43 protein-coding genes and 1 tRNA gene (2 of these 44 cut by a window edge) are annotated in these 57671 nt (G+C 50.9%); 21 read left to right on the top strand and 23 right to left on the bottom strand.

Features of this window, described 5'->3' with window-relative positions; all coding sequences use genetic code 11:
- Window positions 1-191, bottom strand: the 5' portion of a protein-coding gene (locus tag Enr17x_RS26100) for a flagellar hook-basal body protein (RefSeq protein WP_145312867.1). The gene continues 1435 nt to the left of window position 1, outside the view; 191 of the gene's 1626 nt are visible here — the first part of the coding sequence; it begins with the start codon at window positions 189-191; its stop codon lies off the left edge, out of view.
- Between the two features lie 307 nt (window positions 192-498).
- Here Enr17x_RS26100 and Enr17x_RS26095 point away from each other — a divergent pair, with 307 nt between their 5' ends.
- Both Enr17x_RS26095 and Enr17x_RS26090 read left to right on the top strand, forming a co-directional pair.
- Window positions 499-1779: a lactate racemase domain-containing protein gene (locus Enr17x_RS26095; protein ID WP_145312865.1), complete on the top strand. Its 1281-nt coding sequence runs from the start codon at window positions 499-501 to the stop codon at window positions 1777-1779.
- A gap of 26 nt (window positions 1780-1805) precedes the next feature.
- The gene (locus tag Enr17x_RS26090) at window positions 1806-2537 is read left to right on the top strand and encodes an RraA family protein (RefSeq protein ID WP_145312863.1); all 732 of its coding nucleotides are present in this window, start codon (window positions 1806-1808) and stop codon (window positions 2535-2537) included.
- Between the two features lie 192 nt (window positions 2538-2729).
- Here Enr17x_RS26090 and Enr17x_RS26085 read toward each other — a convergent pair whose 3' ends face one another.
- Together Enr17x_RS26085 and Enr17x_RS26080 are read right to left on the bottom strand one after the other, a co-directional pair.
- Window positions 2730-3125 (bottom strand): acyl-CoA thioesterase, encoded by a 396-nt coding sequence (locus Enr17x_RS26085; protein ID WP_145312861.1) that lies wholly within the window; start codon window positions 3123-3125, stop codon window positions 2730-2732.
- Between the two features lie 22 nt (window positions 3126-3147).
- Complete coding sequence (locus tag Enr17x_RS26080; RefSeq protein WP_145312859.1) at window positions 3148-4743, bottom strand: amidophosphoribosyltransferase; 1596 nt, start codon at window positions 4741-4743, stop codon at window positions 3148-3150.
- A 286-nt stretch (window positions 4744-5029) separates the two neighbouring features.
- Between Enr17x_RS26080 and proB the strand changes: the two genes are divergently transcribed.
- Both proB and Enr17x_RS26070 read left to right on the top strand, forming a co-directional pair.
- The gene (proB, locus tag Enr17x_RS26075; protein ID WP_145312857.1) at window positions 5030-6175 is read left to right on the top strand and encodes a glutamate 5-kinase; all 1146 of its coding nucleotides are present in this window, start codon (window positions 5030-5032) and stop codon (window positions 6173-6175) included.
- A 12-nt stretch (window positions 6176-6187) separates the two neighbouring features.
- Window positions 6188-6730, top strand: coding sequence for a hypothetical protein (locus Enr17x_RS26070; RefSeq protein WP_145312855.1), 543 nt, complete (start codon window positions 6188-6190; stop codon window positions 6728-6730).
- Window positions 6731-6952: 222 nt separating this feature from the next.
- On the opposite strand, the gene Enr17x_RS26065 is transcribed toward Enr17x_RS26070, so the two are convergent.
- Window positions 6953-7951, bottom strand: coding sequence for an alpha/beta hydrolase (locus tag Enr17x_RS26065; protein ID WP_145312853.1), 999 nt, complete (start codon window positions 7949-7951; stop codon window positions 6953-6955).
- Between the two features lie 327 nt (window positions 7952-8278).
- On the opposite strand from Enr17x_RS26065, the gene Enr17x_RS26060 reads away from it, so the two are divergent.
- The 4 genes from Enr17x_RS26060 (at window position 8279) to Enr17x_RS26045 (ending at window position 14774) form a co-directional block, all read left to right on the top strand.
- Entirely contained in the window at window positions 8279-9250 is a 972-nt protein-coding gene (locus Enr17x_RS26060) for a DUF1559 domain-containing protein (protein ID WP_145312851.1), read from the top strand.
- Window positions 9251-9351: 101 nt separating this feature from the next.
- Complete coding sequence (locus Enr17x_RS26055) at window positions 9352-9774, top strand: carboxypeptidase regulatory-like domain-containing protein (RefSeq protein WP_145312849.1); 423 nt, start codon at window positions 9352-9354, stop codon at window positions 9772-9774.
- Window positions 9775-9849: 75 nt separating this feature from the next.
- Window positions 9850-13212, top strand: coding sequence for a DUF1553 domain-containing protein (locus tag Enr17x_RS26050; protein WP_198000814.1), 3363 nt, complete (start codon window positions 9850-9852; stop codon window positions 13210-13212).
- A gap of 44 nt (window positions 13213-13256) precedes the next feature.
- A complete protein-coding gene (locus tag Enr17x_RS26045; RefSeq protein ID WP_145312845.1) occupies window positions 13257-14774 on the top strand; it encodes a DUF1501 domain-containing protein in 1518 nt (505 codons plus the stop codon).
- Window positions 14775-14798: 24 nt separating this feature from the next.
- Here Enr17x_RS26045 and Enr17x_RS26040 read toward each other — a convergent pair whose 3' ends face one another.
- Both Enr17x_RS26040 and Enr17x_RS26035 read right to left on the bottom strand, forming a co-directional pair.
- The gene (locus Enr17x_RS26040; RefSeq protein WP_145312843.1) at window positions 14799-16568 is read right to left on the bottom strand and encodes a bifunctional alpha/beta hydrolase/class I SAM-dependent methyltransferase; all 1770 of its coding nucleotides are present in this window, start codon (window positions 16566-16568) and stop codon (window positions 14799-14801) included.
- Window positions 16569-16682: 114 nt separating this feature from the next.
- Entirely contained in the window at window positions 16683-17306 is a 624-nt protein-coding gene (locus tag Enr17x_RS26035; protein WP_145312841.1) for a CDP-alcohol phosphatidyltransferase family protein, read from the bottom strand.
- Between the two features lie 228 nt (window positions 17307-17534).
- On the opposite strand from Enr17x_RS26035, the gene Enr17x_RS26030 reads away from it, so the two are divergent.
- The 7 genes from Enr17x_RS26030 to hrpA all read left to right on the top strand — a co-directional run bounded on the left by Enr17x_RS26030 (window position 17535) and on the right by hrpA (window position 30386).
- On the top strand, window positions 17535-18863 hold the full coding sequence (locus tag Enr17x_RS26030; protein ID WP_145312839.1) for a phosphatase PAP2/dual specificity phosphatase family protein: 1329 nt from the start codon (window positions 17535-17537) through the stop codon (window positions 18861-18863).
- Between the two features lie 93 nt (window positions 18864-18956).
- On the top strand, window positions 18957-19652 hold the full coding sequence (locus Enr17x_RS26025) for a GntR family transcriptional regulator (RefSeq protein ID WP_145312837.1): 696 nt from the start codon (window positions 18957-18959) through the stop codon (window positions 19650-19652).
- 66 nt (window positions 19653-19718) lie between these two features.
- Window positions 19719-22619 (top strand): DUF1553 domain-containing protein, encoded by a 2901-nt coding sequence (locus Enr17x_RS26020; RefSeq protein WP_145312835.1) that lies wholly within the window; start codon window positions 19719-19721, stop codon window positions 22617-22619.
- A 14-nt stretch (window positions 22620-22633) separates the two neighbouring features.
- On the top strand, window positions 22634-24124 hold the full coding sequence (locus tag Enr17x_RS26015) for a DUF1501 domain-containing protein (protein WP_145312833.1): 1491 nt from the start codon (window positions 22634-22636) through the stop codon (window positions 24122-24124).
- 133 nt (window positions 24125-24257) lie between these two features.
- Window positions 24258-24332: transfer RNA gene (locus tag Enr17x_RS26010), tRNA-Pro, on the top strand.
- Between the two features lie 686 nt (window positions 24333-25018).
- The gene (locus tag Enr17x_RS26005; protein WP_145312831.1) at window positions 25019-26113 is read left to right on the top strand and encodes a zinc metalloprotease; all 1095 of its coding nucleotides are present in this window, start codon (window positions 25019-25021) and stop codon (window positions 26111-26113) included.
- 283 nt (window positions 26114-26396) lie between these two features.
- Complete coding sequence (hrpA, locus tag Enr17x_RS26000) at window positions 26397-30386, top strand: ATP-dependent RNA helicase HrpA (RefSeq protein WP_145312829.1); 3990 nt, start codon at window positions 26397-26399, stop codon at window positions 30384-30386.
- Window positions 30387-30432: 46 nt separating this feature from the next.
- Here hrpA and Enr17x_RS25995 read toward each other — a convergent pair whose 3' ends face one another.
- Window positions 30433-31404 carry an acyl-CoA desaturase gene (locus tag Enr17x_RS25995; RefSeq protein ID WP_145312827.1) on the bottom strand — a complete coding sequence of 324 codons (972 nt, stop codon included), beginning with the start codon at window positions 31402-31404 and terminating at the stop codon, window positions 30433-30435.
- Between the two features lie 462 nt (window positions 31405-31866).
- On the opposite strand from Enr17x_RS25995, the gene Enr17x_RS25990 reads away from it, so the two are divergent.
- Window positions 31867-32850 (top strand): hypothetical protein, encoded by a 984-nt coding sequence (locus Enr17x_RS25990; RefSeq protein WP_145312825.1) that lies wholly within the window; start codon window positions 31867-31869, stop codon window positions 32848-32850.
- Between the two features lie 36 nt (window positions 32851-32886).
- Here the strand turns inward: Enr17x_RS25990 and Enr17x_RS25985 are convergent, their stop codons facing one another.
- Window positions 32887-34455, bottom strand: coding sequence for a hypothetical protein (locus tag Enr17x_RS25985; RefSeq protein WP_145312823.1), 1569 nt, complete (start codon window positions 34453-34455; stop codon window positions 32887-32889).
- Between the two features lie 373 nt (window positions 34456-34828).
- On the opposite strand from Enr17x_RS25985, the gene Enr17x_RS25980 reads away from it, so the two are divergent.
- On the top strand, window positions 34829-35926 hold the full coding sequence (locus Enr17x_RS25980) for a class I SAM-dependent methyltransferase (RefSeq protein ID WP_232100862.1): 1098 nt from the start codon (window positions 34829-34831) through the stop codon (window positions 35924-35926).
- Between the two features lie 12 nt (window positions 35927-35938).
- Here the strand turns inward: Enr17x_RS25980 and Enr17x_RS25975 are convergent, their stop codons facing one another.
- The 6 genes from Enr17x_RS25975 to Enr17x_RS25950 all read right to left on the bottom strand — a co-directional run bounded on the left by Enr17x_RS25975 (window position 35939) and on the right by Enr17x_RS25950 (window position 43980).
- Complete coding sequence (locus tag Enr17x_RS25975) at window positions 35939-36331, bottom strand: hypothetical protein (protein ID WP_145312821.1); 393 nt, start codon at window positions 36329-36331, stop codon at window positions 35939-35941.
- A gap of 20 nt (window positions 36332-36351) precedes the next feature.
- The gene (locus Enr17x_RS25970) at window positions 36352-37905 is read right to left on the bottom strand and encodes a HEAT repeat domain-containing protein (protein ID WP_198000813.1); all 1554 of its coding nucleotides are present in this window, start codon (window positions 37903-37905) and stop codon (window positions 36352-36354) included.
- Window positions 37906-38217: 312 nt separating this feature from the next.
- A complete protein-coding gene (locus tag Enr17x_RS25965) occupies window positions 38218-39054 on the bottom strand; it encodes a sugar phosphate isomerase/epimerase family protein (RefSeq protein ID WP_145312817.1) in 837 nt (278 codons plus the stop codon).
- Window positions 39055-39153: 99 nt separating this feature from the next.
- A complete protein-coding gene (locus Enr17x_RS25960; protein ID WP_145312815.1) occupies window positions 39154-39810 on the bottom strand; it encodes a 3-keto-disaccharide hydrolase in 657 nt (218 codons plus the stop codon).
- 163 nt (window positions 39811-39973) lie between these two features.
- Entirely contained in the window at window positions 39974-41860 is a 1887-nt protein-coding gene (locus Enr17x_RS25955; protein WP_232100861.1) for a vWA domain-containing protein, read from the bottom strand.
- Between the two features lie 197 nt (window positions 41861-42057).
- A complete protein-coding gene (locus tag Enr17x_RS25950) occupies window positions 42058-43980 on the bottom strand; it encodes a vWA domain-containing protein (protein ID WP_145312809.1) in 1923 nt (640 codons plus the stop codon).
- Between the two features lie 426 nt (window positions 43981-44406).
- Between Enr17x_RS25950 and Enr17x_RS25945 the strand changes: the two genes are divergently transcribed.
- Window positions 44407-44982, top strand: coding sequence for a DUF456 domain-containing protein (locus Enr17x_RS25945; protein ID WP_145312807.1), 576 nt, complete (start codon window positions 44407-44409; stop codon window positions 44980-44982).
- 87 nt (window positions 44983-45069) lie between these two features.
- Here Enr17x_RS25945 and Enr17x_RS25940 read toward each other — a convergent pair whose 3' ends face one another.
- The 4 genes from Enr17x_RS25940 to Enr17x_RS25925 all read right to left on the bottom strand — a co-directional run bounded on the left by Enr17x_RS25940 (window position 45070) and on the right by Enr17x_RS25925 (window position 48529).
- Window positions 45070-45510 carry a DUF4198 domain-containing protein gene (locus Enr17x_RS25940; protein ID WP_145312805.1) on the bottom strand — a complete coding sequence of 147 codons (441 nt, stop codon included), beginning with the start codon at window positions 45508-45510 and terminating at the stop codon, window positions 45070-45072.
- A 69-nt stretch (window positions 45511-45579) separates the two neighbouring features.
- Window positions 45580-46527 (bottom strand): DUF1559 domain-containing protein, encoded by a 948-nt coding sequence (locus Enr17x_RS25935; RefSeq protein ID WP_145312803.1) that lies wholly within the window; start codon window positions 46525-46527, stop codon window positions 45580-45582.
- A 490-nt stretch (window positions 46528-47017) separates the two neighbouring features.
- Window positions 47018-47434 (bottom strand): hypothetical protein, encoded by a 417-nt coding sequence (locus tag Enr17x_RS25930; RefSeq protein WP_145312801.1) that lies wholly within the window; start codon window positions 47432-47434, stop codon window positions 47018-47020.
- Window positions 47435-47596: 162 nt separating this feature from the next.
- Complete coding sequence (locus tag Enr17x_RS25925; protein ID WP_145314193.1) at window positions 47597-48529, bottom strand: DUF1559 domain-containing protein; 933 nt, start codon at window positions 48527-48529, stop codon at window positions 47597-47599.
- Between the two features lie 440 nt (window positions 48530-48969).
- On the opposite strand from Enr17x_RS25925, the gene Enr17x_RS25920 reads away from it, so the two are divergent.
- The 3 genes from Enr17x_RS25920 (at window position 48970) to Enr17x_RS25910 (ending at window position 51877) form a co-directional block, all read left to right on the top strand.
- Complete coding sequence (locus Enr17x_RS25920) at window positions 48970-49920, top strand: alpha/beta hydrolase (RefSeq protein ID WP_145312799.1); 951 nt, start codon at window positions 48970-48972, stop codon at window positions 49918-49920.
- Between the two features lie 136 nt (window positions 49921-50056).
- Window positions 50057-50887 carry a haloacid dehalogenase type II gene (locus Enr17x_RS25915; RefSeq protein ID WP_198000812.1) on the top strand — a complete coding sequence of 277 codons (831 nt, stop codon included), beginning with the start codon at window positions 50057-50059 and terminating at the stop codon, window positions 50885-50887.
- A gap of 162 nt (window positions 50888-51049) precedes the next feature.
- Entirely contained in the window at window positions 51050-51877 is an 828-nt protein-coding gene (locus Enr17x_RS25910; RefSeq protein WP_145312797.1) for a hypothetical protein, read from the top strand.
- A gap of 36 nt (window positions 51878-51913) precedes the next feature.
- On the opposite strand, the gene Enr17x_RS25905 is transcribed toward Enr17x_RS25910, so the two are convergent.
- The 5 genes from Enr17x_RS25905 to Enr17x_RS25885 form a co-directional block, all read right to left on the bottom strand.
- Complete coding sequence (locus Enr17x_RS25905) at window positions 51914-53236, bottom strand: hypothetical protein (RefSeq protein WP_145312795.1); 1323 nt, start codon at window positions 53234-53236, stop codon at window positions 51914-51916.
- 95 nt (window positions 53237-53331) lie between these two features.
- On the bottom strand, window positions 53332-54663 hold the full coding sequence (locus Enr17x_RS25900) for a hypothetical protein (RefSeq protein ID WP_145312792.1): 1332 nt from the start codon (window positions 54661-54663) through the stop codon (window positions 53332-53334).
- Between the two features lie 62 nt (window positions 54664-54725).
- A complete protein-coding gene (locus tag Enr17x_RS25895; RefSeq protein ID WP_198000811.1) occupies window positions 54726-56438 on the bottom strand; it encodes an ankyrin repeat domain-containing protein in 1713 nt (570 codons plus the stop codon).
- Between the two features lie 90 nt (window positions 56439-56528).
- Complete coding sequence (locus Enr17x_RS25890) at window positions 56529-57341, bottom strand: glycerophosphodiester phosphodiesterase (protein ID WP_145312787.1); 813 nt, start codon at window positions 57339-57341, stop codon at window positions 56529-56531.
- 161 nt (window positions 57342-57502) lie between these two features.
- Window positions 57503-57671, bottom strand: partial view of a DUF1501 domain-containing protein gene (locus tag Enr17x_RS25885; RefSeq protein WP_145312785.1) — the 3' end only. Its footprint extends 1316 nt past the window's final position; 169 of the gene's 1485 nt are visible here — the last part of the coding sequence; the start codon falls outside the window, past its right edge; the stop codon is at window positions 57503-57505.

Raw genomic sequence — 57671 nt, 5'->3', positions numbered from 1 at the left:
CATTCGTCGGTCTCGGCGACAGCCAGCTCATTCGGAGCCGCCGCTGAACTGCGGTCGATGGCAGCCGTCACGGTCGACGCTTCATCGGCAAAACCCAGGTCTTTTAAATAGAGAATGCCCTGGATAAATAACACACCAGACAGAACACAAACGGAAACAGCAAAAATGATCCGCTCAAAATTTTTTCTCATATCTGCTTCCTTGCAGCAACAAGGCTCGACATCCAGTTTCGACTTGCTGATTGGTCTATCAAAATCAGAATCGTTAAGGTATCGAAATCACCAATTTAGAACAAGACGATTCCTGTCGGCGATATAAAATTCCAGACATCCTTTTGAAGCCTGAACTCACGTTATCTCAAGAATCTTAACCAGGAACACGCCCGGATGTAGCGTAAACACACACGAATTACGTACAATAACAGACTCTTCATAATAGACGCGATTTGAAATCCTGAATGCCAGCCTCAATGACTCCTTGATAATTCAAAGCCCCATAATGAATATCCCGCTTCCCAAGGTTTACCGAATTCGCCAGAACTTCCAGTCTTCTCGAATCGAGAACGTTCCCGAAGCCGTTCTGACCGAACTTCCAAAAATCAATTTAGACAAAGTAGTCAAGCCAGGAGAGACTGTTGCCATCACGGTCGGCAGTCGTGGCATCGCCAATATCGCTTCGATAATCAAAACCACCGTCGACTATCTGAAGTCGCTGGACGCCGTCCCGTTTATTGTTCCCGCGATGGGCAGTCATGGTGGCGGCACTGCAGAAGGACAGGCGGCCGTCATCGCAGCGTACGGCATAACCGCCGAAACGATGGGCGTCGAAATTCGTTCGTCAATGGAAACCGTGATCGTCGATACAACGTCGCACGGCATCCCCGTTCATTTTGACAAACATGCCTACGAAGCCGACCATGTCTTGATTTGCGGCCGCGTCAAACCGCACACCCGTTTCGTTGGCGACATTGAATCGGGTCTGCATAAGATGATGCTGATCGGCCTCGGTAAACATGAAGGCGCCAAAATCTATCACCGGGCCATTGAAGATCTCAGTTTCGAAGAGATCATCAAAGCCGTCGCTTCTTCGATCTTACAGAAATGCTCGGTCGTCGGCGGTCTGGCGATTGTCGAAAATGCGTATGATGAAACCGCGCTGATCGAAGCTGTGCTCCCGGAACAGTTTTATGAACGGGAAACCGAACTACTCAACATCGCCCGCGAATCGCTGCCTCGGCTCCCGTTTGAGAAAACCGATCTGCTGATTGTGGACCGCATCGGTAAAAATATCAGCGGCTCCGGAATGGATGCCTGTGTCATCGGCCGCAAGTTTAATGATCATGCTGCCACCGAACGCGACAATGTCTCTGCCAAACGCATCATGATTCGCGGCCTCACCGAAGAAACGCACGGCAATGCCTGTGGAATTGGCCTGGCGGAATTCACCAATCAACGTACAGTTGACAGCGTTGACTGGAAAATCACCCGCATAAACGCTAATACTGGTAGTCATCCTACCGCAGCGATGGTGCCACTGGCCTATGAAACAGACCGCGAAGCCATCGAGGCTGCATTACAGACCATCGGACTGGTTCCACCGGAAACCAGCCGCATCGTACAGATTTATGACACACTCGAATTGAGTGAAGTCATCGTCAGCGAATCGTATCTGGAAGAGATCAACGCGCGTGACGATCTGGAAATACTTTCCGGGCCGTTTGAGCTGCCATTCGATGCCCAGGGAAATTTGACCTCCGTTTTTGAAAAACCGCATCACTAAAATTTAACCTCAACAGGAAGAAATTCATGTCCACCGAAGGCCTCTCTAACGCTGCCCTTGAAGAACTTGCCAAGTACGACACGCCGACTGTCTGCAACGTCATCGAACTCTGGAACATCCGCCCCCGTAACACCGGCTACATGAATGATTCCATCAAAGCCTGTTTCCCCAAGATGCCTCCGATGGTTGGTTACGCGTTAACATCCACCTTCCGCAGCATGGCACCACCACGTAGCGGCGACGTTTACTCAGGCCTCGATGCCCAGGTCGCTGCCTTCGAATCTCTACCCGGTGCGCCGGTTGTCGTGTATCAGGACATTGACGAACCAACGGCGTCCGCTACCTTTGGCGAAGTCATGTGCTCCACTTATAAAGCTTACGGTGCGAAAGGCATCGTGACGTCAGGTGCGGGCCGCGATCTAGATCAGGTCGAAGCCCTTGACTTCCCTGCTTTCACGAACGGCACCAACTGTGCCCACGGCTACTGTCACACACTGCAAGTGAATGTCCCTGTTACGGTTGGCGGCATTCCCATCTATCCCGGCGATCTCTTGCACGGCGACCTGAATGGCGTGACTACGATCCCCACGGAAATTGCTTCCGAAGTCGCCGATGCCTGTAAAGACCTGATGAAAGCCGAAGATATCGTGCTCGATTATCTTAAAACCGGCAACCTGACCCCCGAAGGTCTGGGAGAAGCTCGCAAAGAATTAGGAGCCGAAATCGCCAAGCTCGGCAAACGACTCCGCGGCGAATAAACATTCCCGCAATACAAGAACCACACCAAAGCTGGCTCATCAACGAGCCAGCTTTTTTTGCTGAATCCCATAACCAGGGCGGTAAGCGTTTTTGTGGTAGAAATAAATCCTGACGACATTCAAGATTTTAAGCACCAGATCAGACTCACAATCCATGGCGCAGCCTTATTCGGACCACGCATACGGGGTGACTCACTCCGTCCCCAGTTGCTCCATCGCGGCGGGCATGCGTTGAATATTGCCTTCCCGGTCGACGCAGGCGATCACACTGTGGGCCCTGGCGATAGAGGCACCATCTCGAAACAGTTCGTAATCGTGCTCCAGCTTGGCGCCGGTGACGCGGGAAAGCGTAGTCCGCAGCGTCAGTACATCATCATAGCGGGCCGGCAGGCGGTATTTGCATTCAATCTTCGCGACTACCAGCAGGTAGCCTTTCTCTTCCATCTCACGGTAGTTACCTCCCTGAGAACGAAAGAGTTCGGTGCGGCCCATTTCAAAGTACGTAAAATAATTTCCATGATGCAGAAATCCCATGGAGTCCGTTTCGTTATAACGGACGCGGATCTCTATCTCATGTGAGGCAGACATATGCTGGCATTCCTTTTTCGAATCAGGTTCGGGCAGGAGTCGTGAGCGAAACGTCGTAGGTACGGTGGGTGTCTTCATCGCCGTTATCGTTTTGAGAATTTTCAACGGCGATCTGATACAACTGGCGACCCGCTTCCGTGGGATAGGTCGTATCAATACAAGCCTGGCAGAGGGACGTACCGGGTAGACCGACGGCACGCGAAATCGATTCCTTAGGCAGGTATTTCAGGCTGTCGGCACCAATCGCGTCGGCCATTGCCTGTTCGACTTCCGGGCTCATCTCCCCCCCCTTCAGAAAACGGGGTGCGAAGAGCTCGTTAATCGTTGACATATCAATGCCATAAAAACAGGGGCCAATGATCGGCGGACAGGCCACGCGGACATGCACTTCTTTCGCACGGCCGCGTTCTTTCAACTGGCTGATTAACGCTTTCATGGTGGTAGAACGAACGATTGTATCTTCCACCAGCAGAACCCGTTTGCCTTCCAGAACTTCCGGGAGCGGCGTGTATTTCGCACGGACCTTGTCACTACGATTCGCACCTTCGATAAACGTACGGCCGATATAGCGGTTGCGGATCAGACCTTCCAGACAGGGGACGCTCAAGTGATAAGCCATACTGTCGGCGGCGGCTTTCGCAGTATCCGGTACGGGCACGACGATCGTATCGTCGTCAATCGGAACGGTTTCCTGCTCGGCCAGTTCTTCACCCAGTCGTTTGCGGGTAATGTAGACGCTCTGATCATCGAGCGTACTGCAGACATTGGCGAAGTAGATCCATTCAAAGAAACAGTGTGCTTTTTGTTTGGGTTTCGCGTATTCACGGATGGTAAGTTCGCCGTCCTGAATCACCACAGCAGAACCGGGAGGCAGACTGTAAATTTCGTCTTCTTCAAAACCCATATTCGCCAGCGCCACGCTTTCACTGGCAGCGGCAAACAGCGAACCGTCAAATGCATAACACAACGGACGAATGCCCACCGGATCACGCGAGACAAACATGTTGCCGAGTGCATCCAGAAAGACAATATTATAAGCGCCGTCCAGCCGCTGGCTGAGCGTGCCCAGTATATCGAACAGTTCGCCGGGATTTTCTTTCGAAAGTTCCTGAGAGATCAGATGCATCAGGATTTCTGTATCGGTTTCCCGCGCCAGATGAAAATCGGATTCGGTCAGAACTTCTTTACAGAGTTCCTGGTAATTCGCCAATTGACCGTTAAAGCCGAAGCTGAACCATTTGGATTTCTGAATATGATGCCGTTCAAAAGGCTGAGCGTAGCTCCGGTCATCTTTACCGCAGGTCGCATAACGCACATGTCCGATGGCAGCGGGACCTTCGTACTTCTGCATCAGATCATTAAATGTTTCCTGATGATTCAGCTGGAACACCTCCGTGACGGTGCCCACATCTTTGTGCGTATCGATCAACTGATTGCGGTTGGGGTTGAACGTCGTCATCCCGGCCGCCAGTTGACCACGATTTTGGATATCCAGCAGTAACCGGGAGATGAGTTGGGATGTCTTTTCAGGGTCCCCCAGAGGTGCCAGCGGGCTGGTCTCTTTGTTGGGAAGGTGATAAACGGCTGCAACTCCACATTCGTGGTATAGTTCCGACATAAAATGCCTTAGTTCGTGTTTAAGGGTTTCAAAATCAGTGTGAACCGGGTGAACTATGCGGTAAATTGTTTCAGGGCTATCGTGAAGAGACAAACAAATTCAGGGAGTGAAGGCGAAAAAGTGACGATTTTCGGGGAAATCAACACGATTTAGGGGCAAACTCATCTCGAATGAATGTCTATGCTGCAGCCACGGACTACTATATTATATAAATATTAAGAAATAGGGACCCGGTGGGGAGTGCCTGTTTGGAATTTTTTTGTGATTCGTTGAAAAAGTGCAGACCGTGAGTCTTACAAGACGTGAAGTAATCGAAACGGCGGAAACGCTGGTCATCAAAATTGGAACAAACGTTCTCTCTTGCGCGGACGATACACTCGACCCCGCGCGGATTGAATTACTGGCGGAGCAGATCCACCGTATCAAGGAAACCGGGCGGAAAGTCGTCGTCGTCTCCAGCGGTGCCATTGGTGCCGGCATGGGACTCTTGGGATTGAAAGAACGCCCCAAAGACCTCGGCCATCTGCAGGCTTCAGCGGCAGTCGGTCAGGCGCATCTCATCCGCCGCTATGATCGTTGCCTGCGGAAACACGGTTATCATGCAGCGCAACTCCTTGTGACAGCCAACGATTTTAAAAATCGCACTCGCTATCTCAATGTGCGGAATACGATCCATACCCTGTTCGAATACGGGGCCGTCCCGATCGTAAATGAAAATGACACGGTCAGTATTCAGGAAATCAAATTCGGCGATAACGATCATCTGGCGGCCATGGTGACCAGTCTGGTCAAGAAGCCACTGCTGGTTATCCTCTCGGTTGTGGATGGCCTGTACGACGGCGATCCCAAGTCAGCGGGGAGTCGCCGGATTTCCCAGGTTCAGGATTGGACACCTGAATTACTGGCACTGGCGACTGATGACAGCAGTTCACTGGGGACCGGGGGCATGAAGTCCAAACTCCAGGCCGTCCGTTCTGCGACGGCGGTCGGCGAAAATGTGATTATTGCAAATGGTCAGCAGGAAGGAATTCTGGATCAGATTCTCAAAGGGGAAGATGTGGGAACTCTGTTTCTGGCCCAAGGGGCTTCGGTCTCGGCCTGGAAACGCTGGATTGGCTATACCATTCGCCCGAAAGGGAAATTCCATCTGGATGCGGGGGCAACGAAAGCCATTCGTGATGGGGGAAAATCTCTGCTGGCGATTGGCATTCAATCCATTGATGGAACATTTGAAAGTGGTGAAGCTGTGACTCTGGTCAGTCCGAGCGGCGAAGAATTCGCCCGGGGACTGAGTAATTATAATTCCAGCGATTTAGCAAAGATTGTGATGCGACGTTCGGATCAAATTGCCACCATCCTCGGGGCGGTCCCTTATTCCGAAGTCATTCATCGGGATAATCTGGCAGTTCTCGAAAATCATCCTGCATTGTAGGAGCAAGCACTCATGTGGATTACCGAAACCGCCGTCCCACCCATTCTTATCTGCTGCGTTATCGCAACGATCCTGTTTGTTCAATGGTACTTAAGACGTCAGACCAAATACATCGCCGGTGCCATTGTGATGGTCGTGTTGATGTTTGGCTTTTATCTACTGGAATTGAATATTATCACCACGCGGGAGCAGGTCGAGTCTGATCTGTACGGTCTGGTGAATGCGTTTGAGAACAAGGAAGTGGATACCACAATGAATTATATCAGCCCACGGGCAGATGTATTGCGTCAACTGGTTCAGACGGCTTTGAACCTGGTGACCATTGATGGGGAACTCAGAATTACCGATGTGGAAACCGCGCTCAGATCGGAAGATTCTGTAGCCACGACTCACTTTAGAGCAAACGGCGCGGCCACGTTCGGCAGTTTTTCCGGCCGTCACCCCACGCGCTGGGAATTAACGTGGCAAAAAATGGGAGGGGAATGGAAAGTCATCAAAGCCACTCGCCTGAACCCAATCACCGGCGAAGAGCTCCGTCCGATGTCATTGAAGTAATCGGGAACATCTCACGCCAAGTTCATGAAACCCATTTACGAAAGTACTCAATCGTAGTGGCGGTGCCTGTATACCCGGTACCTGGCATTTTTAGAGTCATTAGTTCAACGTCGGGGAGAGTCTGTGTGCTCGCCTGCCTGGCGAGATTCAACTTGGTTTCACGTTGTGAGTGGAACCAGAAAAACCTTCGCATGTCGTCAGGAATACTGCGCAAGCCCTGCTTCATTCCCCCATCGGGTTCGCTTTACTATCAGCAGTTACTGTGTTTGCCTTCTTCAAAGTCCGTTCAAAGAATTGTTCCATCAGGGGATCCGTTTCCTTCTGATTCTGGGTAAACACACTATGGCCGGCTCCCGGGTAGCGGTGGTAGGTGACATCTTTGGCACCAGCTGCTTTCAATGCTTTGACAAATTGATCTGCCTGGGCCACGCTGACGACTCGATCTCTGGTTCCCTGAAATATCAGGAACGGGGGGGCTTTGGCATGCACATAGCTGATCGGCGATGCTTTTTTAGCTTGTTCCTGCAAACTGGTTTCAGGCTGTTCCAGAAATTCGATAAGTCGGGGCTTGTTTTCCACGCCGCCGGGCCAACGTGTAAAATCGGTTGGTACTGCAGAAACACAAACAGCATTCAACACGCTTGACTGATTCTGCCAGGGGCCATCCCCTTCCAGATGCTTGTCTTTCTCAACCAGCGCCAGCAGGCTCACTAAATGGGCGCCGGCTGAGTTCCCATAACCTCCGATCCGGTTGGGATCTACTTGATACTTTTCTGCGTGAGCCCGTAACCAGCGAACCGCACATTTCGCATCTTCCAGGCAGGCGGGAAAAGCGGCTTCACTTGTCAGACGATAATTCACACTGATACAGACATAACCTTTCTTTGCGTATTCTACTGGGGCTGTTCTAAAAATACCGCGACGTTTATCTCCGCTTGACCAACCGCCACCATGTACAAACACCAGCGCGGGACGTCGTTCTTTTCCGCGTGTTTTCGGCATCACCAGATCCAGTGTCCAGGCAGAACTGTCTCCCTCGCGATAAAAAATATCTTCGACAACGACCAGCCCTTTCGGTACCGCAGCCGCGCCGACACGAGAAGGAACCGTATCCTTCTTAATCGGATCCTCAACAGATTTTGCCTGTTCGTCGGGAACCAGATAAACGGCAATCATGAAGAAGAAAAGGACTGTCAAAATACGCGTGACAAATAGCGGCATCGGTAAGACCCCAGATCACAGAAAGGTCAAAAGGAACAGTGATTCAGCAAGCCAATAAACCCCGGAATTCTGATCTGGTGTCTCACTTTCTTTTTGAAATCGAAAAAATGAATCACGATATTGCCGTAACTCAGGGGAGATACTCTTTATGTAAACAGAGATTATTAAATAAAGATAAATTGTATATAATTTATCTCAATAATAGATTATTGTTGACAAAATCAGTGGGTTCTTTTCAAATGGAAGCTTATTTTACTGTTCTTTCGAATCCTGAATCTATGAATTACGTTGCAAATCATCTCATTACTTATCGCTCGGAGAAAAAAGATGTCAAAACGAATGAGGGCAGGTTTTACGCTCATTGAGTTGCTTGTCGTGATCGCGATTATCGCGATTTTAATTGCTTTGTTGTTACCGGCTGTCCAACAGGCGCGGGAAGCAGCACGACGGAGTACCTGTAAGAACAATTTGAAGCAATTGGGAATCGCACTCCACAATTATCACGACACCCACAAACGGTTTCCCTGCACGATTCACACAAACAAGACCTGGGGCGCCGTCAATTCAGATCATGGCGGCAGCTGGTTAGTGCATCTGCTTCCCTTCATCGATCAGGCACCGTTGTATAACGTTTTGGATTTCAATTTAGATCCCGCGCATCAGGCTCAGACCGCCAGTGGCCAATATGCTTATGAAGTTGTCATTCCTGCTTTTGTTTGTCCAAGTGACACACATGAAGGATTCTGGACCAATGGTATGAGCGTCGATGGAACAACCAACGGGCAAAAACGGGCGGTCTCCAATTATTCGGCCAGCATGGGCAGCCAGCAGAACGGACCGGGCGGGACTCACAATAATTACTTTGGCCACGGCCCTGTGACTCGCGCGGACACCATGAACCCACGAGAAATTTCGGGGGTGATTGGCCACATGTCCTGGGCAGCCCGGATTCATGACATTACCGACGGAACCACGAATACCATTGCCTTAGGCGAAGTCCGTCCGGAGTGTTCTGATCATGTTCGCAATGGCTGGATGCACGTAAATACCATGTATACCGGCACCGGCGTTGCCATTAACTTCGACACCTGTGAAGACAGTCCGGGCGCTGCCAGCGGAACGCCCAACTGGTTCTCCGGCCAATGGGGTAACAGCCAGGGGTTCAAATCGCGACACGTGGGCGGCGCCCATTTTCTGCTCTGCGATGGATCGGTTCGTTTTCTGTCTGAAAACCTCGATATGGTTACGTACCAGAGACTCGGAGATCGCCGAGACGGGGAACCAGTGGGCGAATTCTAATCAGAGTCCCCTGGATCAGATTTCAAACTCCGAATTTTCAGACATGCTGCTGCCGATCTCCGGCAGCAGCATTGGTTCGCCTCAGTTCTAGTGGAGAAAAAATGTTGAAGTTTCTGCCCCCTCAATTTGTTATACTGGGAATGATGATTCTGGCCACGGGATGCGGATCGGGTGTCGATCGTCCTTCGACGACAAAAGCAGAAGGCACGGTCACGTTTGAGAACCAGCCATTGGAAGGTGCCAGCGTTTCGTTTATCCCGGAAAACGGGCGACCTGCTTCCGGTTTTACAGATGCGAGTGGCCATTTTATTTTACGAACGTTTGAAGATGCAGACGGGGCGATTCCGGGAAAGCATACCGTGATCATTTCCAAAGTCGCCGCCGATTCCCAAAAGCCGGATGACATTTATGCCACTCAGAAATCAGCTATCCCGGAAAAATATGCCGACTTGAAGAAGTCGGGACTCACTGCCACAGTGAGCACTGACGGAGAAAACAAGTTTGACTTTGATTTGAAGAAATAGGTTTTCACAACAAAGTCAGAATCGAATTCCGATATCAATCGGTTTCCCATGACAGCATTGCACGAAACAGTAATTATGACTCGCTCACTCACCATCGTCTTACTGACATCATTGTTCTTCGCAGCCCCTGCTATCGGAGAAGAAACGCCGTCGAAAAAAACAATCGACTTTGAAAAACAGATCCTGCCCATCTTTCAGGAAAACTGTTTTGACTGTCATGATGAAAATACACAGGAAAGCAAATTGCGTCTGGATCGGAAGTCGGCGCTATTGCGTGGCGGCGATTCCGGTGAGCCGGCGATTATTGCAGGGCAAAGCGGAAAGAGTCACTTAATCAAACTCGTGCGCGGCGAAGAAGCCGGGCACCTGATGCCCCCCGATGAACAGGACCGACTTTCGAAAGCACAGATTCGTCTGTTGGAAATCTGGATTGATCAGGGGGCCCCGTGGCCCGGCCCCAACGGCGTCGTCAAACAGGAAGCGCAAACGACTGATCACTGGTCGTTCCAGCCTCTCGCACAAGTCTCGCCTCCCGCGATCAAAGACGACTGGATCACGGGCGGCATCGATGCGTTCGTATTGCAAAAGCTTCACGAAAAAAAACTGGCCCACAATCCGACCGCTGACCGCCGTACTTTGATCCGTCGACTCTATCTCGATGTGCTTGGCTTGCCCCCTTCTCCCAAACAGGTGCAACAGTTTCTGAATGATACTGCTCCGGATGCCTATCAGAAGCTTGTACAAACGACTCTTGACAGTCCGCACTACGGCGAACGCTGGGCACGTCACTGGCTCGACCTGGTTCGCTTTGCGGAAACGCATGGTTTCGAAACGAACCGCGAACGTCCTCATGCCTGGCCGTACCGCGATTATGTGATCCAGTCTTTCAATGCAGATAAGCCTTACGATCAGTTTATCAAAGAACAGATTGCCGGCGACAGTTTCGGGAACCCGATCGGGACCGGATACCTCGTGGCAGGTCCTTACGATCTGGTCAAAAGCCCGGATATCAATCTGACGCTCATGCAGCGACAGAACGAACTGGACGACATGATCAACACCACCGGGACCGCGTTCCTCGGTCTAACACTGGGCTGTGCTCGCTGTCACAATCATAAATTCGATCCGATTACACAAGCCGACTATTACTCGATGCAGGCCATCTTTGCCGGCGTGAGACATGGCGATAAAAAACTGCCCGTTCCCGATTCGCGACAGAAACAAATCCAACTCCAGCAACAGCAACTGGTAAAGCTGCAAACAGAATTGGAACAGTATCTTTCAAAAACCGTCTCGCGGCAGTTTACCTTTATTGACGATATTCCCTCTACCAGCGGTACCGACAACAACGTTGCCCAAGTCACACTGCTGCAACCGCTGGCAGGACGAGGGACCAATCCCGCGGGCACCGCACGCGGCGAACAACAAGATCCGGGCAGCCCCAGCCATTCAGCCAACCTGAGTGGCGGCAGTTACAGCTGGTGGAAAAACCGACCTGATCAACCAGTCATCGCCTGGAAGCCACAAGTCCAGGGTGACTATCATATCTGGCTTTCCTGGGGCGCTGGGTTTGAGACACACTCGTCAGACGCGCGCTACGTTCTGGACCGCGATGGAAACCCCGAAACCACCGACGACTGGGAGCAAGTTGCGCTCGTCGATCAGAAAAAATTCGCAGACGGCTCCAAACCTTCCGCCCGCAAAGCACTCTGGAGCGGCTTTCATCATGCGGGCGTATTTACGCTGACAGAAAACGAAGCACTCCTGTTGGTCGGCGGCAAAACCGGAACCGCCGTGACGGCAGATGCCGTGCTGTTCGAAGCGGCCACGCCGTCGGGACTGACACACCAGCCGATTAAACCGACGTTCCGCAAACCGGTTCAAGCAACCCATAATCTCGAACGGATTGATCCCGTCGAAGCCAAATTCGTCCGATTTACCATTCGCGCCACGAACGGCGCTCAGCCTTGTCTGGACGAACTGGAACTCTTTTCCCGAGGAACCAACGTTGCGCTGGCGGGAGCGGGTGGAGTCGCTTCCTGTTCCAGTACGTTGCCCGGTCACAAAAAACATCAATTGAAACACATCAACGACGGGAAATTCGGCAACTCACACAGTTGGATTTCGAATGAAAACGAGAAAGGCTGGGTCCAGATCGAACTGGCACAGCCGACCGTCATCGATCGGATCGAGTGGGCCCGCGATCGCGAAGGACAATACGGCGACCGCCTGCCCGTTGATTATGTCATCGAAGCCTCGCTCACTGGAACCGACTGGGAAACCATCGCGGGTTCGAGTGATCGTCTGCCGCTCTCGCTGCCGCAGTCGACTTTAAAATCGGCGTCGGTCGCCTATCGCTTTGATCATCTTCCTCCCGAACAGGCGCAAGCCGGGAAGCAATTGCTGGCAGAACTGAAGCAAGTCCAACACAAACTCTCGGTGCTTCAGGTGACGCCGACTGTGTATGCGGGACAATTCAGACAACCCGGCCCCACACATCGGCTGTATCGAGGTGAGCCGTTGGCCAAACGGGAACAGGTGATGCCTGATGCCCCCGATATCTTCACCAATCTGAATCTCAAAGCAGATACTCCGGAACGCGAACGCCGCAAATGTCTGGCTGAATGGATTGCCTCTCCGAAGAATCCGCTTACCGCTCGTGTGATGGTCAATCGCATCTGGCAGTTTCATTTCGGTCAGGGATTCGTAACGACGCCCAGCGATTTCGGAGCCGGCGGCGTAGCACCCACACATCCCGAACTGCTCGACTGGCTCGCGCAGGAACTGATCGACAATAACTGGTCACTCAAGCACATTCACAGTTTGATTCTCAACTCCGCCACTTATCAGCAGTCGGGCAAACCCAATCCGAGTGCGATTCAAATCGATGCGGCTTCCCAATACTGGTGGCGTTTCCCACCACGACGCCTTGAGGCCGAACCGATTCGCGATTCAATTCTCGCCATTACCGGTGTGATTGATCTCAAACAGGGAGGCCCCGGCTTCAGTGCCTTTGAAGTCGACGCAGAGAATGTACGGCACTATCACCCCAAACAATCCTACGGCCCCGAGGACTGGCGCCGCATGATCTATATGACCAAAGTCCGCATGGAACAGGATTCCGTCTTTGGTCTGTTTGACTGCCCCGATGCTGCCACAACGGTCGCTAAACGCAGCCGATCGACCACACCGCTCCAGGCGCTCAACCTGTTTAACAGTGCATTCCTGCTCCAGCAGGCCGATCTGTTTGCTAAGCGTCTCGAAACTGAAAAACCGAATGATCTTCCCGCGCAAGTGAAGCACGCCTTCGAACTCTGTTTTTCACGTCCACCAACAAAAACTGAACAGGCCGAAGCCATCGCTTTTATCTCCCAGCATCAACTTCCCGCCTTTTGTCGAGCTCTGTTGAACAGCAACGAATTACTGTTTATTCAATAACCCGAACTGAAATATCATAATATTAATCATAACGAGTCACGATCATGAGCGCTTCAAACTCCGAACTTCCTGCCAGTCGCCATCTACTGAACCGCAGAAATTTCCTGAACCAGACTGCCACCGGCCTCAGCAGCATCGCCCTGTCCGCCATGCTGGCAGAAAACCAGCTCCTGGCGGCCAATAAGGAAACCAGCCGCACGGTCGGCGGAAAAACGCCCATCAGGCCGCAGATTGATCCCGGAAACCCGTTCGCCCCGCGCGACACCCATTTCCCGGCAGCAGCGAAGAATGTGCTCGTCATTTTCTGTTCGGGTGCCTGCAGCCACATCGACACATTCGATTATAAACCGGCGTTGATCAAAATGAACGGCAAGCCGATGCCCGGCGGGGATAAGCTCGTCACCTTTCAGGGGCAGCAGGGGAACCTCACACAGAGTCCATGGAAGTTCAAACCCCGAGGCGAATCGGGAAAAATGATCTCCGATCTTGTTCCTCATTTAGGCGAACTGGCAGACGACATCTGCTTTCTGCATTCGATCAAAGGGAAAACGAACACGCACGGACCAGGTGAAAATTACATGTCGACCGGTTTCACCCTCGACGGCTTTCCCAGTATGGGTGCCTGGACCAGCTATGCACTGGGTAGTGAAAACCGTGATCTCCCCGCTTATGTAGCGATTCCCGATCCTCGCGGCACGCCTCAGGCCTCCGTCAACAACTGGGGGCCCGGGTTCCTGCCCGCCGCCTTCCAGGGAACCGATTTCAACGCCGCCCAACCGATCCGCAATTTGAATCGACCGGCGGCCATCGCTTCGAAAACCGATCGAGCAACCCGCGATTATCTGCAGCGTTTGAATGAACAACACCTCGAACGGTTCCCCGGCGACAGCGAGCTCGCGGCCCGCATTTCGAGTTACGAACTGGCGGCCCGCATGCAATTGAGTGTCCCCGAAATCAGCGATCTTTCGCAGGAGTCTTCCAGCACACTCAGCATGTACGGCATCGACGATACGAAAAATCAACTCAAGGCCTCGTACGCGAAAAACTGTCTCTTAGCACGGCGGCTCATCGAGAAGGGCGTACGTTTTGTGCAACTCTTTAATGGTGCATATCAGACCGGCGGAGAAGGCGTCAGTAACTGGGACGGGCACAAAAAAATTGTCGACCAATATAACGTGCACGGCCCGGTTCTCGATCAGCCGACGGCGGCGCTCATCAAAGATATGAAGCAACGCGGCCTGCTCGAAGATACACTCGTCGTCTGGTGTACCGAATTCGGTCGCATGCCGACGTTTCAGAAAGGGGCCAGTGGTCGCGACCATAACCCGGAAGGCTTCACTTGCTGGATGGCGGGAGCCGGCGTCAAAGCACCGTTTACCTATGGTGCTACCGATGAGTTCGGCTATAAAGCGGTTGAGAACGTCGCCACCGTGCATGATTTCCACGCGACGATCTTACATCTGCTGGGGCTCAATCATGAGCGGCTAACCTTCTACCACAACGGCCTCGAACGCCGCCTGACCGACGTGCACGGCACCGTAATTAAAGATATCTTAGCATGAGGGAACAGATCCCGTTTCAACCCGTTATTCTTTCACCGCCATCGAGACGCTGAAAATTCCTTCGTCATCAATCAGCATGTCGACTTTGCGGAAGCCGACGGACGAGACAAGTTGATCCATTTCCTGTTGCGTGCGGCATCGCATGACCCAGGGATCGCCGTCCCGATTAGGAAGGACACGTGCAATCATTTCCTGCTGCGGGTGCCAGGGTTGGTTCGTATACAGCAGGTAACCGCCTGCAACCAGCGTGTCGGAGAGCCCTTTTAACGATTCCTGCAACGGGGCATTTGCGGGGAATAGTTCATACAGACCAGAAACGATGGCGATATTTGGCTGAAAGTCGTGTCCGGTAATCGCGGCGGCGCTAAACGCGTCGCTTTCTTTGTATTGAACGCTGTCGATCTGCATCTGCTGGGCCAAAGTGCGTCCGGCCTCTAAGCCCCCCACATCGCGGTCACACATCAACGCGCTGATCTCTGCTTCCGGATGATTTCGGATCGTATCCAGAATATACCGCCCCGGCCCCGAGGCGATGTCTTGAATCCGAATCGCTTCTCCGGCGGTATGCAGTTTTTCAATGGCCCGATCCAGCATCATCTGCATATGAATCTTCCGTTGACGAATGCCACACCAGCCCGGCGAGTTGAGATAGAAATGATCGATCAATCGCCCCAGTGGCGTGATTCCTTCCGGTGTATTGCGGTAAACATGATCCAGAGATTCACCCGAATCGAAGCCCGTCTTCCAGCCGACCTGAATGCCTCGACTGAGACGGCCCGTGGTTTTCATTCCGATCGATTGCAGCGCAAACCCCCATCGTTTTGGTGAAGCGAGTGACAACGGCTGTTCCAGTTCAGCACAAATCTGTTTTGAATGCCCGCGTTGATCTTCTTCCAGTAAATCTGGCGTTTCAACGGCCGATTCAAACTGGCGGACAAGAAATTCTCGCGTACGGGTGATGGGTAATTCGCGTTTCTGCTCCCAGAAAGTGGAATGATAAAAGTCTGGATACACTTCTTTCTCTTTGATGGGAGAAGAGAGCCGCTCAAAGAATTGATCCTGTGGTTTTCGTTTAACGACCCAGTCTTTACCAGAAATCAACATCAGCGTCGGAGTCTGAATCGCACCAGCATCCTCGACCAGACGTGTTGACGTATCGTGCAGGCCCAGCAGAATATTTGTGGCAATCTGTGGCGAAATCAACGGGTCGGACGCGTACTCCCGTGCCTGCTCTGCATCATGGGTCAGCATGCCCGGTTTGACATAACTTTTAATGAATGATTTAGATTTCAATTGATTCAACACCCGCAGACCGGGAATGGCGAAGGGAACATACAGTTTAATCCGAAAGGCCGGCGTTGCCACAACGAGTGCCCGGATCGGAGGCGCATAATCGTGAACCCAGGCCGCCGCCAGTACGGCGCCAACACTCTGGGCGACTACCGCTGTGTTTTCCATTGAAAGATCGAATGTTGCTTGAATGTGACGGACGAACTCGTCCACATCCCGCACCAGTCGTCCGAAGCTTTCCGCATAACCACGTTCTCCCGGCGATCGACCATGGCCCCGGGCATCCCAGGCAAAGAACCAGAAATCATCCAGATCAATGCGGTCAATCAAATCCTGCCAGCGTCCCGAATGTTCGTGGCCTCGATGCAGGAGCACAATCGCTTTCTGTGAATTCGTTCGGGGAGCCCAGGCGCGATAAAACAATTCCGTTCCATCACTGGTAACAAACTGATGTTCGGTTGCCTCTCGCGAGTTCGCTGATGGGGGGATTTCTGTCTTCGTCATCTCAATTCCGCCTTTTCTCACAGGTTGGAGTTAACACAGGCATTTCAGATTCAGCATGTTTGAATATCAGGCGTTCTCAGCGAAAAAACATCACGAAGATTTTCATCCGAATTCTCAATTTTCCTGATTTGCACTCTGTTTCAGCGCCAAGGCATGGCGGGCTCGGTTCAGAATGGTGAGAACTAATAAGAATACAATGACATACAAAACGTAATTGATCCACGGCCCGATTTGTAATCCGCAACCCATGAGTAACCCCAACAGGCCAAACAGAAAGGCACGATCACTTTTTCCCATTGGCCCTTCATAACGACGGGCTACACCGATCTGGACTGCGACCACTCCCATCATTTCACTGATGACCGCCAGCAACACAATAATCACGATCGGCACTGCAGGCAGTCCCGGAACCAGCGCAAATGGCAGATAGATGGCGGCATCGGCAACAACATCACCGATTTCATTCAGGATCAAGCCGAGATCCGATTTCATGTTGTGCTCGCGGGCCAGCATTCCGTCAATGGCATTCAAAGCCATGCGGATAAACAGAAACAGAGGCACAATCAGCAGCGGCCATTTCTCACCCGGAAATAACGCGATACACAATCCGACCAGAATCGAAAGCAGCAAGGCCGCGATGGTGACCTGATTGGCTGTCACCTTCATTGCTGCCAGCTTACGGGTAATGGGACGCAGCAAACCCTGAAACTTCGGTTTTAAGTCGTAAATGCTAGCCATGTTTTACATTCTTCTCAAATAAAAGTACTCTGCGACGACAGGATCTTGCCAAGATGATACCGTATCGAATTGGGAGAAACGCCAATCTGCGAGATTTTTTTCAACAATTTCGTGAGTTCTGCAGACGAAATTCGCCTTAAAGCTCAGGCAGCGTTGAAGCCTGCAGATGGAAAAACAGTGAACACAATTCGAACAGACCTTTTCTCCATTTTGATCTGGTGATACTCAATGACGACCGCGATTCCCCTTGATCCCGCATTAGAACGGCCCAGCTGGAGAGAATCCGCTGTGGTGATGATTGGATTGTCAGTTTTATTTCTCGTCATTTATAACGCGACGAATTATTTCACATCCATCCGAACCGAGGTTCCCTCCTTCTACTTTTCCTGGGAACGGCATATTCCATTCGTCTCTTATATGATCGTGCCTTATATGTCGGTCGATCTGTTTTTTGTCGCGGCTCCCTTTATCTGTACGGAGCGTCGTGAGCTGACCATTCTGACAAAACGCATTGCGCTGGCGATTCTTGTTGCCGGGATCTTTTTTATTCTGTTTCCTCTCAAACTGGCGGTAGAGCGTCCCATCGCTGCCGGCTGGACGGGCGCCATCTACAACTGGTTCAGCGGCATGGATCTTCCCTATAATCTCTGCCCCTCGTTACACATTGCGTTAAGAACCATCCTGGCCGATTTATATGGCCGGCATACACGCGGGCTGACGAATTTTGCATCGCACTTCTGGTTCAGTCTGATTGGTTTTTCCACTTTATTACTTTATCAACATCATCTGATTGATATCGTGGGAGGCTTTATTCTGGCCACATTTTGCTTTTATCTCGTTCGCGATACACCATTGAAACTACCCGTGCAAAGCAACTACCGGGTTGGCCTGTATTATGGCATCGGAACGGGGCTGCTCTGTCTCCTCGGCTATGTGACTTATCCGTGGGGAGTGCTTCTGATCTGGCCGGCTGTCGCGACTGGATTAGTCTGTGCCGGCTATTTCTATTGGGGCCCGGGTGTGTTCCGAAAATCAGCCGGGCAGATTCCGTTAACCACGCGAATCATTCTTGGGCCAGTCTTGTGGGGACAATATCTCTCTTGGGTCTATTATCGCCGTCAGTGCCAACCCTGGGATGCCGTTAATGAGTCGGTCTGGATCGGACGTCGTTTAACAGACCAGGAAGCCGAGCAGGCAACAGCCCAGGGGGTGATGGCAGTGGTTGACTTGAGTATCGCGTTTTCGGAAGCAGCCGCGTTTCGAAACGTGGCTTATCATCATGTACCGGTTCTCGATTTGACGGCTCCTTCTATTGATCAACTCGAGAAAACAATTGATTTTATCCGTAAACATGCGGAGAATGGGCTGGTCTACATTCATTGTAAAATTGGCTACTCTCGCAGTGCCGCAGTCGTGGGGGCTTACTTACTGGCTGAAAATCTCGTTGAATCACCCGAAGCCGCCATTCAGTACCTCAGGACCATTCGACCCTCGATTGTGATTCGTCCCGAAGCAGAACAAGCCATCTTCGAATATGACTCACACCGTAAAAAGTGAGAGTTTCTGGTAAAACGGCCTTTATTATATTTAATATTCTGATATTATATATAATATGTCTTTTGTAATTCCCTATAAGTTGAGCGATGATAAATGGCCGCAGTCGTCTCCAAAGAATTAATGCACGGTTCCCGCAGACAGACCCTCGTACAGCAGGTGCTGGTGAAGTTCTTTCAGGGAGAATATCAGCCTAACCAGCGGATGACAGTGCAAGCTCTGGCAAAAGAGTGGAATGTGAGTGCCACGCCCGTCCGTGAAGCGCTCGTCGAGTTGGAAGGGATCGGCATTGTCGAAATCTTTCCCAATCGGGGGGCCGTCCTGCGGAACTTCGGCGCCAAGGAATTAAGCGAAATCTGTCAGGTCCGGCGGATCCTGGAAGGTGAAGCGACCCGGTGTGCCTGTGGTCATATCACGCCCAACGAGTTATCCCGGCTCGAGAAGATTTTCAGCGAACTTTCGACGGCAGAACGAACCGTAGAGTGGTCGGAAACAACACAGGAATGGGACGACTACCTTCACGAGCTCATTTATCGCACGTGTGGCAGCGATCGTCTTTCGCATGAAATCAATCGTTATCGTGCTTTGTATCGTACGTTAAGACAGGTTCGGCACAGTAAACGCCAGAATGTGAAAGACTACGAGCATATGGAAGAAAACGCAGAGCACCTGTGCATCGTCCAGGCTCTGGCAGCCGGTGATGCGGAGGAAGCAGCTGGAGCGATGAACGACCATTTACTCCAGGCCGCCATAGTGCTGGAACGCGACCTGTTTCAGCAGGAAAATTCATAAGCCGCATATTTTTAATCGGTTGACTTCTACGAAGCGCAGCAGAATCAGTTGAGGAAAAATCCCGTAATGCGAAGTTTGATCACCCGAGCCAGTCTGGCCTGCCTGTTGGTTGCCAGTCTTAGCCTATTATTGCCGGCAGCCGGAAAAATACCTGATCCGAAAACCAGTGTCGATTTCGAAACACAGATTGCCCCCCTGATTGTCGAACATTGTATTCGTTGTCACAAACCAGGCAACGAAAAAGGGGAGCTCTCTCTGGACTCGCTGCAATCACTCAAAGAGAACGGCTTTCTCACGCCGGGCAAACCCGCTGAAAGTTATCTGCTGGAAGTAATTCACGTTGATCCGGAGACGGGTAAAGCCGAAATGCCCAAAGGTGCGAAGCCGCTCTCCACGGATGAAGTCGCTCTCTTTACTCGCTGGATCAAACAGGGCGCTAATTGGCCTGCAAAATTAAAATTGCAGGAGAAATCCAAAGCCGACTTAACCTGGTGGTCACTCCAGCCTTTAGCACAGAACAATCCACCCGCTACACCAGACGTGCCTGAAGCATGGCAGAAACATCCCATTGATCGATTCATCGCCGCAAAGTTAAAAGAAAAAAATCTGCAGCCGTCACCGCGTGCCTCGAAACGGACTTTGATTCGCCGCGCCACGTACAATCTGACGGGCCTGCCTCCCACTCCCGCAGAAGTCGCCGCCTTTGAAAACGATGCTTCACCCGATGCCTACGAAAAACTGATCGACCGACTGTTAGCATCTCCCCGCTATGGCGAACAGTGGGGCCGCCACTGGCTGGATGTCGTCCGCTTCGGCGAGAGTAACGGCTTCGAGCGGAATGTGATCATCGACAATGCCTGGCCGTTCCGCGATTACGTGATTAAGTCGTTCAATGATGACAAACCATTCGACCGGATGGTCATCGAACATCTGGCCGGCGATGTGGTTGGCAAAGGCGATCCGAACGTTGAAGTCGGCACTACGTTTCTCGTCTGTGGCCCTTACGATAATGTCGGCAATCAGGACCCGGTTCAAAAGGCTCAGATCCGCGCGAATACGATTGACGACATGGTTCGCACCACGGGCGAAGCCTTTCTCGGCCTGACCGTTGGTTGCAGCCGTTGTCACAATCATAAATTTGATCCCGTGATGCAACAGGATTATTACAGTCTGTATGCGACTTTCTCAGGCGTCTTTCATGGAAGTCGTGTGATTGCTTCAAAAGAAGCACAAGCGAAACGCAATGCCCAACTCAAACCACTCAATGCACGCAAAACCGAACTGGCAAAAGAAAAATCAAAAATCGAGGGAGCAATTCAGGCCCGTGCAGAAAAGAAAGCCGCCGATTACGAAAAGCCTTGGGTGCGCGAACCGGTGAAGCGAACGGGAGTGGAAGATACGTTCGAACCAGTCAACGCGAAATTTGTGCGAATGACCTCACAGGGACTCGATACAAGCCCCTGGGCGAAAACCGGTTATCGGGTCGATGAGTTTGAAGTCTGGACCACTGGCGAGTCTCCTCGCAACGTCGCACTTGCGGCTAATGGAGGCACAGCGAAAGGCGCCAACAGTCGGACCGCTGGCGACTTTGCCGGTGCCTATGATGTGAGCCTCACCATCGATGGCAAAATTGGTGCCTGCTGGATCGCGGGCAGCCCGGAACTGACAATTGAATTCGCCCAGCCGGAAACGATCAATAAAATCGTCTTCTCCAGCGATCGCTCGGGCGCCGCGATGAGTAACTACAAAGCCACATTCCTCTCAGAATACAAACTCGAAGTTTCCACTGATGGCAAGGTCTGGCATCAAGTCGCCTCGTCCCAGGATCGCAAACCGGTCAATTCCCGACACCGCCGCAAACGGTTCTTTATTCTGGAAGCGACCCCCGACGAAAATAAACGGCTCAGTCAAATCAATGCAGACATCGCCAAAACCGACCGCGAACTGGCCGCCATTCCCCCGCTGCCTTCCTGGTGGGTCGGCAATCACAAGCAAGTCAATGGCCCGTTTCACATTTTTGTCGGCGGGAATCCACAGCGGAAAGGGGACACCGTCGTTCCTGCGAGCATGTCGACGCTCAGCAATGTCACCAAAGGCTATGAACTGAAGCCCGACGCGCCACAGGGAGAACGCCGTCTGGCGTTAGCCCGCTGGCTGGTGGCGAAAGAGAATCCGCTTACGCCGCGCGTGCTCGCCAATCGACTCTGGCACTATCATTTCGGCACCGGCATTGTTTCCACGCCCAGCGACTTCGGATACATGGGCACGCGTCCCACGCATCCCGAACTCTTAGACTGGCTGGCGGTCCAGATTCAGGAGAATGGCTGGCGGCTCAAAGACATTCAGAAACAGATTATGCTGTCGGAAACCTATCAGCAGGCGAGTACCTTCCGCAAAGAAGCCGCTCGCATCGATTCCGATTCGCGTTACCTCTGGCGCTTCCCGCCGCGTCGTCTGACGGGAGAAGAAATTCGCGATACGCTACTCTCTGTATCTGGCAAGCTCGATCTCAAAATGGGTGGCCCCGGTTTTCGTCTGTATGAATATCTGCAGGACAACGTCGCCACCTATGTGCCCCGCGAAACGTTCGGGCCAGATACGTATCGTCGTGCCGTCTATCATCAGAATGCCCGCGCGGCCCGCATCGATTTGCTGACCGATTTCGATTGCCCCGATAACGCATTCGCCGCCTCCAAACGCAACGCAACGACCACGCCGCTCCAGGCACTCACATTAATGAACCATCAATTTACGCTGGATCTTTCCCGGTTCCTCGCAGAACGTCTGCAGCAGGAAGCGGGCACCGATAATGTCGATCAGCAGATCGATCGAGCTTTTCATCTGTTATACGCCCGACCTCCCGTCGCACAGGAACAGCAGGCGTCGCGCGCGTTGATCGCCGCGAATGGACTGCCCGCGTTTTGCCGTGCGATGATTAATTCCAACGAACTGATTTACCTTGATTGAAGTGGTGAACCCGCATGTTAAATCCATTTGATCCCAATTCGACCCGGCGTCTGCTACAGCAGGTGCACTCTAGGCGCTCGTTCTTTTCCAATGTCTATACGGGAATGGCGGGTCTCGGCCTGACGAATCTGTTACTCAACGACCTTTCCGCCGCGTCCAAGTCAAGCAGTTCAAAGCAGAACAAAGACTGGCAACCGGGCGTGAACGAAACGCATTTTCCCGCCAAAGCCAAACGGGTGCTGCAGATCTTCTGCCCGGGTGCCGCCTCGCACATGGATCTCTGGGAACACAAACCGAGCCTGGAGAAATATCACGGCAAGCCGTTGCCCGGCGAGGAAAACTTCCTCAGCTTTCAAGGCAAAAACGGCAACCTGATGAAAAGCCCGTGGGCCTTCAAGCCGGCGGGCGAGAGCGGCAAGATGAGTTCCACCATGCTGCCTTATATGTCACAGCACATCGATGATATCGCCTTTCTGCACGGCATGACCACTAAAACCAACACCCACGGCCCCGGCTGTGTCTTCATGAACACAGGCCACGATACCGAAGGACATCCGAGTGCGGGTGCCTGGCTTGGCTATGCATTGGGCAGCGAAAATGAAAACCTGCCGGCGTATATCGCGATTCCCGATATTCGCGGCGAACCCCCGAACGGCAAAGCCAACTGGAGCAACGGCTATCTACCCGCGCAACATCAGGCGATCGTCATGAACGCACAGTCCCCCATTCGCAATTTGAAAGTTCCCCAAGGGATCTCTCCGAAAGAAGAACAGGCGACGCGCGACTTTTTGAAGTTCCTTGATCAACGACACGCCGCACAGCGGCCCGGAAATTCCGATCTGCAGGCGCGGATTGAAGCCTACGAACTGGCCGCCCGCATGCAGCTCTCGGCACCGGAAGTTTCAAATCTTGCATCGGAACCGAAGACGATCCACGAACAGTATGGCACGAACGACCCGAACAAACTGAAAGCCGCGTATGCCCGCAACTGTCTACTCGCGCGGCGGTTTCTGGAACGGGGCGTGCGCTATCTGAATTTGTATTGTTCGTCGCGGGCCTCGGGCGTGGACGGACTGCTCAACTGGGACGCGCATAAAACGCTCAAAGCCGACTACGAACGGCACTGTCCTATTTTCGATCAGCCGACGGCTGCTTTGCTCACCGATTTGAAGCAACGTGGTTTACTGGATGAAACGCTGATCCTGTGGACGACTGAGTTCGGTCGAATGCCCACGCATCAGGCGGGCACTCTGGGCCGCGATCATAATCCAGATGGATTCACCTGTTGGATGATGGGAGCCGGCATCAAAGGGGGGACGAGCTACGGGGCCACCGATGAATTTGGCCGCCGTGCCGAGTTGAATCCAACAACCGTCTGGGATTTCTACGCGACCGCCCTGCACCTGCTCGGCTTCCAGCACGATAAATTGACCTATTATAATAATGGTCTGGATCGCCGTTTGACGGACGTACATGGCAATTTGATTAAAGAAATCCTGGCTTAATGCTGATGAAGTCTTAAATATCCTCAGATCCACACATTGAATGGGGATATCCGTGGCATATTTTAGTAAGAGAGCCCGTTGAACCATTGACGCATTTGGCGTGTCTCTCTAAACTGTGCCTCTGATTATGTTGCGGGGCGTAGCTCAGCTTGGCTAGAGCGCTGCGTTTGGGACGCAGAGGTCGCACGTTCGAATCGTGTCGCCCCGACTTTTAACCCTTTATTGGGTATGGGTTTACGGAAATAGCCCGAACAATCCAGCACGACAAAAAATCGCGAAGCCCTCGCGATTTTTTTACGTACCTACCGTAACACAGATAGGTAAGATTTCTCTGGTTTTGAACCAGCAAGGCCGGACAAGCCGGGCCGTGGCGCACGGGAAACGAGAATTGACAGGAACGCAGATCTTGTCAGGAAATTCTTACTTCCACGAAAGTCACGAAAACACACGAAAAGAATTATGTGGATGGCCAGAATTTCGTCCTGAATCGAACGCGTGCCTTGTTCGTTTCCTGTTCTCCATTTTTAGAAATCATTCCAGACTGATCATGCTTTAGCAACCTGTTGGTCGAGTTCGCACTCCTGTCACGAAACCATTTATTGGATCGAATAGAAACCCTCAAGAGTGCTCATCTTTCGTGACTTTTCATAATTTTGAAAATCTATCAATACTCTTAAATTCAGAAAATATGATCAGCTGACAGTTCATTTTGCAATTACACAATAGTGCCTGTTCTAAGGTCCTTAAAAGAATTTCGTAATACGGTCTACAGAGAAACCAGACTGCGGATCGTGTGATACGAAGTTCAAACTATTGCACTAGTGGCTTGCAATGAAAGCACTCTTGCTGAAGCACATCGAAGCTGTATCATTTTGTTCAATGAGGGGGAGAGTCATGAATACTAGACGATATTTTGAGTTTATTTTGTTTCCAAATCTGTTTGCAATCTTAGTTCTATTTTTGAGCCCCCAACTCTTTGCTGAAGAGGATTTCATACTCGATGATCTTCCTGATCATGTAACGGCAACTATCGAAGCTCGTGATCAATGGTTTGCCACGTTGCCACAAGGGAATAAATCAGGATTCGAGTACTTTGTTGATGACCTACAGAAATGGTCACCAGGCCATACTGTGCGGGTCGCATTTTTAGGAGGTAATAGTACCTTACATAAAGAAATCGCAGATGCCACGAAACAGATTACCGATGCTTGCAATATAAAACTGGATTTTGGTTTTAATCCTGCCACAGGCCAATATCGTACCTGGTCTACCTCGGATACCTCTTATGCTGCTGAAATTCGAGTATCGTTCGATCAAAAAGGATATTTTTCGCTAGTAGGCCGTGATAGTATCAATCCATCGATAGGTGCAGCTGGAAGACCGGTAGGAGGGCGTCCTAACCAACGTAGTTTAAATCTCGGAGGGTTTCATATTGCTCGTCCTGCCAGTTGGATTAAAACAACAAGACATGAATTTCTTCATGCACTCTCATTTAACCACGAACATCAAAGCCCTATTGGGGGCTGTGACTCTCAATTTCGATGGGAGAATGACCCTGGGTACCAATTGACTCAAGATAGTAATGGCGTCTATATCACTGATCTGTCAGGAAAACGGCCTGGTATCTATACCTATTTATCCGGCGCGCCCAATCACTGGAGTCGAGCAAAAGTTGACCACAACCTACGACAAGCACAGCCAGGGTCTGGTACAGCAGGGCCCTTTGACAGAGAGTCTATCATGCTCTACCGCTTCCCGAATCTATTTTATGTTTCCATTCCAAATTCATGTGCCCCTGTTGGAAATGGCAGTAATCTCTCCGATGGCGATATTGCTGGACTTCAGACTCTGTATCCTTCAGAGCAAAATCGGATTCTGAGTTTTCAAAATCGTCAAAAGCAACTCTTTGAGACCATGAATAAATCCAGTCAACTCGATTCAAAAATCAAAAAATTCTATTCAGCACCAATCTATTCAGCGCCTAAATGAATTGGATGGTTGCAATAAGATTGACTGCCCAATCATTATTACTTTTATTAATTGAGAATCAGGTGGCTCGGATTCAATTCTGAGCCACCTTTCTCACGATTACTTGAATCTTCCAGCTGTACACTGATATTAGACATCTCCAATCAATTCTCCCCGGTTCCCATCAGTATTCTCACAAAACCGGGCGGAAACCCTTCGCGCTGCCGAACTTTGGATTCATAATGCGGGTCCTGCTGCGTATAATGGTCTGTTTCCCTGATTTTTTCATGCTATCTGTTGTCTGATGTCCCGTGGTGAATTGAATTCGGCTGCTGCTGACGCTGGTGCCGCCAGTGAGAGCTTGCCCGCTGCGCTGTCGGAACTGCCGGCGCTGATTTCTCAAGCGATGGTCGGCGATCAGTTTCGGCTGTCACAACGGCTGCGGTCGATTCAGCAGGCGAAGAAAAACAAAAAGCCCTTCGATAGAAATCTCAAGCGATTGCAGGACGAGTTGGAGAAATCCCTGGCCCGGCGGGAAGAACGGCTCAAGCTGCGGCCGGAAGTCACGTTTGACCAGAGCCTGCCGATTCATGAAGAGCTGGAAACGATCCAGCAGACGATTGAAGAGAATCAGGTCGTCATCGTCTGTGGGGAAACGGGGTCAGGGAAATCGACGCAGCTTCCCAAGCTCTTGCTCTCAATGGGACGCGGCATCAGCGGCATCATTGGTCACACGCAGCCCCGTCGGATTGCCGCCCGCTCAGTTTGTGCCCGCATCTCGGAAGAACTGGGACGCGAACAGGGAACCGCCTGCGGATTCAAAATTCGTTTCACCGATACGACCAACCCCAACACCTATATCAAACTGATGACCGACGGCATCCTGCTGGCCGAGACACAGACCGACCGGTTTCTGAATCAGTACGACACGATCATCATCGATGAAGCTCACGAACGCTCGTTGAACATTGACTTTCTGCTGGGCTACCTCAAACGCCTACTCCCCAAACGCCGGGACCTGCGGGTGATTATCACCTCGGCGACGATCGACGCGGAACGCTTCAGCGAACACTTTTCGACCCGCGAAAAGCTGGCCCCGATCCTGAACGTCTCGGGGCGGACGTATCCGGTCGAGATTCGTTATCGGCCCCTGGATGCAGAGCCGACGGAGAAAACGCAAGGCAAGTCACAGAACAACGGGGCCGACGAGCAGTCGCTGCTGGCGGATGCGGTTAACGAGCTGGCGTCCATTGACGAGGGTGACATTCTGATTTTTGTGCCCACCGAATGGGACATTCGCGAGACCGCCAAACTGCTGCGGGGACGATCCATCATCGACGACGACGGCAGACGGCAGACGGAGATCGTGCCCCTCTACGGACGGCTGTCGACGGCAGAACAGAACAAGGTCTTTCGGCCTTCTTCCTATCGGCGGATTGTGATCGCGACCAATGTGGCCGAGTCATCGATTACCGTGCCCGGCATCCGTTATGTGATTGATACGGGGCTGGCACGCATCAGCCGTTATTCGAGTCGGTCACAGGTTCAGCGTCTACCGATTGAAGCAGTATCGCAGGCCTCCGCCAATCAGCGGGCCGGTCGCTGTGGTCGTGTGGCACCGGGGATCTGTATTCGCCTTTATAGTGAAGCCGACTATAACGGCCGCGATGAATTCACGTCACCGGAAATTTTGCGAACGAATTTGGCGTCGGTCATTCTGCAGACATTGAATATGAAACTGGGGTCCATTGAAGAGTTCCCGTTTATCGATCCACCCAAGCCGGCGGCGATCCGCGACGGTTACAGCACACTGTTTGAGTTAGGTGCGATTGACGAACAGAATCGGCTGACGGACATCGGTCGCAAGATCAGTCGGCTGCCGGTCGACCCGCGCATTGCGCGCATGATTCTGGCGGCACACGATGAAAACTGTCTGCACGAAATTCTGATTATCGCGGCTGCCCTCGAACTGCAGGACCCGCGGGAACGACCAATTGACAAACAGCAGGCCGCCGACGAAGCCCACGAACAGTTTCGCGACGAAGATTCTGACTTCCTCAGCTTCCTCAAACTATGGGACTTCTATCATAAGTTGAAAGAAGATCTCTCACACAGCCGCCTGCGGAAGGCGTGCGTGCAGAACTTTCTGTCGTACAATCGACTGCGGGAATGGGCCGACATCTTTCGGCAACTGCGACAACTGGTGGAAGAGACGGGGCTGAAGCCGCACCCGCGGAAAGACGATTCAGCGGCCATCCACCGCGCGCTGCTGCCGGGCTTGCTCTCGAACATTGCCATGCGGTCGGACACGAATGAATATACGGGGTCGGGGCAACAGAAGTATTTTATCTGGCCCGGTTCGGGAATTTTCGAAAAGAAGCCGAAGTGGGTTATCTCGGCGGAGTTGATTGAAACGAGCAAACGCTACGCACGCACGGTTGCGAAGATATCGCCGAACTGGATCGAGCCAGCGGCTCCACACCTGGTGAAAAAAAGCTGGAGCGATCCCCGCTGGAGCGGTGATGCGGGCTCGGCGATGGCGACGGAAAAGGTCACGCTGTTCGGTTTGACGATTGTCCCTCGCCGCCCCGTGCATTATGGCAAGATCGATCCCGAACAATCGCGAACACTGATGCTGCAGTATGGACTTGTGGAAGGGGACATCAATCTTAAGATCGATTTCCTGTCGCACAATCAGAAATTCCTCAGTGATCTCGAACAGCAGCAGGCCCGTTCGCGGCGCTACGATTTGATACCGTCACAGGAACTGCAGTTTGCATTTTACGATCAGCGGATTCCCGAAGACGTCTACGATGCGGTGAGCCTGAAGAAGTGGTGGAAAGTCGCCAGCCGCAAAACACCGACGCTGCTCAATATGCGACTCGAAGACTTCTTCGAAACGCAGGCGGAAGACGTTGACGAAAGCGAATTCCCAAACGCGATCAATTTAGGCAAGATGCAGTTCCCGCTCGAATATCATCTGGAACCGGGTGCAGAAGAAGACGGCGTGACGGTTTCGATCCCACAGGAGAGCTTGAATCAGCTTTCCCCCCAACGGCTGGGCTGGCTGGTGCCGGGCCTTTTGGAAGAAAAAGTGGCAGCGATGATCAAGTCGCTGCCCAAGTCGGTACGGCGGATGCTGGTGCCGGCACCGGAAACGGCACGGCAGGTCGTCAGCAAGCTGGAGTTCGGCAAGGGATCATTTGAAGAAACGGTCGCCGAGATGCTGTCGCAGATTTCGGGCGAGCGGATCACCGCAGATCAGTTTGAGATTCAACGGCTGCCGCAACATTTGCAGATGAATATTCGCGTGCTCGATCAGGAGGGAGAGGCGATCGCCGTGAATCGGAACCTGACACAGTTGCGACAGGAGTACGGTTCCAAAGCCGCCGACAGTTTTTCGGCACTTTCGAACGATCACTGGAGTCAAACGGGACTAACCGACTGGACGTTCGGCGAATTTCCGACCGAGGTCCAGATACAGCACGATCAGCTCTCGCTCACCGGGTTTCCGAGTCTGCTGGATGAAGGCACAACGGTCGCGCTCTGTCTGCGCGACGCGCCCGAACGGGCCGCATATGAAACACGGTTTGGTTTAAGGCGGCTGTTTATTCTGTCGGAACATCGTCGTTTAAAAACACAAATTGACAATTTGCCCGGATTGAACCGGATGTCGTTGTACGTGACGGCCATTGGTGGAATCAATTTGCGGGAGCAACTCATCGAACTCTTGGCCGAACGGACGCTGTTTGGTCAAAAGGAACGGTTGCCTCGGAATGAAACGCAGTATCGTCTACTGGTAAAAGAGTGGCGAAATCAGATTCCGGTCGCCGCCCAGGATTTGGCGAGTCTCCTGCCGGATTTGTTCGAGCAGTATCACAAGATCAAGGTGACACTGGATAAAACTAAAGTGCCTGCCTGGAGTGAGCCGCTGCATGACATGCGGACGCAGTTAAACGCGATGATCAACGCCCGGTTTCTGGTGAGCACGCCTTACCCCTGGTTGCAGCAGTTCCCGCGGTACCTGCAGGGGATTGAGCTGCGGTTGAGCAAACTTGGTGGCACCGGGTTGAAAAAAGACATCAGCAATATCCGTGGTATCTCACGGTATTTCGAACTCTATTCCCAGCGGGCCCGTCAGCATTACGAACGGGAAATTATTGATCCACAGTTGATCAAGTTCCGCTGGATGCTGGAAGAGTATCGTGTGTCTCTGTTTGCTCAGAAACTGGGGACGGCTTTGAAAGTTTCTCCGAAAATTCTGGATCAGCAGTGGGCGGTAGTGCGGGACTGATATGTCACGGCCGGGCCAACGGTGTGATTTGTCTGGCTCATACAAATTATGGTTGCGCAGTCTGCTGCTGCTTAGCGAAGTTGGGCTGCTTGACGGAATTCTCTTTGTCGTTGGGGGGGATGGTTTTGACGACTTTCCAGGCCAGTCCCAGTTTTTCGAGCACGAGAATCGCACCGTAGGTCATGTCGAGCTCCCACCATTTGTGACCGTTCTTAGCCATGCGCTGATACTTGTGATGGTTGTTGTGCCAGCCTTCGCCGTAGGTTAACAACGCGACCCACCACAGGTTGCGGCTGTCGTCGGTCGTTTCATAATTGCGGTAGCCCCAGATGTGTGTGGCGGAGTTCACGAACCAGGTCGCATGCAGCACATAAAACAGCCGCACGAACATGCCATACACGACCATGCTGATCGCGATTTCCGATCCGCCCAGCCAGTAGCCGATGCCATACAGAATGGCGCCCATGCCGATATGCCAGAGCAGAAACGTGCGTTGCAGGAACCGCATGAAGGGGTCTTTGAGCAGGTCGGGGGCGAAGCGCTCGTGTGTGGCCTGAATTTCTTCTGTGCTGTGATAAGGGATCAGCCACATGATGTGACTCCACCAGCGTCCGTCGCGCGGGGAATGCGGATCGCCGGGCTGGTCACTGTGCAGATGATGTTTACGATGGTTGGCCACCCATTGTATCGGAGGCCCTTGCCCGGCCAGTAAGCCGATCAGGCCGATCAGGCGAAACATGAACGGATACGTCTGAAAGCTGCCATGCGTGAGCAGGCGATGATAGCCCATGCAGATCCCGATGCCGCCAGTCAGCCAACCCAAAAACAGACAGGTGATCAATCCCGTCCAGGTAAAATAAAAGGGGGCGGCCAGCAGTCCCAGATGAATGACGGCAATCCAGCCGATCACGGGCCAGTCGACGCGTTTATCTGCATTGGCAGAGACTGTCTCAGTAGATTGCTCAGAGGTTAAATTGTCAGTTTCAACACGTGGCGCGACGGTCTGCTGAGAGTTCATTCAATAGGAACCAATGCTATCAATGTGTAGGGGCAAATAAAAAACCGGCCGATTTTAGGGGGATTGGCTGTTTGTGTCTATAGAAGAGGGGGCAGTTGGGAGGGATGTGCTGTTTTCATGACGAGTGTACAGAGTTTTGTTAGAATTCCCCCCCATTTCGATGAGAATTCAAATGAATTTCCTTGATTCTCGACAAGTCTCCAGATGATCAGAGAGATAAGTTTTTTTCGGTACATGGAGTTGCTAACCCGGCCGTGTGAGTGCGATTCAAGAAAAATACGTTCCATAAGTGTTACGGGGGGTAGGGGCGGCACCCACGTGTCCGCCCTATGATTCTGTGTCGCGTGTTTTCGAAGAATTCGTTTTCTGGGTTCTAAAAGTGTGCTCCGGATACGCGGTTGCGTTAGAATAGAATCTGAAAGTTTAAACGAATCCAGGTCCCGCGTAACGTGAGGTGCTCTAATGTGGCGGAATTGTGGTGTGGCGGTTTTCTCGCTGGTGCTATTTACTTTCAGTTTTACGGCGACGTACGCAGACGTATCGTTTCCCAACGCACGCAAGCCGACGAATGAAGCGGAGCTGAAGTACTGGCTCGAAAATATGTTTGTGTTTCATCACTTTACGGTGGATGAAATACAGCAGGCGACCGGCTTGGAGCAGTCCGACATCAAAGCGGCTCTCAAACGGTTTGATTTGAAACGGGAGCTTGTTTCAGAACGCAAGCCAGCAGCGCCTTTGCTCGTCAAACCGTATCCCGGCGGGCGGCATCCGCGGATTGGTTTTCTGGAAGGCGCCATCGAACCGCAGCGGGAAACGAAGATCTCGGTCTTTGCGCCGTGGGATTCGGCAAGCTATGTTGTGCTGGATATTCCCGAAGCAATCTGGTCGAACCTGGGACTGACCTATCTGGCTCACACGCATGTGCCGACCATCTGGTCGAAACAGAATATCGCGCTGCCGCCGCTGGAATGGACGCGGCATCAATGCGGCAGGCTGTCGCTCTCGCGCACGCTGCCGAACGGTATTGAATTCGGAACGGCCGTCGAGCCGCGAGAGGATGCGGTGCTGATGGAAATGTGGCTCAAGAATGGTACGAAAGAGCCATTGTCCAAAATGCGCGTACAAAATTGTGCGATGCTGAAAATGATGGATGGTTTCACGCAGCAGAACAATGAGAACAAGCTGTTTCGCGAACCGTATGCGGCGTGCCGCTCGGCGTCGGGCAATCACTGGATCATCATGGCGTGGACCCCTTGTTTTAAAGCGTGGGGGAATCAGAAGTGTCCCTGCCTGCATTCGGATCCCAAATTTCCTGATTGCCCGCCCGGCGAAACGGTTCGCGTGAAAGGCTGGTTCTCATTCTACACAGGGACCGACATCGAAGAGGAATTCAAGCGGATCGACGCACTCAACTGGCAGAAGCTTCCGGTGCAGAACTCTGAATAGAACGAAAGGGCTGACTCGATCTATTTTTCAATACAACTATTTCCCACAAACATCATATTCAAATTGTGGGAAACGGGCGCGGGCGGCTTTGGTCAGAGGAATTGGTTCCTTGATGGCGATATCACACCATACGAGTTTCGACAGCCGAGGCATCTTGGCCAGCAGTTCTAACCGCTCGTCGTTGAGTGTGGTCGGATCTTTGATGGTGATCTTTTCTACGTTGGAGAGCCAGGGAAGCAGGTGGGCCGCATTTTGGTCGAATTGCAGCTTGTCGACTTCCAGCCGCTTCAGCGCGGGCATTTGTGCGAGCTGCACCAAAGTGTCCTGATCCAGATTCAGGTTTCGACAGTAGAAAAATTGCAGATGGGGAAGTCGCGTTAATGGTTGAAGTGCCCGTGCATCCGGCAACTCAACAGGGATATGACATCGTTCCAGCTGGGGAAAGTTGGTTAAAAGAGTCAAGGCGGCACGTGCCTGATCTCCGCTCAGATGATTTCCCGTGTCCCAGCCGATGACCAGTTGCTTGATGCGGGGCTGATGTTCTGCCACTTGTTCGAGCAGATAAAATATGTCGTCTGTTCTTCCGGAAGGGACTTTCAGAACTTCCAGATTGGGTGCCAATGCAAGCGCGTCGGCCAGACGTTTCCGAGGAAAGATTTCCCGGATGATCCAGCTTCGCAGATTCTGACGATCACCGTTTTTCAGGAAATAGATCATGGCGTTCTGTGTTACCGAACCCAGATCGATTTCGACTGAAGTCAGCTGGGAACACTTCGTCATTTTCTCCCAAAATGGGGTTACGTCTTCCGCTGCGATATCAACATGAATTTTCAGGTCTTCCAGTAACGGAAGCGTTAGCACTTGCTCTGCTGCCTGTAGCGAAATCGATTGGTTCCCGAAATTAAGATGTAGTCGGTTAAGTTTCTTTGCCTGAGTGATCTCAGAGAGCCCGGCTTCATCGAGATGTGAATAGAGGATTTCAAGATTCGTCAGATTCGGCAGATTTTTGAGAGCCGTGTAACCACGCTCATTGATACGGCACAGCGAAAACTTGACTCCCGCGAGTTGCTTTACCGCGGAGAGCGTTTCAATGCATTCTCCCAGTTCCGGATTCGTCTGGTCTCGCGTTCCATAAAACCAGATCCGAACAGGGAACGGCAGTTGATTGACTAAAGGAATTACGTTTTTGAGTACTTCGGTATGTTGATAAACTTTTTTACCGTCAACAGTCTTTGACGGATTTCCTACCCAGATTGAGAAGGGTTCATTATTTCGCGGGAACCAGAGCCCTGCGCGTTTCCGTTTGATCTGCTGGTACAGGTTGTCTAACGCAGGATCCAGCCAGACAGGCGTTGCTTCTGGGGTTGGTTGGGGAGGCGCCCCCGAGAATTCCGGCGCGCGCTTCGACAGAATCAGGTTGATTTCCTTCAATCGCTGTTCACGCTGTTTCGAATCGACGTCTGCTTGAGAGGGGGGCGTTGATTCTGCTGAAGTCTGTTTTTCCGCAACTGCGTTTTGGGAGTGATCAGAACTTATTATTAATCCGCCGATACCTGCCAGTGCTAATAGCACTGCCGCTACCGGACAAATGAATTGACGTAACATCAGACACTCTCCCTTTGATCTACCTGAAGTAGCTCAGGCAACGCCCTGCGATCAGCAAACGGTCTCATATTGATTACAATGATAAGATGGCTGCCGGAAGTCTTTCCACTATCTTATTGTACATAACAAAACAGTTGTTGTCCGCTTTCAGTAGCAAAAATCTTTCAGGCATTCCCCGCTGTCAGACAGGTGTCTTCACGTATCTTCCTTTCATTTAAGATTTTATAGCACAATTAGACACCTGGAACAGCCTCAGGGTAATCTCCCTCCCTTTCTGATTTCTTTGCAAAAAAATCTGTAACAGTCTCGTTGTTTCTTCGCTTGGTGAAGCAGTGAGAGGGGAAATCTGGTTTTTTAAGTCGAGGGGGCTTTTATGATGCTGACAGATTGTAATTTGACGCTGGATGTGGATCGAACGAATCTATTTGAACAAAAACTTCAGCAGATGATCAATCAAGGAGGTTTATGCTTGATGATCTCCATCGGTCATCGAACTGGTTTATTCGAAGTGATGGGCAGCATGGACTGTGCCAGCAGTCAGGAGATCTCAGAACGTGCCGGTTTGTGGGAGGGGTATGTGCGCGACTGGTTAGCCGCGATGGTCAGTGGTGGCATTATCGAATATGACGAGATGTTCAAGACCTATCGTCTGCCGAGCGAACACGCTGCACTCTTAACGCGCGCCTCGGGTTTAAAAAATTATGCGACTGATGTGCAATGGTTTTCGATTTTCGGAAAGATGGAAGACGACATCATCCGATGTTTTCGTGAAGGAGGCGCCATTTCCGAATCGGTGTTCGCCGACCTGCAGTCAAAGCTGGCTGCAGAAAAAACGGAATCGAATCTTAATGGACTGTTCAAGTATGTCTTGCCACTGGTTCCGAGTCTGATTATGCAGTTGTGTGAAGGGCTTGATGTACTGGACCTGGGTTGTGGTGGTGGCGAGACGCTGTTGGAACTGTCGCAGGCGTTTCCCCAAAGCCGGTTTGTCGGCTACGATCCTTCCCCGGAACAAATTGAGAAAGCCTGTCGCACTGCAGAGGAGCGTGGGATTGATAATGTGTCGTTCTTCCAACGGGACCTGGATCAGATTCATGCGATAGACGCATTCGATTTGATCACTGCGTTTGATGTCATGCACGATCAGGTCTATCCGTTTCAGGTTCTGGATGAAGTCTATGCTGCATTACGGCCAGACGGAATCTTTCTGATGCAGGACATTGCCAGTTCAAACCGTGCTGAATTGAATCTGGAAAACCCGTTAGCCCCGTTGCTCTACACGATTTCGTGTATGCGAAGCATGGCACAGCAAACTGAAACATCAGCCGACCGTATCAGCTGGGGAGAAGCGCCTGCTTACCAGACATTGGAATCCGTAGGTTTTGAAAAGATTGAAGTCCATGCACTCCCGCACGACGTTTTGAGCTGTTTTTATGTCGCGACCAAACCGATGTGTTCAGCAGATCGATGAGAGTGCTTCGGTTTACTTCTGAAACAGTTTCTCAGCGAGGATTTCATAGTACTTCGCATCGGAGTCGACTTCTTTGATGTAGGCATCGAGAATACCAGGATCAACAAATACCATTGCCGGTTGATTCTGGTAATGGGCCTGGGCAGCTTTCAGTAGATAGCTGATGTCCGTACGATTTAAACGATGGGTTTTGCACAAATCGTAGAACAGTCCCTGGGGCGTATCCGCGTTGGCTTTCCGCTTTAGCTGCAGGTTTTCCCAGAGGTAGAGGGCGAACCAGATTCCACCAATTACCAGAGTCGCCGTGATCAGTAGCCAGTTTTCCTGCAGCATGCCGCGATTCCGGAACGCCCGCGAGACGTCATCAGTATGGCCTGCCAGTATCAAATAGAAATCCACGTTCATCTTCTCACCATTCCATCACGTTATGAATTACCGGGGCTCTCTGAATTTCGGTGGACCCTGAGCGCTTTGAGGGCGATTTCACGAATCCGCGCATTCTCATCGGTGATCAGAGTCACCAAAGCCTGTTTGGCTTCGGGTTCGGTCATGGAAGCCAGGATTTCAGCACTGGTTCTGCGTACCAGATCATCGGGATCTTCCAGCAGTGAGCCCAGTGCGGGAATCAGTTGATCGTGCAATTTGAGCATGTGGGCACATCGGGCCGCTTGAATGCGCCGTTTTCTCAATGGATGTGCCATTGCCCGGCTGAAGTCCAGGATGCAACGAGGGTTCAGCTTCTGCAGTAACTTGCCTACCGAAGGACAAACCTGAGGATTGAATTCTTCAAAGTGCTCCAGCACATAATCGACATCGAAACTGGAAAGCTCTTCGCGTGCGGCTGCTCTGACTTCTTCCACCGGACTGTCAATTTTATCAACCAGCAGATTGATAGCATCGGGCACATGCTGTGCACGGAGTTGACAGGTGGCCCAGGCCTGTTGAACCGGATCTTCTGAATCGAGACTCTGCAATACCATTTCCGTGACTTCGGTGGTATCCAGATTCCGTAAGATCCCGATGGCGGCTTCTTTCGCAGCGGGAGTCCCATTCTGCAGCATCCACTTTTGCGCCTGTTTTTTACTGACGAGATCCAGATCCAGCAGACTGATTAGACGGATGACGGCGGTCTGCAGTACTTGTGGAATCTTGCTGAAGTCCTGTCGGTCAGAGCGAAGCCAGACCACTTTTCCGACTTGCTTGAAATTCGAGAGTTGCAGATCGGAAACGCGTTCCGGCAGCCAGCGCAACAGATGTGCGATAAACTCGGGGTCTTCGCGCTGGGCAATAGCCTCGAGGGCCTTCGAGTTCGGATAGTTGACCTCGGTAAAATCGCAAATCAACTGCATCACGCCGATGTGTTTGCTTTCTTTCAACACCTTTTCGACAAGTTCTCTCGTTTCATCGTTGGAATGCCACAAAATTTTGCGGATCGCGGGATCACCGACATTTCCCAGGATCAGCAGGCTTTCAATAATTTCTTCGGGCCGATCCAAATCACTCAGATTTTCCGTTGCGGATGCCAGTGCATTCAAATTATCGCGTCGAATTTTTTGTGCATTTCTGAGGAACGTGCGCGAGTAAACAGAATCGCTCGAGGTATCCAGGAAGTATTCGTAGAGCTTGCTCACCAGATATCGCAGGGTTTGTGAAACCAGGTCCGGCTGATGGTTGACCAGACGCTGATTCTTAAACAAGGCGACCAGTGAGGGGATCTGTCTGAAATCGCTGGTGCTGCGGACGAATTCCAGCCCGCAGTACTGCAGTTCGCGGTTTCCATGCTGCAGGCACTGTCGGATGGCGGAATCGAGTGCATTGGATTGCGTTTCCAGCAGCTTGCGGATTTCGCTGGTATGGGTTGCATAGCGTCGAATGACTTCGACCAGTCCCCGGGTGCTTTGCTGTTCCAGTAACGCGAAGACGGCTTGTTCCCTGATTTCCGGATCTTCGACATCCAAAGCCAGTATCAGCACATTCACCGCATGTGAATTTCTGCTGAGTGACAACAGCTCAAATGTTTTTGCAATTGAAGAGGTCATGCCGGTTTAAAATCAAAAAAGAGTGAGATGCTTCATGGAAATCAGGGCGTACTCTGTATGCCGTTGGTCGATTCATGCCTTCAACGCAAATACAGAGTCCTGAGCGACTCGTTAACTGGCCCTCCTCTCTCTATTATCGTAAACAGGAGAGGGAGGACTGGAACCGGACTGTTTCAGTTAATGCAACTGGTACAATCAGCACTACCGTGAAAACGGATAAATCCGGCGGTACGCTGGTTTCTGGTTTGAGATTCAGTCTTCTTTTGAGAGCTGTTGCAGAAACGCGTAGGATTCCCGAAGCACATCGGGGGCAATATGGCTATGGCGACTCAGTTCAACGTGAATGCCATCGGAATAATTGATTTTGCGCAGCCCCGCCATCACATCAACGAAGTCAATTTCTCCTTCGCCGAATCGCAAATGATCGTGCGCACCGTAAAGCATGTCTTCAATATGAATATTGAAAATGCGGTCTCCCCAGGGCTGGATGAACTGACTGATGGGCGTTTCTCCCATACATTGCAAATGCCCGATGTCGACGGTCAGTCCAAAACAGGGGTGATTCACAAGCTGTGTTAATTCTTCAAAATCATGTAGCGTTTCAATCAGCATGCCTGGTTCGGGTTCGAATGCCAGACGGACCTGTTTCTCAGCCGCATAGTCGATCACTTCCCGGCAACCTTCTGCCAGTCGTGCCAAAGCGTCTTCACGGGAGAGATCCTGTTTGAGTTGCCCTGCCCAGAACGAAACGGCGTCGGAATGGAGAACCGCCGCCAGATCGATACAACGTTTCAAAAAATCGATGCGTGTGGCGCGTTCTGCGGGTGAGGGACTGACCAGAGTCGGTTCATGTTTAGCATGAGGATTTAACAGGAACCGGGCACCTGTTTCGATCACGGAGGAGAGCTGGTATTGATTCAGCAGGGTCTGCATCTTCTCTAATTGCTGAGGGAGATCAGACGCAAAGGGATTGAGACAATAGTGGTCCACGGTAATCGCGACCGACTGATAACCGGTCTCGGCGAGTAGCCGGATGGCGTCATCCCAGCGATGAAAGGCCAGGCCATTGGTATTGTATCCCAGTTTCACGTGTTGACTCTTTACTTTCGTTCCGGATTCGAGAAGAAAAAGAGCCCTCAATCAAGTCGATGAGGGCTCATCACAACGTTTCAAGTAATGCCGCTGCGATTAGTCGGCCAGTGGTTTGACGCGAATATTTTTATAATAAACGACACTTTTGGGATCGTGGGCCTGCAAGGCAAAGCTCCCTTTTTCTCCCAGAGACGGGTAACCGGTAGCACCTTCCGGTTCGGTGTAGTCAATCACGGTTTCGCCGTTGATTTTAATGACCACGTTTCGACCTTTGACGATGATGTGCTGCGTCCACCATTCATTATCTTTGGCAGGTGTTTTGTATAATTTTACGCGGTTGTAAATGCTGCCTGTTTTGACGAGATCTTTGTGAGTTACATTAACCTGTGATTCATAACCCTGTGTGGGCCAGCCTTCTTCCTGAAATTTTGTGTGGAAGAAAATCCCGGAGTTGCTGCCTGGTGTGGTTTTGACGTCTGCTTTGAACTCAAAGTTCTTGAACTCTTTCTCGGTAAAAAGGTGAGATCGTTTGCCTGTGACGACGATCATGCCATCTTTCACTTCCCAGGGGCCGTCTTCCGCAATCCGCCAGCCAGTCAGATCTTTGCCGTTGAACAGGCTGATAAAGCCTTCTTCGGTTTCCGTACTTTTTTCGCCGGAATAAACGTTGCTTCCCAGAAGGGAAGAGACCAGCAATGCGGCCATGATTCCTGTAAAGGCGTTGAAGTAGTGAGTCGCGCGGTGCATCTTCATCGTGTTGAAAACTCCTGAAAGTGAGTGTTGAGATTAGCAGGGTGTTATTTTTATATATGCTACGTAGTCAACGCATCCGGTAAAAGGAAACAGGGCACTTCCCCGAACTTTTTCAGGAAAGTGCCCTGGCCTGGCTTAAGGATATTAAGTAATTCGGCTCTGTTTAAAGCTTGGGAAGTTGGATTTTACTTCCCTTCCCTGATCCAAAATTCTTGTATCTCGGATCACGGAAACCATCTTCAAATTTCATCCCAAATCCCTGGTTCAGTTCATATTGAGCCCGTTGTGCCCAGGGGGTTCCCGGATGTTCTTTCATGACAAGTTTGTATTGTGCTTCCGCTTTCTTTAATTGATTATCCAGTTCCTCAACGCTGACTTTCGTCAGTTTGACCTGTGCCGGATCTGGTGGCAGCATTTTTTTGACACGTCTGACATTCCATTCATTGTTCTTTTTTTCTCTAAGGGGTGGCTTGTTCTTCAAATGCTGGTCCATGGCCAGACAATATTGGAATAATCGAACGCGGTACGCCAGACATTGTGCCAGCGCCAGGTCATAGGCAGCGCGCCAACGTGCCGACTGTTCCTGTGCCCGTAATGGCTTGACCGATTCCAGAATATCAATTGACTTCTGTAACAAGCCAATTGCACGAATGGCTTTGGGGACTTCCTTACTTCCTTCTTCGTAGAATTTTTTCGGGTCAATCGGATAGTGGTGTTCCCGAATATTTAACTGGTCGTCTTTATGGGGGTTGAGTGTGACGATCACTTTCCAGAGCGAGGAGCGAAACTTGCTGGCACTGCGTTCGGCATCATATTCACGGCGGGAGAGTAACAAAGGCTGGTAGACTTTGGTGTCCTGAAAACGAAAACGCCGTGAAAACTGGCTGCCTGCTCCTGCCAGATTTTTTTCTTTTCCAGGCAGGACAAAAAAGATGCCGCCACTTTCCCGGACGATCCGCATCTGCTCGTAAGGCCCAAATCCGGCCGAGAAGGTGTCCCAACGTCCGTGTAAACCGTCGTACTGCATTGCTTCCGGAAAAGCCGTTTCCGGTCCCCGGTTCACACTGATCCAGTGATTCAGTTTATAGACCGGGTCGACCCAGATCTGTCGGGCAAATGGATAACCAAATACGGATTCGCGGCCCATGATATAAATGGGAGACTTCGCTCGTTTTGCCCGGGTGATGACTTCTTCTACCATCTGACCATCATCGCCCGATTCATCACTCACAACAATGATCAATAAGGCGCGGTCGGTCCGATTAGCGATGACCATATATTTGTCGATGGCTGCCGAGATAGACTGACACATGTTTTCCAGGCCGGAGTCATCCACGGGAATCTTTTTGATGGCTGCCTGAATTTCTTTGAGATCACTCGTTGGTTTTTCTGTGTGAACATGCACCCCTTGACCGAAGCTGAGGATGGCGGTTTGCAATGCCTGATCGCGGGCACGCGACTTGGCTTCCTGTTTGGTCGCAATGCCTAATTCAGCATAAATCTTCCGGAAGTTGTTATAAATTTCTTCCTGGTCGTCTCGCATACTTTCTGATTCATCAAATAACCAGACGACGAGCGTTTTTTCATCGCGCATCACGCGGATCAACTCTTTGGAGATGCGGCTCATCGCCGGGCCGTACCCTTCGACAACAGCACCGATATCGCCGGTTACTTCTCCAACGCCGAGATCTTTCCCGAGAATGTCGTCACCGGGAGCCGTAATTTCTCCCGCGGTGATTTTGATTTCCGGCTCTTTCAGACTTTCAGAAGTCTCAATTTTTTGCGATGAGATCGCGGGCGCAGCCGAAGCTCCGACGCTGGTGGAAATCGTTCCGCCGGAGGTCACACTCAACGATTCAGAAACGGACAGATTGGTATCCAGAACCTGTTCAAATTCGGCCTGTTCCCGTACATCGTCGAAGATTGTTTCAATCGCGACTTCGGGCTGATTGTCGGTGAGGTGATGATGAATCATTCCCATCGCAAGCAAAATGACCGCATGTACGACCAAAGATGTGAAAAACGCTGAATAGTCTCGCGCTCGAGCCATCAGTAATATCCCCCTTATCATTTCTTTTCGCGAGAGCGAATCAAAATGCGTGCCTGTTTTGTCTCAATCTCATAAATGATTTTGAAACGATGATAGATAATTCGAAATGAATTCGGAGCAGGGACCAGCCGCAGGTATTCAGTGTGTCCCGTTCCTTAAAATCTTATGATGTCTATTGTTACAATATCTGGAATCACTCAGATTTTGAGTGGTTTGCTGGTATCAATACCCCGTTTTTTGAGTATCTCACGCTTCTTACGCTGTTCTTCCTCAAAACGTGGGCTGCGTGGGCCTTGAACACGATTTCCTGATGCGTCCAGGTTCAGCTTCATTTCTTTCCATTCCCACCCGAGTGGCTGGTTCAATTCCATGGCTGCCAGAAACGACCAGGGAGTTCCAGGGTGTTCATCAATAATGCCGTTGAGCAGCTCGGTGGCCTGTTTACTCATCTTACGTACGGAGGGGCTGGATCGCACATCCTTGGATGGGACCAGTCTCCAGGCATTATTACCTTTGGTTTTAAATGATTTGGGGTTACTTTTCATTTCGGCCAACACAGTGTTATAGCCATGAGCCCGTACGCGGGTCGCCAGGACGCGGCCTAATGCCAGATCGTAGTTGGCACGCCACCGTGGTTCAGCAATTTTCTTCCGGTCCTGTATTCCCATCGCCAACATGGTCTGCAGTTCCTCCAAACCGTAGTCGAGTTCAGAAACTGGTTTTTGAGCCGCCGTGATCGCCTGTCGAAGCACGTTGTCTGTATTCGCAGGAAATTCCAGGGTCGGGGTTGGTAAGGTACGCTTGGAAAACTGTGTTGCAGCTGCCGTTTTGACGAGTGCCGCTTTGGCTGCATTCGATTCGAGCTTTTTCTGATAGTCACGGATCGCAATATAATCCGGGTGATAGGCCCGCATGTCGGCGGGGTCAAATTTGACTCCGTTCGAATCTTCCGTAATGAAAAAGATTCCATTGGTTTCTGCACACAAGCGGGTTAAGGCATATGGGCCATAGCCTGACGTCAATCGTCGGGCTTTGTAACCGTTTTGTCCCCAGAATGGCAGTTTGATCCGTTCGGGCATTACGGTTTCCGGCCCGGTTTCTGCAATCGCCGGTACATCATAACCATCGACTTTGAAGGTCGTCATCTCTTCACGTCGGCCGAAGGGAGACGCGTTTCCAACGACATAACATTTAATGCCGTTTCGTTTGGTAAACAGGATGGTCTCTTCCAGATTCGCGACCGCGTCGGTACCGGCTTCATCGGTGACGACGATCACCATCATGTTACGACGGCCCTTCTTTTTGTAAGAAAGCCAGCGTTTTGAAACCTGACCTACGGCTGCGAATACATTTTCGTCTCCGGTGGTGTCTTCTTTGATCGAACGAATTTGTGAGACCACTTCTTTGATATCACTCACTGGGTCTTTAGTGACGAATTGAGTCGTTGCACCGAAGGCGGCGACAGCTGTTTTCAGCGAGTTTTCATTTTCCGCTGCTTCCAGAATCCCCAGCTGTTTATACACGTTTTCAAAACGGTCGGCGATTTCATTGCGGCGTTTGCTGACGGAAGGAGAAACATCAAACAGCCAGACGACGAGCAATTTTTTCTCTTTGGCGGCGGCGGCAATTTCCAGCGTCAAACGGTCGATGGCACCGGCCACGCCCCCTTCGGGACGGTCCGTTTCGCCTTTGACTTCGACCGAAGCCATCAGTTCTTCTTTCGCCGGTTGGGTCAGTTCATCATTGAAGATGGGCTCAGGAGTTTCAATTTCACTTTCCAGCTGATTCTGCATTGCTTCCTGCTGTTCGCGCGCCGTTTGTGGTGCGGCGGACATGGAAGGAGCCAGGATCTCCGAATCGCCGGAACTGCCAACGACGTCCTGAATGGTCGGGTCGATGTCAAACGAATCCTGATCCAGTTCTTCGATCGAAGAAATGATGGCATGCTCAGAATCCAGCAGCGTAATGCGGGTGATACTTGCCAGAACAAGCAGGATCAACAGATGCACGCCCAGACTGATAAACCAGGCGGGCACTTCCTTCATGTTCAACCAGCTGTGGGGTTCGGCGTCTACAATTTCGTCAACATGAACGTCCCTGGCGGAATTGACAACACTCACGGCCTGCTCCTTCGGATTAGACTGAAATAAGCACTCGCTCAACAGTTGACTTCGGTCTGCTGAGCCGGATCAGTAGTGAACCGGGGAAAAATACCCCCGTTTGACATCAAACATCATTGATGATTATAAGAATTTTCGTCTCTCAATGACGCATCAAACTTGGAATTTTACCCCTGAATTCAGACAAATACAATCATTGCCTGCCCAGTGGACTCAAAAAACTGTTCAAAAGTGCGCTTTGTGCGGCTTTTTGGACTATTTTGCTCTACTTTTATAACCCCTGAATGTGGTTCAACGTTCGTCTTTTTTTTGCATTCCGTAATAATTCATCACCGTTTACGAAGAAGAATTACGTTCGATGCCGCGAAACAATACACTGGCTGTTTTCCCAAACGGATGCACAATACTTTTGACAGGCGATCCTAAATGTCTTTTGAGTGGCTCTATGACTGGCTTCCCGTCACCTTCTATTACCTGATGGCAACACTGTTGCTGCTGGCGAATTTGACAGCCTGGGTCTCGATTCTATTCCTCGTGCCCGGCAACTGGATCATGGTGCTGCTGTCGGCACTGTTTTATGCGTTCATGCCCGGTCAGGAAAACAGTGGGATCTCATTGACGGTGTTACTGATCGCAGTAGCACTCGCCGGTCTGGGTGAACTGGTGGAAATGCTGGGCGGGTCCGCAGGCGCAGCGAAAAAAGGAGCCAGCCGTCGCGCGATGATTCTTTCGTTGCTGGGTACATTCTTCCTGAGTGTAATCGGTGCCATGGTCGGTACTCCCTTTCTGCCTCCGTTTGGAACGGTCCTTGGTGCCGTCTTAGGAGGGAGCGTAGGGGCTTACATCGGCGCTTACCTGGGCGAAGTCTGGAAAGGGAATGAGACCGTTGATCGTTACGAGATCGGACGGGCGGCGTTTGTCGGTCGTATTCTGGGAGTCGTCGGAAAGATGGCGATCGGCGTCATCATTCTTGTGATGATCACCATCGATTCGTTTATCTGATCACCGACGGCGCGCATGAAAAAACGGTGATTGCATTCGGAAACACAATCACCGTTCGAACAGGAAACATTGCTCACTGATTCGTAGTTATTCCAGATCGAAATTAATTTCGTTATCCCCTTCTTTGACCTCAGCTGTCAGTCCGGAGGTCTTGGGGCTCATCCCATATTTTTCCGGGATCAACGAGAGATCTACATTAGCCGCTGCGGATTCTGCAGGAAGTTCAGATGTATCTTTCTCCGAAATGATCATGACCTTGTGGCCGCCGATCGTCGCGCCGTCACCCTGGGAATAAGTGGTCAGTGTGTAAGAACCGTCGGCCTGGATCTCACCGGAAGCTGCTTTCCCCGGGCCGTCAGGAATAAAGGTAACCGAACCACTGGGCAATGGCTTGCCTTGATATTTGACCACTCCATGGACTTCACCAGTGGGGAGTTCATCCGAATTACCACAGCCTGCCAGCAGAGGCAGCACCAGGAAAAATCCTGAAAACAGGCATCGATTTGTACGTAAAAATAGCTTGCGCATAGCGATTCTTCTTCAAAAAAGAGATTGGGTGATTTGAATTTCAGGTCACATTGAAGTGCAGCGGGTGAGTTAAAACTCGCCGACGATTTCGCCCGTTCCACGGGTTGCCAGTGATTTCAAAAGATCCAGACTCAAGCTTTCAGAAAGGAAGCGAACGCTGCCATCGCAGAGCAGCATGTGAGTACCTCCGACATGCTGGCTGCGCCAACCGACACCGTATTGAGAGTGATTGCCGGAACCAATTGGATATTGAACAACCTTGGTGTCGATCATCAGATAACCGTCGGCTCCTGGAGGGCTGCCATATGCATAGGTGGCCCAGGTCCAGGGCACGATATCATCCCAGCCCCCTTTAGAACCGCTCCAGCCAAGGTAGCTGGATAATTCACCCAGCAAAAATGTATTCGTGGTGCCATCGGTAATGTCACGAAACCGTGTTTTGTGTCGAGGGTAAAGCACCCCTGATGTCGCATAGTGTCGGCTGGAATTCGAGCCATTCACAAAACCGACATCGACCGAGCCTCCATTGCCTCGGTAATGCAGTGAAGCGTCATTGCCCGGGTTGCCTCCCCAGCTTGTGGAATAGTCGGTCGCACGCTCCCCAATTTCTGAAGAAGGACAGATGAAGACGGCAATCGGATCGGTGAAGATGCTGTCATCTCCGTTATGCGGCGCGGTCGTGAAACGATAAGGCATCAGGTTCGTCATCTCACCCATCGAACCGATGGCGTTGTAACGGGGGGCCTGATCGAGATAAGGCAGAATTCGTGCGGACCAGCCGGTAATGTAGCCAGCGTTTCCAAAATAACCTGTCGGCAGCATGTTGAAATTGTCATGATAATTGTGAAACGCCAGACCGAGCTGCTTCAGATTATTTTTACACTGCGATCGACGTGCCGCCTCCCGTGCCTGTTGAACGGCAGGTAACAGCAAGGCTATCAGAATCGCAATAATGGCAATTACGACCAGGAGTTCAATCAGCGTGAAACCACGCTTTCTTGGGGTTGATTCAGTCATTCAATTCTCTCGCTAAAAATCAGAAAAGAAAATAAGCATTAAAATACAATACGGCCTACCTGCTCGCAGGCGGGTGGGGCGCGTTAGTTAGAAGTATTGAGTTGAGACAGATCGAATTTTCTGCAGCACGATACGATAGAGATGTTAAGTAAGTAGACAATATCTTAATAACGCTGACTAAGGAATTCAATTATTTTATGAAGATTCGTAAATAAAGAGGTGGTCACCGCCTGCTTGGCACAGTTGTCACAACCATTGCATAAACAAGGGGTTATGTGATGTGCAGGGCCTGGGAAGTGAATTGAGAGCACCGTAGCCTATAAGTCAGCGTAAGAAATGAAATTGACAAGGACCCTGGGATGTGTGTTTATGTGCATGCCGAGATCAAAGTCCCCGCAGTCGAATCTACCATTCGCGCGCAAAAAAACGGTGATTGCATTCGGAAACACAACCACCGTTCGAACAGGAATCACTGCTCACTGATTCGTAGTTATTCCAGCTCGAAATTAATTTCGTTTTCCCCATCTTTGACCTCGGCTGTCAGCCCGGAAGTCTTCTGCAGATTATATTTCGTAGGAATGTAAGAAGGTTCCATGGAAGCTTCCGGGTCTTCTGCAGAAACCCCTTCCATATCCCGTTCAGAAACGATCGTTACTTTATGAGTGCCTGGAAACGCGCCGTCACCTTCATCGTAGGTCGTCAGCACAAAGGTGCCATCCGGCTGGATCTTGCCATTGGCAATCCGCTCTCCTGAGTCGGGGAAGAACACAATTTCGCCAGTTTCCAGCGGTTTACCTTGAAAGGTGACAGTGCCTTTCACTGGTGCCGTTGGTTTCTTTTCGACTTGCTCGGCACAGCCAGTCATGATGATTGCCAACGCGAGAACAACGAAACGGATTGATGTCATACTTATCTTCATTTGGAACGATTACCAGAGAAAAAATGTGAAAGTAAAGATCAGTCACTGCACGGGGACATCGCGCAGAGTGGTTGCGGTTAACCAGAATTCAAACCTTGGGGCACTGCCTGTTTCGGACAGCATTTCAGACTCGGAAAAGTGAAGTTCGACTTAATATTCGCCGAGGACTTCTCCGCCCGAACGTGTGGCCAATCCTTTGAGCGTATCCAGGTTCATGCTGGCAGACAGGAACTGCACGCGTCCATCACAGAACAATAGATGCGCGCCGCCCACATGCTGGCTTCTCCAGGAAACGCCGTACTGTGAATGTGTGCCGGAACCAATCGGGTACTGCGTTGCCTTGGTATCGATCATCAGGAAACCATCTGTGCCGGTCGCACCTCCATAAACATACGTGGCCCAGGTCCAGGGCATCATGTCATCAAAGCTGGTGTTGCTGCCCCAGCCATTTAAAGCCGAAGAGAGTTCACCCAGCAGAAACGTATTTGAGGTTCCATCGGTAATGTCGCTCATGCGTGTCTTGGCTTTTGGATAGAGTACACCTGAGGTGGTATAATTGTGTGTGGATGTCGAAAAACCAGACATCAGTCCGACATCAACAGAACCACCATTTCCGCGGTAGTGCAACCCGCCATGATCGCTGGGAACGGTAGAGTGTGTGGGGGCAGTGGAACCCAGCTCGGAAGACGGGCAGAGGATCACCTGGATCGGTGTGGTAAATTCTGTTCGTGAACCAATCGAAGAACTGCGCCAGGGCGTAATTTCATTGATCTCACCTGTGATGGAAGAGATGCTGTTGTAAAGGGGCGCCTGATCAATATAAGGCAGAATCCGGGCAACCCAGCCAGTCTGATATCCACCCTTCTGAAAATAACCGGTGGGCATCATCAGGAAATTATCATGATAATTGTGAAACGCCAGTCCCAACTGCTTCAAATTATTTTTACACTGGGAGCGGCGTGCTGCTTCCCGGGCCTGTTGCACGGCGGGTAACAGTAAAGCAATCAGGATTGCGATAATCGCAATCACGACCAGAAGTTCAATCAGCGTAAAACCACGCTTCTTCGGAGTGAAATCAGTCATCGGGGGCTCTCGTTTAATTTCAGAAAAGAAAAATAAGCATAAATGCGTACAAATAGATACGTATAATCTGTATAGATCTCAATAGGGCATTCATTAGAAGCATTACCGTATTGCAGATCGCATCGAGAGTGGCGCAACTCTGTAGAAATGTTAAGAAAGTACCCATGATCTTAGCAATCTTGTTTACTAAATACAACTTATTTATGAAGATTTACAAAATATATTGCAAAGAAACAGACATTTAGCGATTTTTCATAACCTGTTTTATATAAACAGGTTTTTATCAATGTATTCTATAAAATCCGTTCAACTCAACAGGGGATTTCTGTTGGGGCAAATTGTCGAGAAACGAATTTGAGACATCTGTGTTAAATCAGGTAAGACTCTGATGCCGAAGCTGAGTCACAAATTTCTATAGCAGGAACACCTGGGAGAACTAGATGAAACCCCTTATCTGTATGACGTTGATCATTGTCTTCACGGGAGCTGCTCTGAATGATGGTCCTGCCCTGGCACAGCAGCCTCGGCGAGAACGTGCTCGCCGTTTGCGCGATTCCGTGGTCGAACACCGTGATCTGGAATATGCCAGCATCAATGGGAAACCTCTGTTGCTCGATCTCTATCTCCCCAAAGGAGTCAAGAATCCCCCACTCCTCGTCTGGATTCATGGGGGTGGCTGGCGCAATGGTGATAAAGGACGGGGAGGCAAGTTGATGCCGATCGGCACCGCAGCCGGTTATGCCTGTGCCAGCATCAACTATCGTTTAAGTGGCGAAGCAATATTCCCCGCGCAGATCCATGACTGTAAAGCCGCCATTCGCTGGTTACGGGCACATGCCGCCACGTATGGATATGATGCCCAACGCATCGGCGCAGGAGGTTCCTCCGCCGGCGGTCATCTGGTCGCGCTATTGGGAACCAGTGGAGGCGACAAGGGTCTGGAAGGAAAAGTGGGCACACACCTGGATCAATCGAGCAGCGTGCAGGCAGTCTGTGACATGTATGGCCCCACCGACTTTCTGCAGATGGATGCGCACGCCCTGCCCGATGCCCGTTTTAAACACAACGATGCTCGCTCTCCGGAATCACTGCTGATTGGTGGTCCAATTCTGGAGAACAAAGATAAAGTTGCGAAAGTCAATCCAATCACCTATATCGATCAGCAGGATCCCCCGTTCCTGATCATTCATGGCTCAAAAGATCCCCTGGTTCCCCTGCATCAGAGTCAACTGTTAAACGAGGCGTTAAAGAGAAACAAAGTGCCGGTCACACTCCGCGTGCTCGAAGGAGCCAAACATGGCGGCCGCGAATTCAACGCCCCGGACGTCAATGGCCAGATCGTGACCTTCTTCGACAAACATCTGAAGCAGCAAGAGAAACAGTCTCAGTAACATGCGAAGCTCACAAATTCGTCCTGCCTTAATCGGCTGAATGATCTGGATGGAAAATTCGCTTCCTGTCATACTGTGTGCAATGTTCTCACATCGGTAACAGCATGCTGTTTTCAAACAGAGAAAGGACGAAGGGATGTCGCCTGCTCACAAATCAGATACAACGCCGATCACTGCAAACAATCGCCGTCATTTTCTGACGACCGGAGCCGGCTTCGCAGCGGGGATGCTGCCGACGCTCGTTTCCGCGCAGGAACAACAGGAGCCCACGATGAACTCACGACCAAAGTGTCTGTTCTTTGATGTCAATGAAACACTGCTCGATCTGGAAGCGATGAAAGAGAGCGTCGCGAATGCTCTTGGCGGCCGTCCCGATCTGCTGCCGCTCTGGTTCACCACGATGCTACAGCATTCGCTGGTTGCGACGGTCGGCGATCATTATGACGATTTCGGCGTGATCGGTGCCGCCACACTGCAGATGGTGGCGCGCAACGAAGGGATCGCACTGACGGATGAAGCCGCGAAACAGGCAATCGCGCCGATTCGCTCACTCCCTCCACACCCCGATGTGAAACCGGCCCTCGAACAGTTAAAGCAGGCCGGCTTTCGGATGGTGACACTAACGAATTCTTCGCAGGCAGGCGTGGATACACAGATGAAAAACGCGGGCCTGTATGATCTGTTTGAAACACGATTGAGCATTGAAGAATTGCAGATGTTCAAACCACACTCGCACGTTTACAAATGGGCGGCTCGAAAAATGAAAGTGAAGCCGGAAGACTGCATGCTGATCGCCGCTCACGGCTGGGATATCGCCGGTGCGCTCTGGGCCGGCTGGCGCGGCGCATTTGTCTCACGCCCCGGCGCTCAGCTTTATCCCCTGGCAAAACAACCCGAAATCATCGAACCCGACCTGCAACGCGTCGCCGCACAGTTGGTGCAGTTGGGTATGAATAACTGTCAGTAATGTATTGGAAATGACTGTCAACAAAATCTCGATAGGCTGGATGACTTTTCGGTTAAGCATTGTGTACAGGGGCTTGTTGAAAAATCAACTCACGCAAAGACGGACAGGCTGAACGAAATTACTAAAGACTGATGCTGTTGAAACGAATGGTTGGAATCCTCAATGCTGACAGAATATTCGAATGATGAGATCTCAATTTTAATCCCGGATGACTGTCATGCCTCTCCGAGTCCCGGCCCGACGGTCTATCATTTTTACCGACATGATTTCGAGACCGAGAAAACGTCCATCGATATTTCAATCTGTATGTTTCAGTCTGATTCTTCAAAGAAGCTTGAAAGTGCAAGAGAGTATTTTCGGCAAAATATTCCCTTTGATATGGCAGAGAAACATCAAGGTATTTCGAACATACTCCCAAATACAGAAGAAATTTCTGGGATTGAAATGTTTGACGAAGAAGTCAAGTTCATGGGGTATATCTGGAATCTGTTTCTCGAATATCCTGATCAGAGGCATGTTGAATTATATCTCAGGTCTTCTGAACCATTTGAACGGGATGAAAAGTTCTGGCAGGAAATTATCTCCAGTTTCAAAGTCAAATCCTGGGATTTTGAAGTCCCGGAACTTCCCGAACTACCTCCCAGAGAAAAGACCATCGTGACTCCTGAGCAGATCCACGAGCTGCAGCAGTCGCTCCCACAGGAAGTACAGTATCTCACTGATTCCATTGTGACTCTGCTGGACCTTCATGAAGAAATCGTTTACGAAGAGTCGTTTGATATTTTACTTGAGTATGACTTTGAACCGCTTTATCGAATCGTGCGTCAGCAAGTAGACGTGCTCTCGGTGCCCGATGCAATTGAAATCATTAAATCGCATGGAATACAATTGAAATCCTGGCATGATCGGCATGAAGAATCACTTTTCGCCGGGCCAGTTGAAATCATTGCTATACAATTTGAGTCTCCCCTGCATCTCCTTCGAGATTGAGGGAATCCAGGGGCGTCGAATTTGTTCCGAATCGATTCAGTCCAGCTTCAAAATATCAATTTCATACTTGAGCTCAGGCATCCGCTTGAATGTGGCGGTGGACAGGCCTTGCTCGTCGGGGCCGGTGATCAGCGCATCATAATTGAGCATCAGATCACAGAGCCCGTGGTATTCAAAACAGTCATTGACAATCTTAAACAGGTTTTCCTGTCTCAGTGGAATGTCCAGTATTCTGAGATCGGACTGGAAATGAATCTCATCAGAACCATCCAGGCCCACTTCCAGGCTTTCATCGCAATATCCGTCTTCGTCATAGTGGTAAAAGCGAACTGTTTGATTCTTGCTGCTGACCTCAAAGGCAAAGCCACTCGTCTCACTTGTTTCAACGATCTCCTGGGCTTGTTCGATAATGTCCTGACCATCCGGATGCGATAAAAAATACGTTTTTTCAATTCCCCTGAGCATCAGTGCCAGAATAAATTGCTCCGGTAATGAAAAAGTCTCTCCTGCGATATTGTCCAAAATCGCCTCTGATTCTTTATTAACCTGCTCCTCTGCTTCGGGCCAGATTGTATCCAGTAACGCTTTTAAACCCAATCCGATATGTTCATCAATCACAGCATAGGCATACTCACCCTTCAGTGAAGCAATGCCGTGCCAGAGATGGGGCTGGTCCGAACTGAACGGTTTTTGAGAACGAATCGGTTCTGTCGCATTTTTCTTGGTTTGTTCGTAAACAGAAGCATCTGTTCTCTCTGGAAAGTGACAGGGGACATGGGGATCCGGCACAAAAACTACCAGCTGTCCCCGGGGAAATGCACCCGACCAGCCACAGGGATAGCCGCCTGCCTGAAAAATGGGAAACCAGCTTTCGTGCACAAAGCCGCTGTCTTTACTGAAGAGCGCCCTGCTTTTGCAGACCATATACAGTCCTTCGGCAATGAGATCTGCCTCTTCCTGAATCAGAAACCCTTTGAGCTGATCATTCACCAGGATAAAGATCTGTTCCCTGAGCTGTTCAAACACAGAAGTCAGAGCAATCTCCAGCTCCTTAATCATGCTATAAATCCCAGGCCAGTCTCCATACTCCATCAGTGTGTTATCGTCTTCATGTAATATCTCATTCCAGTCAACGCATCTGATATAGGGTTTATCATTGCCCAAGTCATCAGTAATTGACCTGCGATACAGATCGATCTTTTCGAACGTATGAATTTGTCTGATTTTGTACCCCGACGTTTCTGCGAGCTGTTGATCGAAGGGGATTTTGAGGATGTTTCCGGATTGTACGAGGTCAATCACTTCGTGTACCGCGTCGTTGTTGGGACCGAAGTCGAGCTGATCGAGGGGCGTGGGCATGAGGTCTCCATTGATAAGCAGATACGATGTTAAACTGATGAGAATCGGAGCGATCTTAAGGTAATACAAGCAGGAAGAAAAAGTTCACAAGCTCCTCAGTCTAGATTGAGAATATCGATCTCATACTTGAGCTCGGGCATCCGCTTGAATGTGGCGGTGGAAAGGCCTTGCTCGTCGGGGCCAGAGATCAGCTCATCATAATTGAGCTTCAGATCACTGAGGCCGTGATACTCAAAACAGTTGTTGACAATCTCAAACAGGTTATCCTGCTCAAGTGGAATATCCAGTTCTCGGACTTCGGATTCAAACTGGATACCTTCGGCATCAGCTTCCAGTTTTTCATCGCACATTCCATATTCGTCGTAATGAATAAAGCGGACGGTTCGATTCTGATTGCTGACCTCAAAGAAAAAGCCGCCGGTCTCGTTCATTTCGACAATCTCTTGAACCAGTTCTAATGTGTTCTGAGTGTCTGGATACGAAATAAGATAAGTACGTTCAACTCCCTTAAGCATCAGTGTTAAAAGAAACCGTTCTGATAATGGGATCATCTCTCCTGCAATATCCCCCCAGACAGCATTCAAATATTTTTCATCCTGCTCCATTGTATCAGGCCAGAGTGTCTCCAGTGAAAATCCCAGAGCGAATTGAATGTGTTCGTCAATCGCAGCGTAAGCATACTCACCCTCCAGTGAAGTAATTCCGTGCCAGAGTTGGGGCTGGTCCGAACTGAACGGTTTTTGTGAGCGAACCAATTCTGGTTTTTCCTCCCATGCTGTTTTCCACTCTTCCAGGTTTTCAAAAACGCGCGGTTTTTCCTTTTCGGGAAACCGGCAGGGAATATTGGGATCGGGGACAAAGACCGCCACTTGCCCTCGCGGAAATGCGCCATCCCAGCCACAGGGATACCCACCTGCCTGATAGATGGGAAACAGCGTTTCGTGCCTGAACGATTTGTCTTTACCAAAGAGGGCCCTGCATTTACAGACCATATACAGGTCATCGGCAATGATATCGGACTCATCCTTAGTCAGGATTCCTTTGAGCTGGTCATTCACCAGGATAAAGAACTGCTTCCAGAGCTGATCGAACTGGGAAGTCAGAGAACTATCTAGCTCCTCAATATTTTTAAATTTTTCGGTTGTATCTCCGTAATTCATCATTTTACCGATGTCATCACGTAAAAGGTCGTCCCAGTCCGCGCGTTTGATATACGGTTCGTAATTATCCATGCAATCATTCAATGATTTCCGATACAGGTCGATCTCTTCGAATGTATGAATCTGCTTAATCTTGTAGCCAGACGTTTCTGCAAGCTGCTGATCGAAGGGAATCGAGAGGAGCTTCCCCGACTGCACGAAGGCAATCACTTCCTGCACGTCTTCATTGTGCGGACCGAAGTTGAGTTGATCGAGCGACTTTATCATGATGTCTCCTGTAGTGAAAGTTTTGAGCCAGGCGAGGAATGATTGTGCTATCTTAAAGTTTTTCATTTCAACTTCTTCGCTGCCTGGTTGACCAGCTGTTTGATTTTGGGATGAGTGTGATCCAGATTGGCATAAAACACAGCGTCAGCACCACTACTCTTGGACTTGTAGGGGTTCGCGCCTGCATTGAGTAAAGCTTGAACAGACTCAAGATGTGCGAGATCGATTGCCCAGACCAAGGGGGCTCCTCCCTGACCTGCATCCAGCATCAATGAGGCATTTGCTTCGGCCAGAATTTGGATCATTTCAGGATCATTCTTCCAGACTGCGACTCCTACCGGTCTTACCCAGGTTAAACCGTGTCCGAAGTAGTGTGGATCTTCCTCCATCAGATTATAAGGTCTGGGTTCCTCGGCATTCGGATCCTCCACGCCAAAGCGGAATGATGTAGATATGGCATCCGGATTCGCACCCGATTTGATCAGTAATTCTGCCAGCTTGTGATGACCACAGATGACCGCCATTGCCAGCGGAGTGACCTGGCCGGCAAAAGGGAGCAGATCGCCCCGATGATTCACATTCACTCCTTCTTTGATCAGCTTCCTGACCTGTGTGATTTGATTCTGTCTTACCAGCCTCAGCAGATCATCAATGCTGGGATCCAGCCCACCTGCTTCAACGAGTGCTGCTTTAAAGTCCAGGTAACGTTGATGTGTATCTCCCCAGCGGGGCTCGCAGTAAAGATCCATTAGTTTGGTACTGCCACTTTCCGTTTCTGCCTGCAGATCGGCACCTGCTTCGATGAGCCGCATTGTTACGTTCGCTGAGTGAAGCAGTTTTTTCTTCTCTTTTTGGGAATCATATCGATGAGACTTTAAGAAACCCCTAAAATGAATCGCCTGGCGTCCTTGCGAATCGCGCAGATTCAGGTCAGTGCCTGCCTCCAGTAAGAGATTAATGAACTGCATCTCTTCGCGATCCACGGCGTCCATTAAGCAGGTTTTTTTCAGATCGCCGGGCCGATTCGGGTCGGCGCCATGTTCGAGCAGGAGAGACATCATCTTAGGAGACTTCCTGAACAGGGCTGTCGCCAGGGGATGGGCTTCTTTTAGTATTGGATTTGGATTTGCTCCCGCACTTAATAATGCCTCAGCAATTTTCAATGCGTTGAGGTCTACAGCGAGTTCCAGTGGAGTGCTGTCGCTCTTATATTCTGTTTTAAATTTCGCATTCACCGGCACTCCTTTTTTGATCAAGGCTCGTACTGTTTTCAGAGATTTTTCCTCGATCGCCTGTTTCAATTCTGGATCAATTTTGGGCAATTTGCGGCCTGGTTTTCGGCTGGGGTACAGTGTGTCTTCCACCAGCTGTTTTGCGGTCTCCGACTGGGTCCGTTCAAACAGATATTTCGCGACCTGTTTTTTCTTCGCCAGAAATGCTCTTTCGAGCGGCGTCTGATAGATCTCATCCAGTTCGTCCGGGTCGGCTCCCTGTTCAATCAGCAGCTTAACCATCGGCAGACTCCCCTGCTCGGCTGCACGATGCAGATATTCGTTGTCTTCCAGACGTCCCCAATACGTATTCTGGAATTCCTCGAAGGTCATGCCGTCTTCGAACAGATTCTTCAACGCGCGCGTTTTATTTTTTTCAACCAGTTCAAACACATCGCCCCAGTCGACCGCATCCATCGGCTCTCCCGTGAAAGGATTGATTGCTTGAGGACGCTTCTTTTTACTGGTTTGTTTTTTTCGTGGCGCCGATTTCTTTTTGGCCATGCTCATCTGTCCCGGTTGTATCTCGAATGCAAGTATGCGCAAAGAACGATTTCATGAGTCGATGGAGACGAAAATACTCTGACGATGAGTTTATTTCAACTTGAGCAACAAGCGGGGATCGTCGGTGTAGATGCGTTCGATGCCTTGGTTTAAAAACTGTTTCATTAACTTCGGATCGTTGACGGTCCAGACGCCTGGTTCGAGGCCGGCGGCTTTGATTTTTTGAATCTTCTCCGGGGTGATGCCCTGATAGTTCAGGACGAGGGCTTCGAAGCCGCGTTGTTTGGCGATGTTGATGTCGGTGTCGATGTTGGTCTCGGCGCCCCGGTCCCAGAAGACGGGAATCGCGGGGGCCAGTTGTTTGACCTGCGTCATATAAGTCAGGTTGCCGTCATTGAAGCCGACCCAGGGTTCCATGTTGAGCTGTTTCACCAGTGCGACCGCTTCTTTGACGCAGTCGGCTTTGGGCTGGAGAGAGACGCGGGTGCGGTGCTGCTGTTTGACCAGTTTTAAAACGTCTTCCAGAAGCGGCATCTGCTGGGGCGGGCATTCCTGTTTTGTTTTCTGGAGCCGTTTGCGGAAGTCGGTGGCGACGTCGACGGTTTTCAGTTTGGCGTAGGTTGAGTCTGCAACGGTGAGATTTTTGTCGCCGACCCGCTGGGTAGTTTTGTCGTGTGTGACAACGAGCTTGCCGTCTTTGGTGAGAAAAATGTCGAGTTCCAGCCAGTCCGCGCCGACTGCGATGCCACTTTCAAAAGCGGGCAACGTGTTCTCGGGAAATTCGCTGGAATTGCCGCGGTGGGCGGTGACGCCGTTCTTTAAAAACGTGGATTCTTTCTTTTCACCAGCGGACAGCGGGTTTAGTGTCAGACAACAGGCGAGTAACAGGGCAAGGTGTTTCATCTCAGGAATTTCTCTTCAGTCAGTCCGGTGATCATGATCTACAAGAGACCATCATGACAAACACGGTAGAGAAAACCAAGCAGACATTGCTCTGATCGAGTATGTCTAGAACGTCTTAAAGAGAATTTCATATAAAGCGTGGACGACGAGTCAGAGTCGTTTTACGCGATGATATCGTGCACGACGCGAGTCGGGAACTGATGCGTCAGACGCTCTCCCAGGCCGTTGCGTTCGTAAACCAGCTTCTCGTGATCCATGCCTAACAGATGCAGGATCGTCGCATGCCAGTCCTGAATGCTGACGCGATTCTCAACCGACGCGTAGCCGACT

It is taken from the genome of Gimesia fumaroli (assembly GCF_007754425.1).
Lineage (GTDB): Bacteria > Planctomycetota > Planctomycetia > Planctomycetales > Planctomycetaceae > Gimesia > Gimesia fumaroli.
The sequence above is the reverse complement of the archived record's forward strand: the minus strand, read 5'-3'. Positions and strand labels throughout refer to the sequence as shown.

Excerpts from the sequence above, each read along its gene's own strand:
- Enr17x_RS26095 (WP_145312865.1), top strand. The coding sequence starts at position 499 with ATGAATATCCCGCTTCCCAAGGTTTACCGAATTCGCCAGAACTTCCAG.
- Enr17x_RS26090 (WP_145312863.1), top strand. The coding sequence starts at position 1,806 with ATGTCCACCGAAGGCCTCTCTAACGCTGCCCTTGAAGAACTTGCCAAG.
- Enr17x_RS26085 (WP_145312861.1), bottom strand. The coding sequence starts at position 3,125 with ATGTCTGCCTCACATGAGATAGAGATCCGCGTCCGTTATAACGAAACG.
- Enr17x_RS26080 (WP_145312859.1), bottom strand. The coding sequence starts at position 4,743 with ATGTCGGAACTATACCACGAATGTGGAGTTGCAGCCGTTTATCACCTT.
- Enr17x_RS26070 (WP_145312855.1), top strand. The coding sequence starts at position 6,188 with ATGTGGATTACCGAAACCGCCGTCCCACCCATTCTTATCTGCTGCGTT.
- Enr17x_RS26065 (WP_145312853.1), bottom strand. The coding sequence starts at position 7,951 with ATGCCGCTATTTGTCACGCGTATTTTGACAGTCCTTTTCTTCTTCATG.
- Enr17x_RS26060 (WP_145312851.1), top strand. The coding sequence starts at position 8,279 with ATGTCAAAACGAATGAGGGCAGGTTTTACGCTCATTGAGTTGCTTGTC.
- Enr17x_RS26055 (WP_145312849.1), top strand. The coding sequence starts at position 9,352 with ATGTTGAAGTTTCTGCCCCCTCAATTTGTTATACTGGGAATGATGATT.
- Enr17x_RS26050 (WP_198000814.1), top strand. The coding sequence starts at position 9,850 with ATGACTCGCTCACTCACCATCGTCTTACTGACATCATTGTTCTTCGCA.
- Enr17x_RS26045 (WP_145312845.1), top strand. The coding sequence starts at position 13,257 with ATGAGCGCTTCAAACTCCGAACTTCCTGCCAGTCGCCATCTACTGAAC.
- Enr17x_RS26040 (WP_145312843.1), bottom strand. The coding sequence starts at position 16,568 with ATGACGAAGACAGAAATCCCCCCATCAGCGAACTCGCGAGAGGCAACC.
- Enr17x_RS26035 (WP_145312841.1), bottom strand. The coding sequence starts at position 17,306 with ATGGCTAGCATTTACGACTTAAAACCGAAGTTTCAGGGTTTGCTGCGT.
- Enr17x_RS26030 (WP_145312839.1), top strand. The coding sequence starts at position 17,535 with ATGACGACCGCGATTCCCCTTGATCCCGCATTAGAACGGCCCAGCTGG.
- Enr17x_RS26025 (WP_145312837.1), top strand. The coding sequence starts at position 18,957 with ATGGCCGCAGTCGTCTCCAAAGAATTAATGCACGGTTCCCGCAGACAG.
- Enr17x_RS26020 (WP_145312835.1), top strand. The coding sequence starts at position 19,719 with ATGCGAAGTTTGATCACCCGAGCCAGTCTGGCCTGCCTGTTGGTTGCC.
- Enr17x_RS26015 (WP_145312833.1), top strand. The coding sequence starts at position 22,634 with ATGTTAAATCCATTTGATCCCAATTCGACCCGGCGTCTGCTACAGCAG.
- Enr17x_RS26005 (WP_145312831.1), top strand. The coding sequence starts at position 25,019 with ATGAATACTAGACGATATTTTGAGTTTATTTTGTTTCCAAATCTGTTT.
- hrpA (WP_145312829.1), top strand. The coding sequence starts at position 26,397 with ATGTCCCGTGGTGAATTGAATTCGGCTGCTGCTGACGCTGGTGCCGCC.
- Enr17x_RS25995 (WP_145312827.1), bottom strand. The coding sequence starts at position 31,404 with ATGAACTCTCAGCAGACCGTCGCGCCACGTGTTGAAACTGACAATTTA.
- Enr17x_RS25990 (WP_145312825.1), top strand. The coding sequence starts at position 31,867 with ATGTGGCGGAATTGTGGTGTGGCGGTTTTCTCGCTGGTGCTATTTACT.
- Enr17x_RS25985 (WP_145312823.1), bottom strand. The coding sequence starts at position 34,455 with ATGTTACGTCAATTCATTTGTCCGGTAGCGGCAGTGCTATTAGCACTG.
- Enr17x_RS25980 (WP_232100862.1), top strand. The coding sequence starts at position 34,829 with ATGATGCTGACAGATTGTAATTTGACGCTGGATGTGGATCGAACGAAT.
- Enr17x_RS25975 (WP_145312821.1), bottom strand. The coding sequence starts at position 36,331 with ATGAACGTGGATTTCTATTTGATACTGGCAGGCCATACTGATGACGTC.
- Enr17x_RS25960 (WP_145312815.1), bottom strand. The coding sequence starts at position 39,810 with ATGAAGATGCACCGCGCGACTCACTACTTCAACGCCTTTACAGGAATC.
- Enr17x_RS25955 (WP_232100861.1), bottom strand. The coding sequence starts at position 41,860 with ATGGCTCGAGCGCGAGACTATTCAGCGTTTTTCACATCTTTGGTCGTA.
- Enr17x_RS25945 (WP_145312807.1), top strand. The coding sequence starts at position 44,407 with ATGTCTTTTGAGTGGCTCTATGACTGGCTTCCCGTCACCTTCTATTAC.
- Enr17x_RS25940 (WP_145312805.1), bottom strand. The coding sequence starts at position 45,510 with ATGCGCAAGCTATTTTTACGTACAAATCGATGCCTGTTTTCAGGATTT.
- Enr17x_RS25935 (WP_145312803.1), bottom strand. The coding sequence starts at position 46,527 with ATGACTGAATCAACCCCAAGAAAGCGTGGTTTCACGCTGATTGAACTC.
- Enr17x_RS25930 (WP_145312801.1), bottom strand. The coding sequence starts at position 47,434 with ATGACATCAATCCGTTTCGTTGTTCTCGCGTTGGCAATCATCATGACT.
- Enr17x_RS25925 (WP_145314193.1), bottom strand. The coding sequence starts at position 48,529 with ATGACTGATTTCACTCCGAAGAAGCGTGGTTTTACGCTGATTGAACTT.
- Enr17x_RS25920 (WP_145312799.1), top strand. The coding sequence starts at position 48,970 with ATGAAACCCCTTATCTGTATGACGTTGATCATTGTCTTCACGGGAGCT.
- Enr17x_RS25915 (WP_198000812.1), top strand. The coding sequence starts at position 50,057 with ATGTCGCCTGCTCACAAATCAGATACAACGCCGATCACTGCAAACAAT.
- Enr17x_RS25910 (WP_145312797.1), top strand. The coding sequence starts at position 51,050 with ATGCTGACAGAATATTCGAATGATGAGATCTCAATTTTAATCCCGGAT.
- Enr17x_RS25905 (WP_145312795.1), bottom strand. The coding sequence starts at position 53,236 with ATGCCCACGCCCCTCGATCAGCTCGACTTCGGTCCCAACAACGACGCG.
- Enr17x_RS25900 (WP_145312792.1), bottom strand. The coding sequence starts at position 54,663 with ATGATAAAGTCGCTCGATCAACTCAACTTCGGTCCGCACAATGAAGAC.
- Enr17x_RS25895 (WP_198000811.1), bottom strand. The coding sequence starts at position 56,438 with ATGGCCAAAAAGAAATCGGCGCCACGAAAAAAACAAACCAGTAAAAAG.
- Enr17x_RS25890 (WP_145312787.1), bottom strand. The coding sequence starts at position 57,341 with ATGAAACACCTTGCCCTGTTACTCGCCTGTTGTCTGACACTAAACCCG.